This window comes from Clostridium sp. AF28-12 (assembly GCF_003435225.1).
GTDB lineage: Bacteria > Bacillota > Clostridia > Lachnospirales > Lachnospiraceae > Pilosibacter > Pilosibacter fragilis.
On record NZ_QWGJ01000001.1, the window covers coordinates 403,700 to 459,343 of the forward strand.

Annotated in this window: 68 protein-coding genes and 2 pseudogenes (2 of these 70 only partly in view); 66 read left to right on the forward strand and 4 right to left on the reverse strand. The window is 47.6% G+C overall.

Going from position 1 to position 55,644, the window contains the following annotated elements:
• From DWY93_RS01840 to DWY93_RS02030, 40 genes and pseudogenes are all read left to right on the forward strand, one after another.
• Positions 1-560, forward strand: partial view of a ParB N-terminal domain-containing protein gene (locus DWY93_RS01840; protein ID WP_117471681.1) — the final stretch only. It extends 871 nt beyond the left edge of the window; only the last 560 of its 1,431 coding nucleotides appear in the window; its start codon lies beyond the left edge, outside the window; its stop codon occupies positions 558-560.
• 2 nt (positions 561-562) lie between these two features.
• On the forward strand, positions 563-1,537 hold the full coding sequence (gene dcm / locus DWY93_RS01845; protein WP_117471682.1) for a DNA (cytosine-5-)-methyltransferase: 975 nt from the start codon (positions 563-565) through the stop codon (positions 1,535-1,537).
• A gap of 12 nt (positions 1,538-1,549) precedes the next feature.
• Positions 1,550-1,792 (forward strand): hypothetical protein, encoded by a 243-nt coding sequence (locus tag DWY93_RS01850; RefSeq protein ID WP_117471683.1) that lies wholly within the window; start codon positions 1,550-1,552, stop codon positions 1,790-1,792.
• 156 nt (positions 1,793-1,948) lie between these two features.
• Positions 1,949-2,089, forward strand: coding sequence for a hypothetical protein (locus DWY93_RS17050; RefSeq protein WP_181968471.1), 141 nt, complete (start codon positions 1,949-1,951; stop codon positions 2,087-2,089).
• Positions 2,090-2,133: 44 nt separating this feature from the next.
• Complete coding sequence (locus DWY93_RS01855; RefSeq protein WP_117471684.1) at positions 2,134-2,616, forward strand: sigma-70 family RNA polymerase sigma factor; 483 nt, start codon at positions 2,134-2,136, stop codon at positions 2,614-2,616.
• A 195-nt stretch (positions 2,617-2,811) separates the two neighbouring features.
• A complete protein-coding gene (locus DWY93_RS01860) occupies positions 2,812-3,624 on the forward strand; it encodes a phage terminase small subunit-related protein (protein ID WP_117471685.1) in 813 nt (270 codons plus the stop codon).
• 173 nt (positions 3,625-3,797) lie between these two features.
• Positions 3,798-4,289 carry a hypothetical protein gene (locus tag DWY93_RS01865; RefSeq protein WP_055285907.1) on the forward strand — a complete coding sequence of 164 codons (492 nt, stop codon included), beginning with the start codon at positions 3,798-3,800 and terminating at the stop codon, positions 4,287-4,289.
• Entirely contained in the window at positions 4,270-6,102 is a 1,833-nt protein-coding gene (locus tag DWY93_RS01870) for a phage terminase large subunit family protein (RefSeq protein ID WP_117471686.1), read from the forward strand. The genes DWY93_RS01865 and DWY93_RS01870 overlap by 20 nt, the downstream gene beginning before the upstream one ends.
• Positions 6,103-6,339 (forward strand): DUF6148 family protein, encoded by a 237-nt coding sequence (locus DWY93_RS01875; RefSeq protein ID WP_069431154.1) that lies wholly within the window; start codon positions 6,103-6,105, stop codon positions 6,337-6,339.
• A gap of 146 nt (positions 6,340-6,485) precedes the next feature.
• Positions 6,486-8,120 carry a phage portal protein gene (locus DWY93_RS01880; RefSeq protein ID WP_117471687.1) on the forward strand — a complete coding sequence of 545 codons (1,635 nt, stop codon included), beginning with the start codon at positions 6,486-6,488 and terminating at the stop codon, positions 8,118-8,120.
• The gene (locus DWY93_RS01885) at positions 8,062-9,231 is read left to right on the forward strand and encodes a head maturation protease, ClpP-related (RefSeq protein WP_242990498.1); all 1,170 of its coding nucleotides are present in this window, start codon (positions 8,062-8,064) and stop codon (positions 9,229-9,231) included. Before DWY93_RS01880 ends, DWY93_RS01885 begins: the two co-directional genes overlap by 59 nt.
• 14 nt (positions 9,232-9,245) lie before the next feature.
• Positions 9,246-9,581, forward strand: a complete 336-nt coding sequence (locus DWY93_RS01890; RefSeq protein ID WP_117471688.1) for a hypothetical protein — start codon at positions 9,246-9,248, stop codon at positions 9,579-9,581.
• Between the two features lie 16 nt (positions 9,582-9,597).
• On the forward strand, positions 9,598-10,653 hold the full coding sequence (locus DWY93_RS01895; RefSeq protein WP_117471689.1) for a major capsid protein: 1,056 nt from the start codon (positions 9,598-9,600) through the stop codon (positions 10,651-10,653).
• 65 nt (positions 10,654-10,718) lie between these two features.
• Positions 10,719-10,997 (forward strand): hypothetical protein, encoded by a 279-nt coding sequence (locus DWY93_RS01900; protein WP_242990499.1) that lies wholly within the window; start codon positions 10,719-10,721, stop codon positions 10,995-10,997.
• Positions 10,994-11,560 carry a phage tail protein gene (locus tag DWY93_RS01905; protein ID WP_055285891.1) on the forward strand — a complete coding sequence of 189 codons (567 nt, stop codon included), beginning with the start codon at positions 10,994-10,996 and terminating at the stop codon, positions 11,558-11,560. Before DWY93_RS01900 ends, DWY93_RS01905 begins: the two co-directional genes overlap by 4 nt.
• A gap of 6 nt (positions 11,561-11,566) precedes the next feature.
• Positions 11,567-12,064: a hypothetical protein gene (locus DWY93_RS01910; protein ID WP_055285889.1), complete on the forward strand. Its 498-nt coding sequence runs from the start codon at positions 11,567-11,569 to the stop codon at positions 12,062-12,064.
• A gap of 16 nt (positions 12,065-12,080) precedes the next feature.
• The gene (locus tag DWY93_RS01915; protein WP_117471690.1) at positions 12,081-12,461 is read left to right on the forward strand and encodes a hypothetical protein; all 381 of its coding nucleotides are present in this window, start codon (positions 12,081-12,083) and stop codon (positions 12,459-12,461) included.
• A 3-nt stretch (positions 12,462-12,464) separates the two neighbouring features.
• Positions 12,465-13,895, forward strand: coding sequence for a phage tail protein (locus DWY93_RS01920; protein WP_117471691.1), 1,431 nt, complete (start codon positions 12,465-12,467; stop codon positions 13,893-13,895).
• Between the two features lie 16 nt (positions 13,896-13,911).
• Positions 13,912-14,430 (forward strand): phage major tail tube protein, encoded by a 519-nt coding sequence (locus tag DWY93_RS01925; RefSeq protein WP_117469246.1) that lies wholly within the window; start codon positions 13,912-13,914, stop codon positions 14,428-14,430.
• A gap of 74 nt (positions 14,431-14,504) precedes the next feature.
• Positions 14,505-14,927, forward strand: a complete 423-nt coding sequence (locus DWY93_RS01930) for a phage tail assembly protein (protein WP_055285881.1) — start codon at positions 14,505-14,507, stop codon at positions 14,925-14,927.
• Positions 14,928-15,123: 196 nt separating this feature from the next.
• Positions 15,124-18,768, forward strand: a complete 3,645-nt coding sequence (locus DWY93_RS01935) for a phage tail tape measure protein (RefSeq protein WP_117471692.1) — start codon at positions 15,124-15,126, stop codon at positions 18,766-18,768.
• Positions 18,761-18,976 (forward strand): tail protein X, encoded by a 216-nt coding sequence (locus DWY93_RS01940; RefSeq protein ID WP_069431167.1) that lies wholly within the window; start codon positions 18,761-18,763, stop codon positions 18,974-18,976. Before DWY93_RS01935 ends, DWY93_RS01940 begins: the two co-directional genes overlap by 8 nt.
• A gap of 256 nt (positions 18,977-19,232) precedes the next feature.
• A pseudogene (locus tag DWY93_RS17835) lies at positions 19,233-19,370 on the forward strand (LysM peptidoglycan-binding domain-containing protein); the annotation flags it as partial.
• A 126-nt stretch (positions 19,371-19,496) separates the two neighbouring features.
• Complete coding sequence (locus DWY93_RS17840; RefSeq protein ID WP_347465602.1) at positions 19,497-20,276, forward strand: contractile injection system protein, VgrG/Pvc8 family; 780 nt, start codon at positions 19,497-19,499, stop codon at positions 20,274-20,276.
• On the forward strand, positions 20,276-20,626 hold the full coding sequence (locus DWY93_RS01950) for a hypothetical protein (protein WP_055285873.1): 351 nt from the start codon (positions 20,276-20,278) through the stop codon (positions 20,624-20,626). Before DWY93_RS17840 ends, DWY93_RS01950 begins: the two co-directional genes overlap by 1 nt.
• Before the next feature lie 3 nt (positions 20,627-20,629).
• On the forward strand, positions 20,630-21,031 hold the full coding sequence (locus DWY93_RS01955) for a phage tail protein (RefSeq protein WP_117471694.1): 402 nt from the start codon (positions 20,630-20,632) through the stop codon (positions 21,029-21,031).
• Between the two features lie 6 nt (positions 21,032-21,037).
• On the forward strand, positions 21,038-21,367 hold the full coding sequence (locus tag DWY93_RS01960) for a hypothetical protein (RefSeq protein WP_055285869.1): 330 nt from the start codon (positions 21,038-21,040) through the stop codon (positions 21,365-21,367).
• The gene (locus tag DWY93_RS01965; protein ID WP_117471695.1) at positions 21,360-22,502 is read left to right on the forward strand and encodes a baseplate J/gp47 family protein; all 1,143 of its coding nucleotides are present in this window, start codon (positions 21,360-21,362) and stop codon (positions 22,500-22,502) included. Before DWY93_RS01960 ends, DWY93_RS01965 begins: the two co-directional genes overlap by 8 nt.
• A complete protein-coding gene (locus tag DWY93_RS01970; protein WP_181968472.1) occupies positions 22,495-23,496 on the forward strand; it encodes a phage tail protein I in 1,002 nt (333 codons plus the stop codon). The genes DWY93_RS01965 and DWY93_RS01970 overlap by 8 nt, the downstream gene beginning before the upstream one ends.
• A 15-nt stretch (positions 23,497-23,511) precedes the next feature.
• Complete coding sequence (locus DWY93_RS01975) at positions 23,512-23,823, forward strand: hypothetical protein (protein ID WP_055285863.1); 312 nt, start codon at positions 23,512-23,514, stop codon at positions 23,821-23,823.
• Positions 23,824-23,825: 2 nt separating this feature from the next.
• Positions 23,826-24,320, forward strand: coding sequence for a hypothetical protein (locus DWY93_RS01980; protein WP_117471697.1), 495 nt, complete (start codon positions 23,826-23,828; stop codon positions 24,318-24,320).
• Positions 24,320-24,499 carry a hypothetical protein gene (locus DWY93_RS01985; RefSeq protein WP_117471698.1) on the forward strand — a complete coding sequence of 60 codons (180 nt, stop codon included), beginning with the start codon at positions 24,320-24,322 and terminating at the stop codon, positions 24,497-24,499. Before DWY93_RS01980 ends, DWY93_RS01985 begins: the two co-directional genes overlap by 1 nt.
• A complete protein-coding gene (locus DWY93_RS01990; RefSeq protein ID WP_117471699.1) occupies positions 24,489-24,842 on the forward strand; it encodes a hypothetical protein in 354 nt (117 codons plus the stop codon). The genes DWY93_RS01985 and DWY93_RS01990 overlap by 11 nt, the downstream gene beginning before the upstream one ends.
• A gap of 6 nt (positions 24,843-24,848) precedes the next feature.
• Positions 24,849-25,901 carry a hypothetical protein gene (locus tag DWY93_RS01995; protein WP_117471700.1) on the forward strand — a complete coding sequence of 351 codons (1,053 nt, stop codon included), beginning with the start codon at positions 24,849-24,851 and terminating at the stop codon, positions 25,899-25,901.
• A gap of 81 nt (positions 25,902-25,982) precedes the next feature.
• Complete coding sequence (locus DWY93_RS02000; RefSeq protein WP_117471701.1) at positions 25,983-26,429, forward strand: four helix bundle protein; 447 nt, start codon at positions 25,983-25,985, stop codon at positions 26,427-26,429.
• A gap of 441 nt (positions 26,430-26,870) precedes the next feature.
• Positions 26,871-28,085 carry a reverse transcriptase/maturase family protein gene (locus DWY93_RS02005; RefSeq protein ID WP_117471702.1) on the forward strand — a complete coding sequence of 405 codons (1,215 nt, stop codon included), beginning with the start codon at positions 26,871-26,873 and terminating at the stop codon, positions 28,083-28,085.
• Positions 28,063-28,515, forward strand: coding sequence for a hypothetical protein (locus DWY93_RS02010; RefSeq protein ID WP_117471703.1), 453 nt, complete (start codon positions 28,063-28,065; stop codon positions 28,513-28,515). The genes DWY93_RS02005 and DWY93_RS02010 overlap by 23 nt, the downstream gene beginning before the upstream one ends.
• An 18-nt stretch (positions 28,516-28,533) precedes the next feature.
• Positions 28,534-28,917 (forward strand): hypothetical protein, encoded by a 384-nt coding sequence (locus DWY93_RS02015; RefSeq protein WP_069431176.1) that lies wholly within the window; start codon positions 28,534-28,536, stop codon positions 28,915-28,917.
• Between the two features lie 18 nt (positions 28,918-28,935).
• Positions 28,936-30,354 carry a phage tail tip lysozyme gene (locus tag DWY93_RS17765; RefSeq protein WP_278286465.1) on the forward strand — a complete coding sequence of 473 codons (1,419 nt, stop codon included), beginning with the start codon at positions 28,936-28,938 and terminating at the stop codon, positions 30,352-30,354.
• Positions 30,355-30,373: 19 nt separating this feature from the next.
• Positions 30,374-30,961, forward strand: a complete 588-nt coding sequence (locus DWY93_RS02030) for a phage holin, LLH family (protein ID WP_117471704.1) — start codon at positions 30,374-30,376, stop codon at positions 30,959-30,961.
• 103 nt (positions 30,962-31,064) lie between these two features.
• Here the strand turns inward: DWY93_RS02030 and DWY93_RS02035 are convergent, their stop codons facing one another.
• The 4 genes from DWY93_RS02035 to DWY93_RS02050 all read right to left on the reverse strand — a co-directional run bounded on the left by DWY93_RS02035 (position 31,065) and on the right by DWY93_RS02050 (position 32,349).
• Positions 31,065-31,376 carry a hypothetical protein gene (locus DWY93_RS02035; protein WP_117471705.1) on the reverse strand — a complete coding sequence of 104 codons (312 nt, stop codon included), beginning with the start codon at positions 31,374-31,376 and terminating at the stop codon, positions 31,065-31,067.
• A gap of 29 nt (positions 31,377-31,405) precedes the next feature.
• Positions 31,406-31,630, reverse strand: a complete 225-nt coding sequence (locus DWY93_RS02040) for a hypothetical protein (RefSeq protein ID WP_117471706.1) — start codon at positions 31,628-31,630, stop codon at positions 31,406-31,408.
• Between the two features lie 138 nt (positions 31,631-31,768).
• Entirely contained in the window at positions 31,769-32,002 is a 234-nt protein-coding gene (locus DWY93_RS02045; protein ID WP_117469261.1) for a hypothetical protein, read from the reverse strand.
• Positions 32,003-32,052: 50 nt separating this feature from the next.
• Entirely contained in the window at positions 32,053-32,349 is a 297-nt protein-coding gene (locus DWY93_RS02050) for a hypothetical protein (RefSeq protein WP_117471708.1), read from the reverse strand.
• Positions 32,350-32,524: 175 nt separating this feature from the next.
• Here DWY93_RS02050 and DWY93_RS02055 point away from each other — a divergent pair, with 175 nt between their 5' ends.
• The 26 genes and pseudogenes from DWY93_RS02055 to DWY93_RS17055 all read left to right on the forward strand — a co-directional run.
• Positions 32,525-32,767 carry a hypothetical protein gene (locus DWY93_RS02055; RefSeq protein ID WP_117471709.1) on the forward strand — a complete coding sequence of 81 codons (243 nt, stop codon included), beginning with the start codon at positions 32,525-32,527 and terminating at the stop codon, positions 32,765-32,767.
• Positions 32,752-32,937: a hypothetical protein gene (locus DWY93_RS16935; protein WP_118087463.1), complete on the forward strand. Its 186-nt coding sequence runs from the start codon at positions 32,752-32,754 to the stop codon at positions 32,935-32,937. The genes DWY93_RS02055 and DWY93_RS16935 overlap by 16 nt, the downstream gene beginning before the upstream one ends.
• Position 32,938: 1 nt before the next feature.
• Positions 32,939-33,202 carry a hypothetical protein gene (locus DWY93_RS02060; RefSeq protein ID WP_147324182.1) on the forward strand — a complete coding sequence of 88 codons (264 nt, stop codon included), beginning with the start codon at positions 32,939-32,941 and terminating at the stop codon, positions 33,200-33,202.
• A gap of 264 nt (positions 33,203-33,466) precedes the next feature.
• Complete coding sequence (locus DWY93_RS02065) at positions 33,467-33,760, forward strand: hypothetical protein (protein WP_117471711.1); 294 nt, start codon at positions 33,467-33,469, stop codon at positions 33,758-33,760.
• Positions 33,761-33,810: 50 nt separating this feature from the next.
• Positions 33,811-33,993 carry a hypothetical protein gene (locus DWY93_RS02070; RefSeq protein ID WP_117469266.1) on the forward strand — a complete coding sequence of 61 codons (183 nt, stop codon included), beginning with the start codon at positions 33,811-33,813 and terminating at the stop codon, positions 33,991-33,993.
• Between the two features lie 95 nt (positions 33,994-34,088).
• Positions 34,089-34,283 (forward strand): annotated as a pseudogene (locus tag DWY93_RS02075) (macrolide ABC transporter ATP-binding protein); the annotation flags it as partial.
• Positions 34,267-35,451, forward strand: a complete 1,185-nt coding sequence (locus DWY93_RS02080) for an ABC transporter permease (protein ID WP_117471712.1) — start codon at positions 34,267-34,269, stop codon at positions 35,449-35,451. The pseudogene DWY93_RS02075 and the gene DWY93_RS02080, both read left to right, overlap by 17 nt.
• A 186-nt stretch (positions 35,452-35,637) precedes the next feature.
• Positions 35,638-36,909, forward strand: a complete 1,272-nt coding sequence (locus DWY93_RS02085; protein ID WP_117471713.1) for an N-acetylmuramoyl-L-alanine amidase family protein — start codon at positions 35,638-35,640, stop codon at positions 36,907-36,909.
• Between the two features lie 88 nt (positions 36,910-36,997).
• Positions 36,998-38,050 carry an N-acetylmuramoyl-L-alanine amidase family protein gene (locus tag DWY93_RS02090; RefSeq protein WP_165859940.1) on the forward strand — a complete coding sequence of 351 codons (1,053 nt, stop codon included), beginning with the start codon at positions 36,998-37,000 and terminating at the stop codon, positions 38,048-38,050.
• Positions 38,051-38,265: 215 nt separating this feature from the next.
• Positions 38,266-39,120, forward strand: coding sequence for an energy-coupling factor transporter ATPase (locus DWY93_RS02095; protein WP_015553378.1), 855 nt, complete (start codon positions 38,266-38,268; stop codon positions 39,118-39,120).
• An 18-nt stretch (positions 39,121-39,138) separates the two neighbouring features.
• Positions 39,139-40,131 carry an energy-coupling factor transporter ATPase gene (locus DWY93_RS02100; protein WP_117471715.1) on the forward strand — a complete coding sequence of 331 codons (993 nt, stop codon included), beginning with the start codon at positions 39,139-39,141 and terminating at the stop codon, positions 40,129-40,131.
• On the forward strand, positions 40,125-40,925 hold the full coding sequence (locus DWY93_RS02105; RefSeq protein ID WP_117471716.1) for an energy-coupling factor transporter transmembrane component T: 801 nt from the start codon (positions 40,125-40,127) through the stop codon (positions 40,923-40,925). Before DWY93_RS02100 ends, DWY93_RS02105 begins: the two co-directional genes overlap by 7 nt.
• Positions 40,926-41,081: 156 nt before the next feature.
• Positions 41,082-42,116: a tRNA pseudouridine(38-40) synthase TruA gene (gene truA / locus DWY93_RS02110; protein WP_117471732.1), complete on the forward strand. Its 1,035-nt coding sequence runs from the start codon at positions 41,082-41,084 to the stop codon at positions 42,114-42,116.
• Complete coding sequence (locus DWY93_RS02115; RefSeq protein ID WP_117471717.1) at positions 42,113-43,528, forward strand: sodium:solute symporter family protein; 1,416 nt, start codon at positions 42,113-42,115, stop codon at positions 43,526-43,528. Before truA ends, DWY93_RS02115 begins: the two co-directional genes overlap by 4 nt.
• A complete protein-coding gene (locus tag DWY93_RS02120) occupies positions 43,525-44,865 on the forward strand; it encodes a HAMP domain-containing sensor histidine kinase (RefSeq protein ID WP_117471718.1) in 1,341 nt (446 codons plus the stop codon). Before DWY93_RS02115 ends, DWY93_RS02120 begins: the two co-directional genes overlap by 4 nt.
• A complete protein-coding gene (locus DWY93_RS02125) occupies positions 44,843-46,198 on the forward strand; it encodes a sigma-54 dependent transcriptional regulator (RefSeq protein WP_117471719.1) in 1,356 nt (451 codons plus the stop codon). The genes DWY93_RS02120 and DWY93_RS02125 overlap by 23 nt, the downstream gene beginning before the upstream one ends.
• A 224-nt stretch (positions 46,199-46,422) precedes the next feature.
• Positions 46,423-47,634, forward strand: coding sequence for an NRAMP family divalent metal transporter (locus DWY93_RS02130; RefSeq protein ID WP_117471720.1), 1,212 nt, complete (start codon positions 46,423-46,425; stop codon positions 47,632-47,634).
• Positions 47,635-47,727: 93 nt separating this feature from the next.
• On the forward strand, positions 47,728-48,489 hold the full coding sequence (locus DWY93_RS02135; protein WP_015553386.1) for a 5-oxoprolinase subunit PxpA: 762 nt from the start codon (positions 47,728-47,730) through the stop codon (positions 48,487-48,489).
• Positions 48,490-48,560: 71 nt separating this feature from the next.
• A complete protein-coding gene (gene pxpB, locus DWY93_RS02140; RefSeq protein ID WP_117469277.1) occupies positions 48,561-49,292 on the forward strand; it encodes a 5-oxoprolinase subunit PxpB in 732 nt (243 codons plus the stop codon).
• Positions 49,292-50,389: a biotin-dependent carboxyltransferase family protein gene (locus tag DWY93_RS02145; protein WP_117469278.1), complete on the forward strand. Its 1,098-nt coding sequence runs from the start codon at positions 49,292-49,294 to the stop codon at positions 50,387-50,389. The genes pxpB and DWY93_RS02145 overlap by 1 nt, the downstream gene beginning before the upstream one ends.
• Before the next feature lie 132 nt (positions 50,390-50,521).
• The gene (locus DWY93_RS02150) at positions 50,522-51,343 is read left to right on the forward strand and encodes a putative hydro-lyase (protein WP_117469279.1); all 822 of its coding nucleotides are present in this window, start codon (positions 50,522-50,524) and stop codon (positions 51,341-51,343) included.
• A 605-nt stretch (positions 51,344-51,948) separates the two neighbouring features.
• The gene (locus DWY93_RS02155) at positions 51,949-53,295 is read left to right on the forward strand and encodes an MATE family efflux transporter (RefSeq protein ID WP_117469309.1); all 1,347 of its coding nucleotides are present in this window, start codon (positions 51,949-51,951) and stop codon (positions 53,293-53,295) included.
• Positions 53,296-53,476: 181 nt separating this feature from the next.
• Positions 53,477-53,911, forward strand: a complete 435-nt coding sequence (rplM, locus tag DWY93_RS02160; RefSeq protein ID WP_015553390.1) for a 50S ribosomal protein L13 — start codon at positions 53,477-53,479, stop codon at positions 53,909-53,911.
• A gap of 28 nt (positions 53,912-53,939) precedes the next feature.
• Entirely contained in the window at positions 53,940-54,332 is a 393-nt protein-coding gene (gene rpsI / locus DWY93_RS02165; protein WP_015553391.1) for a 30S ribosomal protein S9, read from the forward strand.
• A 348-nt stretch (positions 54,333-54,680) separates the two neighbouring features.
• Positions 54,681-55,511, forward strand: coding sequence for a phage antirepressor KilAC domain-containing protein (locus tag DWY93_RS02170; protein ID WP_117471721.1), 831 nt, complete (start codon positions 54,681-54,683; stop codon positions 55,509-55,511).
• Positions 55,508-55,644: the 5' portion of a hypothetical protein gene (locus tag DWY93_RS17055; RefSeq protein WP_009532276.1), read on the forward strand. The gene runs 31 nt beyond the window's last position; only the first 137 of its 168 coding nucleotides appear in the window; it begins with the start codon at positions 55,508-55,510; its stop codon lies beyond the right edge, outside the window. The genes DWY93_RS02170 and DWY93_RS17055 overlap by 4 nt, the downstream gene beginning before the upstream one ends.

Here is a 55,644-nt window from a genome sequence, read left to right on the forward strand (position 1 = left end):
AGGAAGAAACAGCCGCAGAGGGAGCAGGAGAAGCCACAGAGGGCACAGAGGACGCAACCGGGCAGCAGTCAGAATATGTTGACCCACAGCCGGAGCAGATAACATCACTTTGTTACAGTTGCACGCATTATGAGGATTGCCACGACAAGACAGCAACCGTGACCAGCTGCAACGCCTATGAGAACCGCAGAGAAGCACAGAAGACGGACGAAGAGAGATACAACGAAGAGCAGGCAGCTATTGACCGGGAAACACAAAAGAAACTGCGTGAAATGCAGCAGGAAGAGAAAATGCAGCATTTGCCGTCTGATGAAAGAAAAGAAAAAACAATCAGAGTATCACCGGACAAAATGAAAGCCGTTGCAATCGACCATACAAGACCATACATGATTTTGAAAAATGACGGTTACAGAGAGGGCGACACAGTGAAGCTGATTGAGTTTGCAGAGGGCAGAGCAACCGGGAACACGGCAGACATGAAAATTATCTGCATGGACGACGACACGACCAGCAGCGCACTTGAAGAGGGCTATTGTGTAATAGCGTTGCAGGAGGTGTAGACGTGGTACAGATTTTAGAACTATTTGGGGGAATTGGTTCCCCCAGATGTGCTTTGCGAAATTTGAACATTCCAACAAAAGCCATTGACTATGTGGAAATAGACGAAAACGCCGTAAGGTCATACAATGCAATGTTTGCGGAAGAATTAGAGCATAAAACACAATCAGTGGTGGGCTGGAACCTCAAACCAGATATTCTGATACATGGCAGCCCGTGTCAAGATATGAGTATTGCGGGACATCAAGGAAAAGCAACTGCGGAAGCAGGGAGGATAAACAGAGGAAAAGGAGCAGACAAAGGAAGCGGCACCCGGTCAAGTCTGATGTGGGAAACAATACACATTATTCAAAATATGGGCGAATGGAAGCCGAAATATGTTATCTGGGAAAACGTGAAAAATGTATTAAATGGCTACAACAAGAAGAATTTTGAACAATACATAGCAGAAATGGAAAAGCTGGGATATACAAGCAATTATCAAATATTAGACGCAAGGGACTTTGGATTGCCACAGGCACGGGAAAGGGTTTTCACGGTATCGGTGCTGAATGGTGAAAAGTTCGACTTTTCAGACTTAATCAGAACGCCAATGAAAGACATATCAGAATTTCTTCTGAACAACGACGAAGTGCCGCCAGTGTATGACGTGACGCAACCGAGTGTGTACAGTGTGATTGGAGAAAAAGGCATAAGAAGAGCAACAGTAATAAAAGATTTTGCATACACAATCACGACCAGACAGGACAGAACACCAGCACAGGTGATTGACTGCGGAAACGGGCGTTATAGATATTTAACAGAACGGGAGTGCTGGCGCCTGCAAGGATATACAGACAAGGACTATGAAAGGGCAAAAGCAGTCCAGAAGCGTTCTGGAAGATACAGAATGGCGCTATACAAGCAGGCTGGAAACAGCATTGCAGTTCCGATATTTGAAAGTATGTTCAGAAAGATAATTTTGCATGAAACAGCATAGGAGGTGCGGAAAATGCCAATAAACATGACAGATTATAGAATGATTATCAACGAAAGAGTATACAACGTATTGCAAATTATGATTGATTTTGCAGGACCGTTAGAAGAGGGGAAACCACCAAAGCCGAAGTTTATTGACGCAGTATACATTGACGAAGACGGAACAATAAAAACCATGCGTGATGAAGCGTGGTGCTTCCAGTTCGTGAGAAGAAACGGAGGTGCAGCAGATGGAAAGACCAATAATAATGCTTAATACAGACAATATGCCCGTATTTTGCCGCAATCAGTGCGCAAATACAAAGTGCGCAAAGCATATCACAAAGGCTTATGAGTGCGGAGGGTCATGCTCAATGCGGCTATTGAGAGGGGAACCGGAGTGCGCAGGCTACATATCACGGAGGAAGCGCAAATGAAAGAAAATGTTTGCGTAGACTGCAAATATTATGAAAGCTGCGGAAAACCGGAAAGATACATAAAGTGCATGGGGTACGAAGAGAAAGAATGGCAGCAGGCAGCAGGAGAAAACGCAGTTGACGTGCAAGACGGATAGAAGCCGGGAAAGACTGGCAAAAACAAAGAATGGAGGAAAAACAAATGGCGCAGGCAATGGAAAAAGGCAGGGTTATTGAATTGCTGGAATATTACAAAGACATAGACGGGGAGGTGAGTATATACAGAAAGATTATAAGTGACTTAACGGACCAATACTATAATCCCATTGGCGCTATACAATGCGACGGTCTACCAAAAGGAAAAAATAATATATCACGACAAACAGAAAATATGGCGCTTAATATTCCAGATTATGTCAGCGGCGAAATCAGAGAGTATGAAGCAAAGGTGCAGCAGTTGCAAGACTTAAAGGCGCAGATTTTGCAGGAAGTTTCAAGGCTGAAACTGAAAGAAAAGCGCATTATTTTTGATTTTTACATGCACAACCTCAAATGGGAACAAGTAGCGGTACGCAATTCATACAGTGAAAGACAGTGCAAGAATATCAGAGATACAGCACTTGAAACACTTTCACAGAGGTTTGAAAAGAACCAGATTATTTCACAATTTCAGAGGATTGCATAAGCAATCATTGCCCGCCATTGCCTGCGTTTTACTGGTATAATTTAAGCCAGTGAAGCAGGCTTTAAGCCGTTATATTTGCACGTTGGCAATAGTGGGCTTTGGTGATTTTTTGAATTTACAAAGCCCATAATTTTTTATACTTCCGTAAACTGGAAGAGTTGGAAAGAATGAAAACGAACGAAAAGAGGTGAGAAGATGGGAAGACCACGGAACCCGGAACGGGACAAGTCAATGCAACGCTATCTGGACGCAGACGGCAAGATTGAAACAGCGGAACTGGCGAAGCTGGCAGGGGTGCCAGAAGTGCGGATAAGAAAATGGAAGTCAGAAGACAGCTGGGACGAAGCGCTGAAAAACAAGCCGAAAAAAAGAGGGGGTCAAAAAGGCAACAAAAATGCTGCCGGAAAAACCCCAGCAAAAAAGGGCAATAAAAACGCCGTAACACATGGGGCATTTGCACAGGCGGGATATGAAGACATAGACCCGGAGCAGGCAGCAGCCATACAGAACATGGGCACACCGTCCGCAATGTCACAAATGATGGAGGAATTGCAGGCGCTATATCTGCGCAAAGCCTATCTGGAAAGCCTATTGAAAGAGTATGAAAGCCCAGAAGCAGGCGGCTTTTACACAGATAAAATAGTACACATGATTGTACCAAAGAGCATGGAGGAAAGACAGCAGGAAGAGGACTGCGGCATGAAACACCAGCAGTGTGCAGACCCAGAGGGAAGCAAGACAGAAACATATAAAACAGCCATGAAGTCTGTCATTAAGTCCAGCCCATTTGAACGGGCAATGAAAGTGGAAGCTGAACTAAACAAGCTGCACGGGCGTATCATCAAGCAGCTGGATAGTATCAAGGCGTATGAGTTGGAGGACAGACGCTTGCAGCTTGCAGAGAAGCAACTTGAATTGAATAAACAGAAGCTAACGGGCGAATTTGAGATTGACCCGGACGGAAGCGCCGAAAACGACGAAATCACAGGCGTTGTGGACGACGTTTAATAGGTTCTTCCGGCGGTCTGGAAGCACTGCGGGTACGGCGACGCCCAAAACCTGCCCAGATATAATTTTGAAAATTTCATTTCCGCTTCCGACCCGGTAAAAAATAAAGGGGTAGGGGCTAAAAAAAGAAAAAATGTGACCAATTCGGACACAAAAGAAAGGGGGTGCGGTTTTTGAAAGCGTACACTTCAAAGGCGGTTGCCGCTTGGCTGGATATTTCAGAACGCAGAGTGCGCCAGCTGCGTGACGAAAAGGTTATAACGGAAATCAGACCGGGGCTGTACGACTTGAAGACCGTAAACCACCAGTACATAAATTATTTGCGCAAAAACAACCCGGAAAGTGAAAGCGCAATAGATTACAACGCAGAACGTGCAAAGCTGGTCAGAGCAAAAAGAGAAGCACAAGAACTGGAATTGCAGCTGCGCAGAAATGAGGTACACACCACAGAGGACGTGGAACAGGTAATGACAGACACACTTGTTAGGTTCAAAACAAGGCTTATGGCTATACCTGCAAAGTTAAGCCCCATTCTATCAAAGAAAAAGGACCAGACAGAAATATTTAAGCTGCTGAAAAGCGCCATTGATGAAGTATTGGAAGAACTTTCAGACTTCCAGACAGTGTTTGGGTACGGTGTAGACAATGAAGAAAAACACAGTTGATATGTTCACACGGATTTTCAAAGTGCTGCAACCGCCACCAGAAATGACACTTTCACAGTGGGCAGACAAGTTCCGCAGACTGTCTGCCGGGTCTTCCGCAGAGCCGGGACACTGGAAGACGGCAAAGGCACCGTATCAAAAAGAGATTATGGACGCCATAACAGATATTACAATAAAAAAAGTTGTGATTATGTCGGCAGCACAGGTGGGAAAGACAGACGCAATGGTGCTGAACCCTATTGGATATTATGTGCATTATGACCCGTCACCGATTATGGTTATACAGCCGACAATAGACATGGCAGAGAAGTTTTCAAAAGAAAAGCTGTCACCTATGCTGCGTGATACGCCCGTACTTGCGGACCGTATCAACGAAAAGAGCCGCAACAGCGGTAATACAATCATGCAAAAGATATTTCCGGGCGGCTTTATAACGATTGCAGGAGCGAACAGCCCAACAGGACTGCGAAGCCACACAATCAGAATATTGCTTGCGGACGAAATAGACGCATACCCAGCCAGCGCAGGAAAAGAGGGCGACCCGCTTTTGCTGGCTTCAAAGCGTCAGACTACGTTCTGGAATAAAAAGCAGGTGGACATTTCCACACCGACGGTCAAAGGGGCTTCCAGAATAGAAGTGGAGTACGAAAACAGCAGCCGGGGAGAATGGAACGCACCGTGCCCGTGCTGCGGAGAACTGCAACCGCTGGTCTGGTCAAATGTTGTATTTGACAAAAACGACCTGTCAGAAATCAGATATGCTTGCAGCAAGTGTGGCGTCATATCCAGTGAAGCAGAATGGAAAGAACACTTTATTGACGGAACCTTTGTGCATGAAGACCCAGACAACCCCGTGCGTGGGTTCCACTTGAACACGCTTGCTTCCACATTGACCGCATGGCAAGAAGTTGTTGAAAAGTTTCTGACGGCAAATGACCAGATGAAAAAAGGCAATGTGGAACTGATGAAAGTATGGACCAATACTGAAATGGGGCAAACGTGGGAAGAAGACGGGGAAACCATAGAGGACGACGAACTGATGAAACGCCGGGAGAAATACAAGTGCGAAGTACCAGAAGAAGTGCTGTACTTGACAGCTGGCGTAGATACGCAGGACGACAGATTTGAAATTGAAGTTGTGGGCTGGGGTCCAGAATATGAAAGCTGGGGCATTAGGTATGCGGCAATATACGGCGACAATTCAGATATTAACAATCAAGTGTGGCAAGACCTTGACACATTCTTGCTACAAACCTTTGAAAAGCCGGACGGAACGAAAATGAAACTGTCATGTGTCTGCATTGATAGTGGAGGACACAGAACCAATCAAGTATATAAATTCTGCAAAGCCCGGTTCAATCGCAGGGTATTTGCAATCAAAGGTTCAAACGATAGCGCCGCAGCATATATCCAGAAGCCGTCAAAAAGCAACCGTGAGGGCGCATACCTTTTTACACTGGGAGTTGATACCGGAAAAAGCCTGCTTATGGACAGACTAAAGCTGGAGGAAGAGGGACCCGGCTTTTGCCATTTTCCGAAAGAAGAGGACAAGGGATATGACGAAAAGTATTTCAAGGGCTTAACGTCAGAAAAAAAGGTAATGCGTTACAAGATGGGCAGACCATATTTTGCGTGGGAACTGAAAGACAAAGGCGAACACAAACGAAATGAAGCGCTGGACTGCCGGAACTATGCAACGGCAGCTATTGAAATTATCAATGTACCATTGAAGAAACCGGACAAAAAGAAAGAAGCCACGGTAGCAAAGAAAATTGTAAAACGTGGCAGAAGAAGAAGTGGAGGAATTTTATAAATGGCAGGAATTACACTGGAAACAGCAAAAAGACACCTTGACGCATGGCTGGAAGCGGAACTGGCGGTGACAAACGCCCAGTCCTACACAATAGGCAGCAGAACAATGACGAAAGCAAATCTGACCGAAATTAGGAAGTCTATTGAATATTGGCAAGGGAAAGTCACTGCGCTTGAAAATGCGGCAAAATACGGCGGCAGGAACCGTGCAAAACGATTTGTACCACGGGATTTATAAAACATTGCCCGTGATTGCCCGTTTTGGGGCTTTATTTCCCCCCATTGCCCGCAAAAATGGGGTAATATTGTAGCGTGAATAAGTGAGAAAAGACAAAAAGCAGCCGTGAAAAGCTGCTTTTTTCATGCAATAAAGGAGGTGAAAACGTGGGAATTGCAGCGGGAATTGACAAAGCAATAGCAGTTGTGGCACCGCAAACAGCACTGAAACGTACTGCGGCAAGACAAAAATTGCAGATTTTGAACAGTGGGTACAGCAATTACGGTGCCAGCGTAGTGAAAAAATCACTTGCAGGGTGGCTTCATGCAGGCGGCAGCAGCCGTGAAGACATAGAAGACAATGTTTCGATACTGCGACAGCGTACCCGTGATTTATATATGGGCGTGCCTATTGCAAACGGCGCTGTCAAAACCATGCGAACCAACATTGTTGGGCGTGGGCTACGTTTGAAGCCTAACATTGACGCAGAATTGCTGGGCATATCACCAGAGGAAAGAAGAACGCTTGAAAAGCAGATTGAACGTGAATGGAATATCTGGGCAGAAAGTACAGATTGCGACATGGCACGAATTGACAACTTTTATGAGTTGCAGCAGTTAGCTTTTTTGAATTGGCTTATTTCTGGGGACTGTCTGGCAGTGCTTCCGGTCAAGCCACGACTAAACCAACCGTATGACCTGCGTGTGCAGCTGATAGAAGCGGACAGGCTATGCAGCCCGGACAACTGCGACACCATAGACAATAAAATTGTTGGAGGTGTGGAGGTTGACCAGTCCGGGGAAGTTGTAGCGTATCACATAGCAGACCACCACCCGTTGTCCTACGCCTATGCAGATATTAGCTGGCAGAGGGTGGAAGCGTTCGGAAAAACAACAGGAAGAAGAAACGTGCTGCACCTTATGAACCGTGAACGAATAGGACAACGCAGGGGCGTTCCGTTCCTTGCCCCGGTCATTGAAAGTCTGAAACAGCTTGGAAGATACACGGACGCCGAACTGGTGGCAGCGGTTGTGTCCGGTATGTTCACGGTGTTTATTGAAAAGGCAGACGCAAGCAGCGAAGACGCAATAGGAAGCATTATACCGGAAGAAGTGCAGGTGGACGCAGAGGACGAAACCACCATTGAACTTGCGCCGGGTGCCGTTATCGACTTAAACGAGGGCGAAAAGGCACACGACATGAACCCCGGCAGACCAAACGCCAATTTTGGCGGCTTTGTAGAAGCTATATGCCAGCAGATAGGCGCCAGCCTTGAAATACCTTATGAATTGCTTATGAAGCGCTTTAATTCCAGTTATACAGCCAGCAAAGGCGCACTGGAAGAAGCGTGGAAAATGTTTAATATGTACCGGGACTGGTTAGCAACAGATTTTTGCCAACCAGTATATGAAGAGTGGTTGACAGAAGCGGTTGCAAAAAGACGTATCAAGGCGCCGGGCTTTTTTACCGACCCAGTGATTAGAAAAGCGTATTGCGGGGCGAAATGGAACGGACCGGCAAAGGGTATGTTAGACCCGGTAAAAGAAGCAACAGCCGCAGAAAAGCGTGTGCAGAATGGCTTTAGTACACGAAGCGACGAAACAATGCAAATGACGGGTACAAGCTACTACAACAATATTGAACAGTTGAAACACGAAGAAAAAGAGTTAAGAGAGGTGAAGAAAATTGCCAATGCCAATGCAAACAAGCCAAAATCCACAGCAGCCGCAGCAGGCGCAGGGAATGAACCAGCAGCAGGACAACAGGACGCCGGGCAATCCATACGGAGTGACGACGAATAAATTCTGGAATTTTATTCCAGCAACAGGCGACAAGCCGCCAGAACTGCTTTTATACGGAGCAATTAGCAGCCAGCAGTCATGGTGGGAAGACAGGGTGACGCCACAGCAATTCAATCAAGAACTTGCGGCGCTTGGTGATGTGCCAGAAATTATCGTGCGCATTAACAGCGGCGGCGGTGATGTGTTCGCAGCAAATGCGATTTTTACGAGATTGAAAGATTGTTCAGCGAAAGTGACAGTCAAAATTGATGGCTGGGCAGCTTCCGCAGCCACAATCATTGCTATGGCAGGCGACACAATCAAGATTGCCAGAAATGGTGTATTTATGATACATGACCCAGCAATGACAGTCTGGGACACTTTCAGAGCAGAAGACTTTTTGAAGATGGCTGATGAACTGAAAGTGATTAAACAAAGCATTGTCAATACATACGCCAGTAAGACTGGCAAAAAGACAGAGGACATAGAACAGCTTATGTCAAATGAAACATGGTGGACGGGCGACATTGCCGTTGAAAACGGCTTTTGTGATGAATTGATGTTTGAAGACAGCACAACAGTTGTTGAAAATTCTTCAAAAATCGTTGTCAATTCAGTGCCTATTGACGTTTCCATGTTCAAGAGTATTCCAACCCAGTTATTAAACAGCCCGCACAATCAAAATCCGGGTAGTTTAGTAAATAGTGCAACAGAACCTATCAACAAGCCAAAAGAAAAGGAGGAACCAGAAATGGCAGCACCAGAAAACAAAATCACAACGGTTGACGCACTAAAAGCCGCATACCCGGATTTAGTAGCGACAATCCAGAACGAAGCCGCAGCCACAGAACGCGCAAGAATTAAAGGCATTGAAGACTTGGCAAACGGCAACTATGCAGCACTTGCGACAGACGCAAAGTTTGAAAACCCTATTTCTGCGCAGGAACTTGCAGTAAAAATCATTGCAGAGCAGAACAAAGCGGGTGGAACTTACATTCAGAACCGCCAGCAGGACGCACAGAACAGCGGGGCAAACAGCGTATCTGGCGTAACACCGGAGGACAACGCAGGCGGTGACGGAAAAGACCCGTTCAATGCCGCTATTGACAAGTTGTTTCCAGATACAAAATAAGGAGGTAGCGCAAAATGAGTGAATACGCAGTAGAGAAGAGAGAAACAGCGCCAAAGAATTTCTTTGCTGGCGACTTCCCAACAGTACCGGAAACGGGAGTTGCAGGCGCAGAAATCAAAGAGTATGCACCAGTAATGGTTGACACAGAGAACGAAAACAAAATCATTCCGGTTGCTGCAACAAAAGAAGCGAACGCAATCGGAATTTCTGCGGCAGCAGCAGGAAAGGGCGAGCCAGTCACATATTATTTGACAGGTGAGTTTTTCGCTGACGCATTAAACCTTGAAGCAAGCGCAGATTTAGCAAAAATCAAAGAAGCACTGCGAAAAGTATCAATCTTTTTGAAGTAAGGAGGATAAAACAATCATGGCAAATGAAGTATCTATTTACGAACCACGAACAATGGGCAGAGTGGTTCAGAAGTTACCGCCCGTGCGTACTTTTTTCAGAAGTACATTTTTCAAACATGAAGAAACATTCGTGACAAAGAATGTTGATGTTGATTTCAAGAAAGGAAGCAGAAAGGTTGCGCCGTTTGTCAGCCGTGTAATTGGTGGAAAGGTAGTGCCAAACACTGGCTATGAAACAAAGACCTACACACCGCCTTTAGTTGCACCGGAAAAGGTCACAACGGTTGACGACCTTTTACAGCGCAGACCGGGTGAAAGCCTTTATTCTGGCAGAACACCTGCGGAACGTGCAGTACTTAAAATGGCTGATGATTTCAAGGAACTGCGAGAAATGATTTTACGCCGTGAAGAGTTAATGTGCGTACAGACCATTTTTACTGGCACAATCCCTATCATTGGCGACGGAGTAAACGAAGTGATTGACTTCTCTTTTACAAACAAAGAGAAAATCACAACAGCAGCGAAGAAGTGGACTGCTGACACTTCCGACCCTATCGCAGATTTGAAGCGCTGGCACGAAACCGTACAGAAGACCGGATTTGTAAACTGTGATATTTGCGTTATGGGTGGCGACGTTGCAAATGCGTTTGTAAATCATGCAAAGGTGCAGAAAATGCTTGATGTGAAAAACTTCAATCTTGCGGTTATACAGCCTAAACAGTTACCGAACGGCGTCACATACCTTGGAACCATTCACGAACTGGGACTTGATATTTACAAGTACAATGAGTGGTATCTTGACGACTGGACAAACCCGAACAAACCGGAAGACAAGCCGCTTGTACCTGCTGACAGCTTGGCACTGTTAAGCACAAACGCTGATTATTCCATGTACTATGGAGCAATCACACTTATTAAGGAGCCGGACGGCAACTTTATGACCGTAGAGGGTAAATATGTACCGGACACATGGACAAAGCGTAAGCCTGCCCGCCGCTTCCTCAATCTGTCTTCTGCACCGTTATGCGTTCCGCATGATGTAGACAGCTGGTTTGTTGCAACGCCTATCTAATGGACTTCAAAGCACAGCTTGCCAGTGACATGAAAGTGTTTCACAACTGCGGAGAAATGGCAACTATGACTGATATATGGTATCAAGGCAAGAAACACTATTTGCCCATAATCATTGACCACACGGCAGCCGACGAACGGCAGAGAGGAAACGGGGACAATGCAGAGGGCATAAACCGTGCTTCTTGTCTGGTCTATATGTCATTATATGATTTTGGTTGCGTTCCCAAAAAAGGACGCCAGCTTGAAATTGACGAAGCCGGGGCAATCAATATGTATAACATTTCAAAAGCAGACTGCGAGGACGGGGAAATAATTCTTGAATTGGAGATGTTGGAAGAATGATTGAAATAACATCTGACGCAATAGAAAGAGTGGGAACCCTGCTGGCAGACGTTCCAAAAGGTGCAGAAAGAGTATTTGCCAGCGCTATGAACCGTGGTATTTCCAGAGTGAAGACACAGGCAATAAAGCAGGTAAAAACCGTATATGCCGTAAATGGCGCAGCACTGACGAAAGCAACCAGAATAAATATAACCAAAGCCAGCACGGGAAACCTTGCGGGCTTTGTTTCGTTTTCTGGCGTGAAAATACCGCTGTACAAATTCAAAGTAACGCCGACGAAGCCCGGAACTGGAAAACAGGTGCGGGCAGCAGTCAAAAAAGGTGGCAGCGGGACCCCGTTTGAAGACGCTTTCGTTGCAGAAATGAAAAGCAATGGTCACACAGGAGTATTTGAGAGGACAGGGCGCAAGCGTTTTCCGATTGAAGAGAAAATGGGACTATCAGCAGCACAGATGGTAGGGAACGAAGATATTATAGACGGGCTGGAAAAGGAAGCACAAGAACTGGTAAACGAAAGAATTATACACGAAATGAACAGGATTTTGAACGGTTATGGAGGGTAAAGCGTTATGACACCAGTTTTTTTGTTAGAAGAATTGCAGAAATTCATTAGTTCCAAAACGTCTGACATTATTTTGCCAGTGCGAACCAGAACGGGAAGCAACGAAGAAAAAGAAAGAGCAGCAGCAGTTTATAAAATGGGGCTGCCGGAAGCAGACGACGTACAACAGAAAGTGCCATACATTCTGTTAAAGTTCCTAACAGGGACGGACGACAAGAAAGCAGGCGAACCAGAGGAAGACAGCTGCAAAGTAAGAATAATATTTGCGGTGTATTCAGAAGATGGGCAGGACGGACCACTGGCACTTCTTAATCTGATTTTGAGAGTGCGCAGCGAATTGAAGAAAGCCGGGACAATCGGCGGCGGTCAATTTGCTTTGGAACTGCCGCTGGAATATATCGTATATCAAGACACCACGCCGCCATATTACATGGGCGAAATGGTGACAAATTGGAGTATGCCAGTCACGCAACGTGATGTGGCAGAGATTTTGCACAATTTATAGACAGGAGGAAGACGAAATGGCAAAAGCGACCACAGCAAGCGCCACAGTAGCCGAAAAGGACGCTGAAAAGGTGCAGGCGGTAGAAAATACCACAACAGAAGAAAAAGCCGTAAAAACGGCAAATACGCAGTCGGAAACAGTAAAGCTGATTTACATTGGACCGAACCTGCCAAAAGCAATGCTGCCATGCAACAAGATTTTTGAGGGAACAGACAAAGAGATTGAAGAAGAACTTTCTTTCATTCTTGAAAAGTTCCCGCTTGTAAGAAAAATGCTGGTTCCCATTTCCGAACTGGCAGACAAGAAAGACAAGGTGAAGACAACCGGGAATGTATACAACAAGTATTATTCAGACTTAAAGGCTGCCGCCCTTGCATACGCAGAACAGGAGGTATAACAAATGAGTGACGTATCACATGGAGTAAACGCCAGCAAAACAAACAATGGCGCAATCACGCCCGTGTCCGTAGATACTGGCGTACATTTTGTGGTTGGAACAGCACCCGTGCAGATGGTAAACGGAAAAGTAAATGAAGTTATTATGGCTTCAAGCTACAAAGAAGCAGTGCAGGCGTTGGGATATTCCGACGACTGGAAGAAATACAGTCTTTGTGAAGAGATTTACACAGCGTTTACATTGTTCAATTCTGCACAGGTGTTCTTTGTAAATGTTCTTGACCCTAAGAAACACAAGAAAACAGTTGATGAAACACAGATGGACGTTGTAGACGGTCAGATTGTATTACCTGCGGAAGCAATCGCAGACAGTGTGGAAATCACAGGAAAGACAGCCGGGGAAGATTACGAAGTATTTTACAGTGACACAAACTGCATTGTGGAGTTCTTAAAAGAAACCACGGGCAAACTTACTGTGAAATATGACGCCGTGGACGCTTCACAGGTCACAAAAAGTGATATTATCGGTGGTTACAGCGTAAGCACACACAAGACAACCGGACTTGAACTGATTAACAATGTATTTCCGCTTTATACAAAGGTTCCAGACCTTATTTTGTGTCCGAATTGGTCACATGACGCAGAGGTTGCAGCTGTAATGTCTGCAAAAGCAGAGAATATCAACGGACTGTTTGAGGGTGAAGCAATTCTGGACATTGACTGCACAGCAGAAACCGGGGCGACATACTACACGGAAGTGCCAGCATGGAAGAAACAGAAAAACTTCACAAAAAGAACAGAAGTTGTCTGCTTCCCTAAAGTTGCGCTGGGAGATAGAGTTTTCAATCTTTCAACACAGCTTGCAGCCAGTATGTCAGCCGTAGACAATGCAGAAGAGTACGGCGGCGGTACACCTTGCGAAAGCGCTTCAAACAAGGGCATACAGGCAGATAGAATGGTTACTGCGGACGGTTCGGAAGTAGTCATGGATATTCAGCAGGCAAACTACTTGAATGAAAACGGCGTTGTGACCGCACTTAATTTCTTTAATGGCTTTGTAAGCTGGGGAAATTATACGGCTTGTTATCCCGCCAACACAGACGTGACGGACTATTTCTACTGTATCAACCGTATGTTCAAGTGGGTTGCAAAGACACTTATTTTGACGTACTGGAACTACATTGACAGAGGAATTAAAAGACGTCTGATTGACGCAGTTGTGCAGTCAATCAATGATTGGCTGGCAAGCCTTGCAACTGATGAAAAAATCATTGGTGGACGTGTGGAGTTCAACGAAAGCGAAAACAGCACAAGCCAGCTTGCAGCCGGAATTGTGCGTTTTCACATTTATATGACGCCGCCATCACCAATGCAGAAAATGGACTTTGTGCTTGAATATGACTTGTCATATCTTGCAGCACTGGTGGCAGCATAACAGGAGGTGAAACAGAATGTCAAAAGTTGACGAATTAGTTATTAACTATGCGATTTACGAAGACGCCGTAGAGTATCTGGGAACCACAGAAGTGACACTGCCAGACTTGGAGTACATGACGGAAGAGTTGAGCGGCGCAGGCATTGCGGGAAATATCGAAGAAATTATTATCGGTCACTTAAATGCAATGTCAACAACTTTCAATTTCCGAACTGTCACAGCGGCAGCAGTCAAGCTGATGGAACCACGGGTACACAGAATTGACCTGCGAGTTGCACAGCAGAGAATGAACCTGCGCACAAGCGCAAACGAAGTGTCCGGCGTTAAGCACATTATGAAAGTAAAGCCGAAGAAGACAGCACTTGGAAAAGTTGCGGCAGCTTCAACAGCTGATGTAAGCGGTGAATACGCCGTTTCATACTATGCAATGTACTTGGACGGTTCAAAGGTAACGGAAATTGACCCGTTAAACTTTGTGTGCATTATCAATGGCAAAGATTACTTAAAGGACGTCAGAAAAGCATTAGGCAAGTAAAAAAGACAGCAGGAGCCAGCGGGAAGACCGCTGGTTTTTTCCTGCCTAAAATCAAAGATATGGAGGAATAAACAATGTCAGATACAACAAATACAACTGAAAACATGGAGCAGGTAACAGAGCAGGAAAAGGAAATGCAGGAAGCACAGGCAAGCGGCGTGGTCAATTTTGACGACAAGAAGAAAGACAAGGAAGAAGACGGCAGTTTGAATTATACACACACATTCAAAAAGCCCAGAGAGATTGAGGGAAAGAAGTATACAAAATTAACTTTCTATTTTGACAATCTGACTGGTGAAGACATTGAAGCAGTAGAACAGGAACTTGCAGACCAGAACAAATATGCACTTTCACCGGAAATTTCCTCTGCGTTCCAGTGTATTCTTGCGGCAAAAGCTGCGGGGGTTGCTTCTGATGAAATCAGACGTCTTCCGGTAGGAGATTACATGAAGATTAAGAACAAAGCAAGGGATTTTTTAATTGCTGCGGGCTATTAAAAATTAAAGAACCCGCAAAGTTCATAAGAAAGCAGATATACAAAATGTCAAGGGCTTCACATACGCCCGTCCCGTTCTGGCTGCAAATGCCTATACGCAGACTTTTTGCATGGATTGAAACCATAAATGAAGTGGAAAAAGAAGAAGCGGAAGAGCAGAAACAGAACAGCAATAATGCGTAGGGAGGTGAAACAGCTTGGCAGGGTCACAAAAGGAATTTGAACTGCTTTTTAAGCTGAAAGCGTCGCTGGGTGGCAATTTTAACAGCACATTCAAAAGCGCAATTAACACCAACAACCAGTTACGGGACAGCTTAAAAAATGTCAATTCCCTGCAATCAAAGATTGACGGCTACACAAAGCAGTCTGCCGCTATTGATAAGAACAAAGAACGGCTGGCGCAGCTTAACGCAGAGCATGACCGATTACAGCAGGAATTGCAGCAGACAGGCGAACCCACAGAAGCACTGCGGAAGAAGCTTGAAAAGAATGAAAACCAGATACAACAGACCACTGCCAAAATCGAAGAACAGGAAAAACAATTAAACAGTTATGCCGACGAACTGAAAGCAGCCGGAGTAAATACGGATAATCTGGAAGAAGCCAACGGAAGACTGCAAAAGTCTTATGAAAAGCTGCAAACTTCACAGCAGACGTTGCAGAAATTGAATGACAAGCAACAGCAGGTAGAACAGAGCATTTCAAAGACAAAAGGACAACTGCTGGGAACTATTGGCGCAATTAGTGCCGTAGCCGCCGCAGTGTATGCAGGACCCGTGCAGGCAGCGCAGCAGTACGAAAAAGCAATAGCAAAGGTGGGAACCATTGCAGATACGCAGGAAGTCCCACTGGGCACATTGTCACAACAGATAATGGAACTGTCAAACAAGACAGGAATTGCAGCCAATGCCATTGCTGATGATGTGTACAATGCTATATCTGCCGGACAGAAGACAGGTGACGCCGTAAACTTTGTTACAAACAGTACGAAGTTAGCAAAAGCCGGATTTGCGGAAAGTTCGCAAACGCTGGACGTATTAACAACCGTATTGAACGCATACGGCATGAGTGCGGACAAAGTAAGCACGGTATCAGATATGCTGGTACAGACGCAGAACAAAGGTAAAGTGACAGTAGGAGAACTGGCAAGCAGTATGGGTAAAATTATACCGACTGCAAACGCCAGCAATGTTTCACTGGAACAGTTATGCGCCGGATATGCAATAATGACCAGCAAAGGTATTGCAGCCGCAGAAACGACAACATACATGAACAGTATGTTAAATGAGTTGTCAAAGTCTGGAAGTACGACAGACAAGCTATTGCGGCAGAAGATGGGCGGCAGCTTTGCAGAATTGATGGCAAGCGGTAAATCGCTTGGGGAAATTCTGGGAGGTATACAGGAAGAAGCCAGCAAGTCTGGTCTTGCCCTATCTGATATGTTCAGCAGTTCAGAAGCCGGAAAAGCGGCAATGTCGCTTCTGTCAAACGGAGTTGACGGCTTCAATTCAAGCGTACAAGACATGGTAAACAGCGTTGGGGCAACAGACAGCGCATTTGCCAAAATGGAAGACACCACAGAAGCCAAAATGGAAAAGGCAAAGAACAGTATAGCAAACTTGGGTATTGTTCTTGGTCAAAACTTACTGCCGATTGTAGGAAATTTGGCAGACAAAGTGGCGGTGGTGGTCACTAAAGTTTCAGAATTTGCAGCAGCAAACCCAAAATTGGTGCAAACAGCCCTAAAGGTAGCGGCAGGGCTGGCGGCATTGAAAGTGGGAATGTTGACAACAAAGCTGGTTACATTATCAGCACAAGACGGCATATTGTCACTGGCAAAAAAACTGCTGGGACTGCGTGCCGGATTTATTGAAAACGCAGCAACAAGCGTAAGTTTTGCGGAAAAGCTGAAAACAGCTGGAAGCGGTATATTGTCATACTTTGGCAATGTAAAAGGCGCTATGGGCGGCGTAGGTTCTGCAATAGGTAATATATTCAGTGGCAACAGAGTTGTTGGAGCAGTAACAGGCTTTATGGGCGGCGTGAAACAGTCCATTGTCAGCGGCTTTTTAGGAATTGCAGGAAAAGCAAGCGGAGCATTGACAGGAGCCGGAACAAAAATGCTGGGACTTATGCTGAAACCATTTTCGTTGATTGGCGGCAAGCTGGGTCCGATACTTGGAACGGTAGGCAGTGCGATTGCAAACAGCCCACTTGGAAAAGTAGGCGGCTTCATAACAAAGGGAATTACAGGAGCATTTAGCAAGGCAACAACACTGATTGCACCGCTGGGAAATGCGGTAAAAACGGTGCTGGGTCCTATTGGAAACCTTGCAAAAACAGCACTGGGACCGCTTGGAGGTATTGCAGGAAAGATACTGCCAGTTGTGGGCGTTATCACAACAATTATTACAGTAATACAGCTTGTAAAGAACCATCTTGAAGAGATAAGGGGATTTATACAGCGGACTTTTGGTGATGAAGCACTGGCAGTCTTTGACAAGATTGTTTCAGTCATTACCAACATAGGCGACACCATAAAGAATGTGTTTTCTGATGGGAACATAGGTGCAGCCCGTGACAAGATACAAGAATTGTTCGGAGATAAAGGCGCAGCAGTCTTTGACACGTTTGTAAATGTGCTGGGAACAGTAAAGAACGCAGTTTCAGAGGTTGTGGGCTTTATAACCACATACGTTGTGCCAGTTGCAGAACAGGTATTGCAGGTGATTGTTACACAGGTAATACCGGGGATTGTTAGCTTTATTCAAGCGGCAGCCCCAACCATTATGCAGATTATACAAAGCATTGCTGATTTTATCGGTGCAATTATTCCGGTGATAGGAAGTTTCATTGCTGGTCTTATGCCGATTATTTCAGAAATAATCACATTCATTTCAACTTATGTTTTGCCGATTATTTCAGAATTATTCAGCTTTATTTGTAGCACGGTGCTTCCGGCAATTTCCGCAGCAATTCAAGCAATTTTGCCAGTGGTGACAAACGTATTGCAAACGCTTTTACCTGCGATACAAACAGCACTGACGACAATCTGGAACATAGTTTCACCAATAATTCAAGGAATTTTAGCAGCAATACAATTTGCAATGCCAACAATCCAGTCTATCGTACAAAGCGGAGTTCAAGCAATTTCCGGTGTAATTTCTGGAATTGCAACCGTACTGAATGGAATTATCACTTTCATAACTGGTGTATTTTCCGGGAACTGGCGGCAGGCTTGGGAGGGCATAAAGCAAATATTTTCTGGAATTTGGCAGGGTATCAAGTCAGTGTGTACGGGAGTTATCAACGGCATTATATCTGCGGTCAACACGGTTATACGTGGATTGAACAAAGTAAAAGTGCCAGACTGGGTGCCGGGTGTAGGTGGAAAAGGTATAAACATATCTGAAATACCTATGCTGGCGAAAGGTTCAAAAAACACACCAGACACGTTCATTGCTGGTGAAGCGGGACCGGAGTTAATCACGAACGCACCGGGGCGCACGGTGTTTACAGCGGACCAGACAAGAAACATTCTGGCTGCACAGAATACAGCAGCCACAACAGCGGCAGCGGTAGCGCCAACAGCACAGACCACAACAGCACCGCAGACGGTGAATAACTACAACACAGCGCCAGAGGTAACAGCAGGCGCAGGAAGTGGCGGTGGAAGTGCAAACAACGTAACTATAAACAACAGTCCGACAATAGTTATCAACGGGGACAAGCCGGAAGACTTGGACGCAAAACTGGAAGAGAACAACAGAAAGTTGCTGCGTGACGTTGAAGACCTGCTGGACGAAAAAGAAGACAAGGAGAAGCGGCAGAAATATGACTAAAAGCTACACAACAATATCTGGGGATATGTGGGACAAGATAGCATTTGAACAAATGGGAAGTGTCCTGCATACAGATAAGCTGATGAAAGCCAATGTCAAGTACGCCAGCACCTACGTTTTCCCTGCCGGGGTTGTATTAACAATCCCGGAAGTGGAAGACGAAGAAGACTTGGAACTGCCACCGTGGAAAAGGGGGCTGCTGACGTAGAATGAGCGCAAAAGACATGGCACGCCGGGTGGAACTGCGGTTGAAATTTCAAAACGTAAAAGTCCCGGCAAATATAAATAAATATTTAAGCAGCCTTACTTTCACTGATGAAGACGAAGACAACGCAGACGATTTGCAGCTTGCGTTTGATGATAGAGAAAGAAAGTGGCTGGGAAGCTGGCTGGAAGTAAAGCCGACTTTCATTAAGACCACAACGACGGTGCAAAAGCAGGTTGAAGCTGCAAGCGTTGTCAATTATGTGGTCAAAAAAGGTGATACGCTTTGGGCTATTGCCAAAAAGTATCTGGGAAGCGGTACAAAATACCCGCAGATTGCTTCTGAAAACAATATTAAAAACCCTAACTTAATATATCCGGGGCAGGTTTTCAAAATCACAACGGGCGGTACAGCAACACAGACGGTCACAGAAACGAAAGAAACAACAAAGAAAGTGTCTGACCCTAAATTGATAACAGCAACGATTGTCCAGAAGAACTGGCACGATAACGGCAAAGACGCCGTGCTGGACTGTGGGACATTTGAACTGGACAGCGTAGACGCCAGCGGACCGCCAACAAAAATCACACTAAAGGGCACGTCAATTCCTTATACTTCCAAAATGAGAGTAGAAAGAAAATCAAAGGCGTGGGAAAACATCAATTTGAAAGTGATTGCGGAGCAGATAGCGTCCGAAAGCAACTTGAAACTGATGTACATTGCGGACAATATACCAAAGTACAAAAGAAAAGAGCAGGTACAGACGTCGGACATTGTGTTTTTACAGAAATTATGTAAAGCGGCAGGGCTTGCGCTGAAAGTAACCACAATGAATGTGGTTATCTATGACGCCGCAGAGTATGACAGCAAGCCACCTATAAAAACCATAAAATATGGCAGCGGTGATTATATTTCATACAAGCTGGGAACCAGCCTGCATGATACAGCATACACCAGCTGCCATGTTTCGTATACGGACCCGGACAGTAAAGAAACGATTGAAAGCACATACACGGCAGACAGCACAGAGGGAACCGGGCAAACACTTGAAGTCAACGAAAAGGTCAGAAGCACAAATGAAGCATACGAACTGGCAAAAAAACGGCTACGTGAAAAGAACACACAGCAGTTTACAGCAAGTTTCACAATGCTTGGTGATGTGCAGCTGGTGGCAGGTGCCACAGTCAAATTAAAAGGCTTTCAGAAGTTCGACAGAAAGTACAAGATTACCAAAGCGACCCACAAATTGACGGGAGGATATACAACACAGATTGAATTACAACAGGTATTGGAGGGCTACTAATGGCAGATATGACAGAGTTAAAAAACATAGTGCGGCTTGGCACCGTGCAGAGCGTGAACGCCAGCAAAATGACAGCCCGTGTGAAGTTCAAGGACAAAGGCGGTATCACTTCCGGTGATTTAAGGATTATAAAACGCCCTGTGTACGTTGTGCCAGCAATGGAAAGCGGCGCAGAGGGACAGACGGCAAAAACAACGCTGAAATATGACTACAACGGGCAAATGTTAAAGGAAGTAAGCCACAGCCATGAAGCATTTGTGACAGAGTGGACGCCGGGCGTTAATGATATGGTGCTTTGCATAATGGTTCCAGATGGCGACGGGGACGGCTTCATAATAGGGGAGGTGTAGAGCATGGCAAAAATAGGAAGTCTGGGAAGTCTGGTTTTTTCAGTTTCAGAAAATACCGTGCGCACCTTTGATGAATTAAGCTGGAAAGTGTCTGCAAAGTACGCAACGCATGACAGACACATTAAGCGTGACGTATTGGAGTTTTTGGGACCGGAACCCGGAACAATCAGTTTCAAAATGGCGTTCAGTGTATTTCACGGAACAAACCCACTGAATGAAATTAAGAAATTAAACAAAATGTGCAATAAGGGCAATATTTCAACACTGGTTTTAGGAGGCAAGAAATACGGTTCCTATAAGTGGGTGATAACAGGCGTTAGCAGCACATTGAAACGCTATGACAACAAAGGCAACTGCTGGGTTGCAACAGCAGACGTGACATTGAAAGAATATCCAAAGAGGTGATAAAGCATGGACGTGATAAGGGGCGACGGGTCACTATTGACAGAAATTGACCTTGCACCAGCAAATGACCATCAAGCAGTCATACAAAATATTGCGGTTATTCTGGACACGGTGCAGGGGTCCTGCCCTATGTTCCGTGATTTTGGGTTGCCCGGCAGCCTATACGGAAGACCGCAACCAGTAGTTGAAAATATACTGGTAGGCTATCTGTACGACCAGATAGAAGAATTTGAACCACGGGCGCAGGTTGCAGACATTACATTTGAACACGACGCAGCCACAGGGCGCACAATACCTATTATTTATTTGGAGGAGGTGGAAACAGACAATGAGTGACAGAAAATACCCAGACATTGACTTTGTGGAAACCGACACAGAAACGATAGAAAGCAATCTAATTGCGCTGTATGAAAATATGGTGCAGCAGGTGCCGGGGCGTGAACGCTACAAGGTGTACCCGGCGTCACCGGAAAGACTTTTTATTGCATGGGTTGCAAATATCATTGTGCAACAGCGTGTCATTATCAATGAAACAGCAAAAAAGAACGTGCCACGCTATGCGGACGGTGAATACTTGGACAGCTTGGCAGAATTATTCAAGGACTTGGAAAGACTGCCAGCAAGTCCGGCGTCTGCAATGTTCCGCTTTTATATTTCAGAAGCACAGAAACAATCAGTGATTATTCCTGCGGGCACCAGAATTTCTTTTGATGGTGCCATCTTATTTGAAACAAAAGAAAATCTGGAAATAAAAGCCGGGCAGACATACGGGGACGTTGAGGGAATTTGCACAACAGCGGGCGACGTTGGAAACAATCTGGCAGCGGGGCAGGTCAAAGAACTGGTTGACCTATACGACTACTACCAGAAAGCAGAGAATATCACGGCAACCAGCGGCGGCGCAGAAGAAGAGGACGACGCCAGTTATTATGAGCGTATGCGTGAGAGTATGGAGAGTTTCAGCACGGCGGGTCCTATTAACGGGTACATATACTGGACAAAGAGCGTATCACCAGCCGTGGCAGACGTGGCAGTGACAAGCCCGGAACCTTGCGTTGTAGACGTCCGGGTGCTTTTGCAGAATGGACAGCAGGCAACGTCCGGGGTGCTGAAAGAGATTGAAGACGCCTTGAACGCTTCCGACATTAGACCACTGACCGACAAAGTGACGGTATCTGCACCGGAAACGGTAGCATTTGACGTTGACGTGACCTTTTATATTCCACAGCCAGACGCAGCCAGCGCCACAGTCATTGCGGCGGCAGCAACACAGGCAGTGGAAGAGTACGTGACATGGCAGACAAGCAAAATGGGGCGGGATATTAACCCGTCATACCTAACAGCAAAGCTGATGGAAGCAGGCGTGAAACGTGTTGAAGTCAGAAAGCCAGTATTCACGGTTGTTGATGATATAAAGGTTGCAAAGCTGGGAAACAAAAGCGTTCTGAATGGAGGTATTGAAAATGTCTAAAACAATTTACAATGCCGATTATTCAGAGTGCCTGCCGGAAGCGCTAAAGAAAGACTCCAAAATGGTTGCACTGGCAAACGCCACGGCAGCAGCACTGCTGGACGCTTCCGGGATAATTGACAATGTGCTGATATATTCCAGATTTGATGAATTGCCAGAAGAACTGGTGGACATTTTGGCATACGACCTACACGTTGACTGGTACGACTACAATTACCCACTGGAAGCAAAACGGGATTTAGTGAAAAACAGTGTCAAGGTTCATAAGAAAATGGGCACAAAATATGCCATTGAAACAGCGCTGGGCAGCTTATTTCCAGAAAGTGAAGTGGAAGAGTGGTTCCAGTATGAGGGAGAACCCGGACACTTTCATATTGTGCTTGATGTGACCAACCAGAGAATAACGGCAGACTACACAGCTATTATCCGGGCAGTGAAAATGTATAAAAGATTATCTGCACACATGGACGAATTGACCTATCAAGGACAGGTCCACGGCGTCATATACACCCACGGGGAGTATTTCAGATATAAAACACCGCTGACCGGAAGACTTAACACCGGAACATACCCACAGAGAAACACAAAAGCCGGGATAGGCGCTGCAACCTATATTGTGGGAACGGAAGCAGCAGGCTTCATATTCACGGCACCAGCAGCAGGCACAAAGCCATACAGAAACACGGTATTTTCACAGCAGGCGGCGCATATCGACGCAGACACGGCGTTGAATACGTTTGGCTATACAAATACACCAGCAGGACGGATAAAAGCCGGAGAACAGCCACAGAGGAACACCAGAGGGCAGACAAGCGGTGCCACGGTCACGGCAAGTGACAGAATGGAAGCACACCGCTTCACAGTCCCGGCAGCAGGAACCGTCCCGGAAAGAAGCACGGTGCAGCAGACACAGGGCGGCGCCGTGGGGACAAGCACGCAGGCAATGGGGTTTTCATACGGCGTCAAGCCGTGCGGAAGCCGCAGGAAGCTATAAAGGAGGTGAAAAGCCATGTTGACAACAGACGCAATCAATGATTTCAAAGATTTCATTGATAATATCATTGCCTATGCAAAAGTAACCGTCAACGGCGTTTCTGAAAAAAAGGTGATACACCGCCGGGAACGTCTGAAAGACGGCAGGGTTGCTGTATATGTACAGATTACCCCGCAGGTAAGCGGAACAGCCACGGTGCAGAGGGTACAGCTTTACAACAAGAACAACAAATTGTGGGCTGACAAGGCGGTAAATATTCCGCTGAACAATGTACAAGAGGGCGTTTTGTACCGCTTTACTTTTGATTTTACAGAAAAGGAGGTGTAAAGATGTACGAACAGAAATTATGGCAGGACCATGTAACAGAGTTTGAAGACCGCTACACGGAAAGCAGAAATGATGATGGAACTATCACACACACACCAGTTGAGGGGGAAATCATTCAGCAGGGCACACCGCAGAACGCAACCAACTTCAACCACATGGAAAACGGTATTTCCAATGCAACAGAAACGGCAGCGCTTATGGCGCTTTCTACAATCCACCACCAGCAGGCAATAGCTGACTTGCAGGGAGAAACAGCAACGGTGACTTTGAAGAATACGCAGCAGTACCCGTTCAACAATTCTACACAGTCAGTTGCGCTGAAGACTGAAAGAAACCACATGGACTACACCGTGGAAACAGAAATAGTGGACTACACGGGCGGTTTTCCGGGCGACATTGTTATTACAGAAAAGTTGCTGAATGGTTTTAAGATGGCACACACAGGAAGCGCAAAAAGCGTGACCGTAAAAGTTTATGTGAAAGGTGGGTTTTACTAATGGCAGGTGTGATTATTAAGACAGAGGAACGCAGACAGCACGAAGAAGCGGTTATGCGTTCTTTTGGCGTGCAGGGCAGCGGGACAGCAGCACAGAGAGAAGCAGCGGAGGTTATCGCAGCCAGAAGCAGCGAGGTAGTAAGAAACCAGAATGGAGGTAGAAAGTATTATGGCTACTAATAAAATCAATGTAGTTGAAAAAACACCGGGCACACATATTGAATATGCACTGTCTGGCGGTAAAAAAATCACGTTCGGTGATGATGAATTAACAATCAATCTTGCCAGCCGTGAAAGAGATTTTGAAGTGTCACTGGACATTTGCATTGACGAAGAAGACGGCGTGGTGATTGGCACCGGAGGACGTGCGCAGAAGTACGCTGCGCAGATTGTTATTCCTGCCAGACGCTATGATGTTATCGAAGACGGAGAGGACGAAAACGGAGAACCGAAAGAAATTCCAGTGCCTATCCCATTTGATATGTCGCTTTGCACACTTATTCTTTGGGGATTGGAGGTATAAAGAATTATGTCTAATTTTGATGATTTAGCAATGGCGGTTGCTTCCTTTGGGGGCAACAATGCAGTAAAGTTTGATGATTTGGGTATGCCGTCAATTATGGTGGGTATTCCAAAAATGAAGTATTCCGACATTATCACCGGAGGAACACAGGAAACATTGCCGTGGTGGATTGTGGACGGAGTAGAAAAAGAAGTTATCTGGGTATCGAAGTATATTAACGTCGTGGTCAACGACCGTGCATACTCACTGCCAATGAAAGACCCCAAAGCATACATTGACTTTGACACAGCACTTGCAGTATGCCGCAGAAAGGGTGAGGGCTGGCACCTTAACCAGAACGGCGTATTTGCTGCAATCAACCTTTGGTGTATGAAAAACGGCTTCACACCCCGTGGAAACACAAACTGGGACAGAAGCTATGAAAAGGGATATGAAAAGGGTATCAACACATACATTGACGGTTCACACGGCGGCGGCAGAACCGCAACTGGTTCTGGTCCGGTAACTTGGAACCATGACGGCAGCCCGGCTGGAATTGCCGACCTTTGCGGCAACTGCTGGGAGTGGGTATCTGGTATGCGCATTGTAGATGGTGAAATTCAGATTATCCCATACGGAAACGCCATGAAGTCTGACTGCAACATGGGTGCAAAAAGTACAGAGTGGAAAGCAATTAAGCCGGACGGCACACTTGTAGCACCGGGAACGGTTGGAACATTAAAGATTGACAGAACCAGTGCGAGTGACGCAACACTGCGTATCAACACAAGTGTCACAACACAGACGACGGACAGCAACGACACAAGCGTACCATTTAAAGATACAAAGGCAGTAAGCGGCGTAACCGTTCCGCAGATTTTGATTGCGTCCGGTTTATATCCAGACGCAGGACAGACAACGCCGGGCAGATTTTGGGCAAGAAATAACGGCGAAAGATTGCCTTTCCGGGGTTCGAGTTTCGACAGCACTTCCGGCGGTGGCGCTGGTGCGCTGGACTTGTACTACGCCCGTTCTGTCGTCGGCAACAGTGTTTCGTTCCGTTCCGCTTTAGTTGAATAACTGGAAACTGGGAACTGATACACTGCGGGGCTTACGGCAGTAAGCCCCATACTACAAAATATAACAAAGGTGGTTTAGAAAATGCCGGAAAACAAAACAGAAGAAAGACCGCCACAGCTGGACAATGTGCGAGATAACGCCACACAGGAAGACTTCAAAATGAAAAATAAAGTCTGGGAAATGCTGGAATACGCAGGACCACAGCTTGAAGAGTTTCCCAGAGCGAAAAGAGGACTTGCACAGAAGATAGACGGAACAATGCTGGATATTTTAGAGTTGGTCATAATGCTTGAAAATAAGCATTATAAAAAGACAACGCTTGGAGAACTGGACACGAAAGTTGACGTGCTGCGGCATTTGATAAGACTTGCAGCAAGCACAAAGTATACCAGAAGCGCAAAACCGTGTCTGCCAATGAAGAAATATGAAATGATGGCAAGATACATCAATGAAATAGGTTGCATGGTGGGCGGCTATTATAAATCACTAAACGGCAGCACTTCCGGGAATGGGAGTGCTGCAAAATAAGACTGGTAAAAGGCAGGGTAACACCTGCTTTTTATATTATGGGAATAAGCCGTTAATAGAGGACTTGCCGTGCCTATCCGGGGTTCGAGTTTCAACAACACTTCCAACGGTGGCGCTGGTGCGCTGAACTTGAACAACGCCCGTTCTAACGTCAACAACAATGTTTCGTTCCGTTCCGCTTCACCCCATTTCTGCCAGTAGGCGTGCCCATACGTGGACACGTCCAGTGCGTCTGGGTTAAAGGGGTTTATTTCCATTCCAAAGGCTGCCAGCCGGGAGCCGTAGGAAAAAGATTGAATAGCCGTAAAGATAGTTAGTAAGCCACAGGGCTGAAAGTCAGAGCCGGAAAGACTGGCACTGAATGTATATATCACGTTTGGGTTGCGGAAGAACCGCAATTTGATTTGTACGGCAGATTTTAACAACAGGAGGGAAAAGAAATTGCACAAAATCAAAAACATTTTCCCTATGATTTACGACTTTGAAAATCTTTTCAATGCGTACAAAGCCGGGATAAAGTGCAAGAGGTACAGACCAGATGTGATGGCGTACACGGATAAGCTGGAAGAGAACTTGATTGAATTACAGAATGAATTTATCTGGCAGACCTACACCGTGGGGCGCTACAACATATTTTATGTTTATGAGCCGAAAAAGCGCATGATTATGTCACTCACTTTCAAAGACCGGGTGGCGCAGCACGCTATATATAGCCAGCTGAACCCGTATTTTGAAAAGCAGTTCATTTCTGACAGCTACGCTTGCAGAGTAGGCAGGGGAACACACAAAGCAGTCAACCGCCTGCATGATTGGTTGAAGCAGACTGACCGGAAGCCGCAGCGTTTCTATTATTTGAAACTGGATATTGCAAAGTATTTTTACCGGATAGACCATGAAGTATTGATGGGTATTTTGCGGAAGAAGATTGCTGATGAAGATTTGTTGCACGTCTTGTCAGTAATAATAAACTGCGAAGACACAAACTTTGGTCTGCCGCTGGGTGCCGACATTGGCGACGTGGCGTTTGATGAATTGCTGGGAGAAGTTGGGCTGCCTATTGGCAATCTGACTTCACAAATGTTTGCAAATTTGTACTTAAACGAACTTGACCAGTTCTGCAAACACAAACTGCACCTGCATTATTACATACGCTATATGGACGACATTATAATTTTACACCCAGACAAAAAGTATCTGGAAAAGATAAAGAACAAGATTGCGGACTTTCTGGGGAGCAAGCTGCATTTGCAGCTTAACAAGAAAACTTGCATAAGACCAACCAGCATGGGCATTGAGTTTGTAGGGTTCCGCATTTGGTCAACACACATAAAATTGCGCAAGAAGACGGCAAAGAAGCTGAAACGACGATTGAAATATATGTTTGCAGCATATCACGCCGGAGAGATTGACAAAGATACACTGGATAGGTCCGTTGCTTCATACCGGGGCATATTACAGCACTTCAACAGCTACGGTATGCGCCAGAGCCTAAACGAACTGTACTTGCAGGAAATGGGCAAGCCATATCCAGAACCGGAGAAGAAGCCAGCCAGCAAATGCGGTCTATTCTGCGGATATTACGGCAGCACTGATGATTACATCAAGCAGCCAGAAGAAAAGGAGGTGACGGACAGTGGAAGCAATGCAGACGCTTAACCCAGCGGACGTCTGGGACATGGTGCAAAAAGCTATTGTATGGCTTGCGGGGATTGGGATTGTTATTGACTTAACGCCGGGAATTAAAATACAGCCCGTTCGCTGGTTGATTAAACAGCTGGGAAATCTTATGAACCACGACTTGAAAGAGCAGCTGAACCAGCTTGAAAATGACTTTATAGAACACAAGGTTGATAGCTGGCGCACGGAGATACTATCATTCCAGAGCAGTTGCATAAACCATGAACGCCATACAAAAGAAGAGTTTGACCATGTTATTGATACATTGGCGAAGTATGACAAGTATATTAAGGACCACAAGTTGACAAACGGACAAGTTGACGTTGCGCATGAGTACATAGTGGATATTTACAAAGAATGTATGCGCACAAACGACTTTGCTTTGACAAAGCCGGAAGAAAAACCATAGGAGGTACAAAACAGCAACATGAAAAGTTTAATATTTTTTATCATTGGATTTGCACTGGCATTAGCAGTGCTTTTTTTATGGAATTTACAGTATTTCAGACAGCGCAGGAAGAAGAGAAAAGAAGAGTTGCAGGAACACCCGGAAAGAAAGACCAGCGCAACAAAAATCATTATCTTTTCAATTCTGGCGACTTACTACATAGCATTTGCCGTGGGCGTGTGGGTGGTAGTCACAAAGGATTTTTACCAGTTATCAGTCCTTTTGACGTTCGTTGGCGGGGTAACTGCTGCCGCAGTAGCGTTCTATTGCTGGAAAGCAAAGGCAGAAAACCTGCTGAAAATCAAAGCTGCATACCCGGAGTTGTCTGGCACGCTGTCTGACTTTTCAAGTATGACGCAGTAGCGCCGGGAGGTATAAGACATGGGACTAATAGGAAAAACAACACCAGAAAAGATTTGGAATTTTCTGAAATCAAAAGGACTGTCCAGTTGTGGGGCAGCCGGATTGATGGGGAACCTATATGCAGAAAGCGGGCTGAACCCACAGAACTTGCAGAACAGCTATGAAAAGAAGCTGGGACACACTGACGCAAGCTACACAGCAGCCGTGGACAACGGCAGCTATGGAAACTTTGCAAGGGACGGCGCAGGCTATGGACTGGCGCAGTGGACATACCACACCAGAAAAGCCGCTTTGCTGGAATATGCAAAAGCCGCCGGGAAGTCTATTGGCGACCTTGAAACACAGCTGGGGTTCCTTATGAAAGAATTGACAGAGGGCTACAAAGCCACACTGTCAGTATTAAAGAGCGCACAGACCGTCATTGTTGCTTCAAATGCAGTGCTGACACAGTTTGAGCGCCCGGCAGACCAGAGCGACACGGTGAAGACAAAGCGTGCAGGATATGGGCAGAAATACTATGACCAGTACGCAGCCGGAGCCGTTAGCAATAAAAAGAATGGAGGTACAAGCAATATGAATGTATCAGAAGTAAGAAAGAAATTTGCAGCAAGGGCGGCAGCGTATGTGGGAGTGAAAGAGGGTACAGCAGCACACCACGCAATCATTGACGCCTACAACAACCACAAGCCGTTAGCGCAGGGGTACAAAGTGACATACCGTGACGCATGGTGTGCAACCTTTGGTTCAAAGATTGCTATTGAAGCGGGCTACACAGATATTATCCCTACGGAGTGCAGCTGTGACCGTCAGATTAAGTTGTGGCAGCAGATGGGGCGCTGGTGCGAGAATGACGCAAAGGTGCCGGAACCGGGCGACTATATCTATTATGACTGGGACGACAACGGCGCTGGTGACTGCACAGGCAGTTCAGACCATGTGGGCGTTGTAGAAAGCTGCAACGGTAACACTATTACAGTTGTTGAGGGCAACAAGTCCAATGCAGTTGGAAGAAGAACACTGGAAGTCAACGGGCGTTATATCAGAGGTTATGGCGTGCCGGACTTCTCAAAGAAAGCAACCAGCGAACCTGCAAAGCCTGCGGCACCTGCACAGCCTGCGCAGGGAACAGCCGGGGAACAGGTATACACCGTGCAGAGAGGTGACACACTTTCTGGCATTGCTGCAAAGTATGGCACCACATACCAGAAGTTAGCAAGCTACAACGGAATTGCAAACCCTAATGTCATTAGTGTTGGGCAGAAAATCAAAATTCCGGGAAGCGGCGTGCGTACATACACAGTAAAGAGCGGTGACAGCCTTTGGGCAATCGCAGCAAAGCAGCTGGGCGACGGTTCCAGATACAATGAAATTAAGACCATGAACGGTCTTACAAGCAACACCATTTACGCTGGGCAGACATTGAAGCTGCCTGCATAATCAACAGGAGGAAAAGAACATGAATGAAGTTATTTATGCAGCCGTATATTTTGCCGTAACACTGGGGGCGTTCTTGATTGGAAAGTACGTTTGCCCAAACATTCCAAAGACCGTCACAGACAAGCTGGGTGAACTGTCAGAGTGGGCAGCAAAGTTTGTGGAATGGGCAAAAGAGTTCAAAAAGGACAAGACCGGGGAAGAGAAGATGGCGGCAGTTGTGGAGCAGTTGAAGAAGATTGCTGATGAAGCCGGGCTGAATGTCACAGAAGACCAGCTGAAAGCCATTGCACAGACGGCATACAATGCCATGAAAGCCGGAGAGAAAGAAAGCAACACCGCAGAACCGCTGGAAGCGCTCACAGCCACACCAGCTGCAACGGTAGTGATTAACACCACGGCGCCAGTGACGACAACAGAGAAAGTGGCTATTGCCACAGACAATGTGCCGGAGGGCGCCACGGAAACCAACGCAGACGGCACAGTGAACCTTTACGACGCAGCCGGGAACATTACCGGGAGCGTGACAAAGGAAGAAGCAGAGAAGATGGCGGCAGAAGTCACGAAGATTGTTGACGAAGAGGGAAACACGCTGAAAGACCTTAAATAATGCCGCTGACGCTTTGCAGAATAAGCCAGAATGAGAAGAAAAGACCGTAAGTGGAGAAATACACCACTTGCGGTCTTTTTGCGTTTACGGGGCAAATACGGCGTTATATCGGTTTATATGTGTAGTCAATGCCATTTTCAACAGCTTTGATACTGTCTATCTGGTCTTTATAGCAGCCACGGGCGGCAATCACACGGGCTTTTTTGATGGCTGCATTTTCGCTTCCTGCATTAACATTCAGCCAATCAATGCGCACGCCGTCATTGTTCACAATGGAGATTTGAAAAGACTTGTGAGGTATGCGCTTCACAGAGCCTTTGCCGTTGCACTGGTAGCAAGGACCAGTCATACCGGATTTGTAAATATACTTGCCAGTGCCGTTGCACTTGCTGCAAATAACAATATCTGTTTTCATAATTATTCACCATTCTTTCTGGCTGGCTGCTATGCAATAGCAACCAGTCTTTCTGCACCCATTTTTCTTTCACGGACAACGCCATCTTGATTGCTTTTCAGAAGACAAGTGATTGTCTTTCCGGTCTTGCTTGGGATAAGGTCAACCACGGTGCTTGTATAGCCATAGTTCCACATGATAACGTCCCCGGTCTTTAATTCCTTTACTGCCTTTGCTTCCTGCTTGTTATATATTCCTTGAAGTTTTACTGTCATTGCTTTGCCCTCCGTGTTCTGTATTTCTTTAACTGTCTTTATTATATACTTACGGAAGTATAAATGCAATAGACACAATGCACAAACTTACGGAAGTATAATTGTATAATATGTATACTTCCGTAAGATAAAAGCATTTTACATGGTGCCGATAAAATCAGAACTGGTCAACGCCCAGAACTGCGCAGCGTGGATGGTTGGGAATTTTGGAATTTCCCATGTGATATTATCGTACACAATTTTGTATATGCCATTCTGGTTGACTGTCAGATAATATTTATCGGTATCAGTTTTACGGTCTGCCGGGTGCGTGTCCTGCACCATGAATGAAAGCCCGTTCTTCCTAAAGCGTCTGTTATAAGATTTTGCCATATTATTTCACCTTTTCTTTCTGGGCGGCAGCAGCGCCGCCCGTGCAGTTATTAGTCAAGGCAACATTCCATTGAAATTGGATATTGCACTTTTAATTTTTCAAAAGCCGCCTTTGTGACCCGGTAGCTGCGCCAGTTTTCAATTTTCTTCTGGCAACCATCAATCCAGTGGGCTTCAATTTCTGTAATGCCCCTGCCTTTTAATTCAAGCGGGGTATCAACAAAATAATGTTTGCCATAATATGAAAGGCTGGCTTCCATCTTAACTTCTGGCTTGCGCTGCCCCATTTCCGGGGTGTAGCAGTGCAGCCCATTTATTCTATCTTCCATGTAAATGATTTTTCCCATATCGTTTGACCTCCGTGTGTTTGATTTCCTTAACTGTCTTTATTATATACTTACGGAAGTATAAAAGCAATCGGCAAAATATACAAATATACTTCCGTAAGATTGTATAAAATGTATACTTCCGTAAGAAAACAAAGTGTGATATACTGATTAAAAACCACAGGAGGTGCAGAAAATGCCAGATACAACAGAAAAGAAGACCATACCGAGAGGACCAGCAGCCACGGCAGCAAAGAACAAATACCGTGACAATAATTATGACCGCATGGAACTTGCGGTGCCAAAGGGCATGAAAGCCCGCATAAAAGAGATTGCAAAAGAACAGGGCTATTCATCACAGAATAACTATGTTGTAGAAGCGGTAAAAGAGAAGTATCAGCGGGACACCGGGGAGGAATTAACGTGGCAGAAAGAGTAAAAGAACAGGAATTTGAAGAGGGCTTTCTGCATGGCTGGGACGGTTCGGAATGTATATATTATACAGACGAAAAGTGCTTATATTACAATGACGCAGAAGCACCGTGCCACCATTGCCACCACTACACAAGGAAGACACAACAGAAAGGGGGAATAGTCTATGGAATATAGAATGAAAGATATTATGGAACCACCAAAGACATTGGAGGAGCAGAAGAAAGAAGCCAGAGAAGCGGCAATGGCAGCAGGAGCAGAGGTGCTGGGCGAAGAATGGAAGCCGGGAACACTGGAAAACGTGAAAAGACAGGTTGAAAACGCCTACACAGATTTAAAAGGGTGTGGACTATACAAAGAAGAAAAGCATTTCAGAAATGGAATGGACCTCATGTATAATAATGTGATTGACATTATAAATTCAGAACTGGGGAGGAAGTAGCGTGGAAGAAAAGCGGTGCTGCATAATTCATAATTACTATGTATGCCCGGTATGCAAAACGGGGTACTGCAAACCGTTTGGAGAGGTGAAAACAAGACCAATACAGAAATGCAGGAAGTGCAATAAAACTGTTAGAATGACAATAAATGGAAAATAATTAAAAAAACTATTGACAATATACTTCCGTAAGTATATAATAAAGGCAGTTAAAGCAATAGTGCTTAACACAAAAAGTCAATACAATTCAATACGGAGGAAATCAAAATGGCAGAAATGACAAAGAAAGCATTAAACAAAATCAAGGCAGCAGCGTTCACAGAATTTAAGCAGGGTTTTTCAGAGGAAGAATTTAGAAACCTGTTCGCAGGCGGCAAGAACGTAGTGACAGCGTGGAGAATTACAGAGGGAACAAAAAGCAAGATTGTGATTACACAGTATGACACGCAGATTAACATGAACACTTTACAGCAGGACGGTTTCACAGAAGCAGCAACAGCAGAAAAGCTGTTCTATGCTGACCGCCAGACAAAGACACTGGAATTTGTAGGCAGAATGTAAAAAGACATTCCCGGCAGGTGATAGGCTTGCCGGGAGGAATGGGGCATTGAATGATAAACAAAGAAGCGGCGGCAGAATTTGCAAATAAAAACTGCGTGCGGTCAAATTGCTTCATGTGCAGAGAGGGTGACAAGTACGAAACATACAGAAAATGTCCGTTTTTGCCGTTGAAGCTGATTGCAAGAGAAAGAACGGTCACGGAAGAAGACGTGCCAGACAATATGGGAGAATAACAAAACCCCGGCAGGCAGCAGGCTTGCTGGGGTTCGTTGCAGAGGGGTACACAGTCAGTGTGTAGCCTTTTTATATTTGTACTAACTTAACACTGCCCACGGGTGCCCTGGACTCCAGGACAGGCCGGGAGGTGCTGGACTTTTTAAAGAAACTCAATGAAGAAGGAAACACGATCGTCATGATCACCCACGACAGCTCCATCGCCCTGGAGGCGAAGCGGGTGGTGCGGATCCATGACGGAAAGATCAATTTCGACGGGGATGTGAAAAAGTATGCTGCAATCATTTAAAATGGCGTTAAAAAGTATCTGGGGCAATAAATTGAGGTCCTTTCTGACGATGCTCGGCATCATCATTGGAGTCGCGTCGGTGATCATCCTGGTCAGCATCGTCAACGGCTATATGTCCTACATGGTGGAGAGCTTTTCTTCCATGGGCGTCAATCAGATCACGGTCCAGTACAAGGCGGTGGCCTCAAGAAGCATCGATGTGGACGAATTTTATGAGTTCTACGAGGAACATTCAGACCTCTACGAGAACATGTCCCCGAACGTTTCCGTCAGCGTCACGGTAAAACATGACTCTGACACCATGGATTCCACCAGTGTCGGCGGCTACAGTGAGGATTATCTCGCAATCAAGGACTACGAGATCGAGTATGGCAGAAATCTCCAGTACTCTGACATGGAGGCAAGGAGAAAAGTCGCGGTCATCGGCGCCTACGTGGCGGAGGAGCTCTACGGCGGCTCCCAGAACGCCGTGGGCGAGATGGTCAAGTTAAACGGTGACAGCTACACCATTGTAGGCGTTGTGGAACGGCAGACGGAGAGCAGCTCTGAGTTCGATGACGGATGTATGGATGACTTTGTGTGGATCCCGTATTCCAGAGCTGTGAAGATGGCGAGAAATGCTGTGATCAACAACTATATCTTCACATCGCGGGACATCAACGACACGGAAACATGTACGACAGAACTTAAAAATTTTCTCTATGAAAAGATGAAGAGCGAAAACCTCTACACGGTGACAGCAATGAGCTCCCTTCTCGATTCCTTAAATGAGCAGATTGCCATGATGAGCATGATGCTGGGCGGTATCGCGGGTATCTCCTTGTTAGTTGCAGGCGTCGGTGTCATGAACATCATGCTGGTGTCCGTGACAGAGAGAACCAGGGAGATCGGCATCAGGAAGGCCCTCGGCGCAAAGAAGAGCGTGATCATGTTGCAGTTCGTCATCGAGGCGCTGGTCACAAGCTCCATCGGCGGAATCATCGGAATCATGATCGGAGCCTTAGCAAGTACGGGAATCGGTGCCATCATGGGAATCGACGCGCCGCCAACCATGACAGCAGTTGTGATCTCGTTTAGCGTTTCTGTTGCCATCGGACTGATCTTTGGTTACATGCCGGCGAGCCGGGCGGCGAAGCTGAATCCGATCGACGCACTGAGGACAGACTAAAACTACACAGAAAATGACAGGATCAACGGTAAATATGGAAAATGGAAGAATAATAGGAAAATGCAGATTCTAAGCCTCAAACTGCCACGGATTTGCCGCTAAAAGACAGAATATCGTAAGTTGACGGGAGATATTGTCCAACCTTATAATATAGTTAAAGAAAGATACTTGAGGGGAGGCAATCCTATGGCAGAAAGAAAATGGAAAAAAATAAGTACATGGATGGCCGCATGGGTCATGGCGGTCGTGTTTGCGGTATCCGGGGCGCAGACAGCGTTTGCGGCGACCAGTTATGTGAATAGTGTCAGCATCACGCTGGATGTGACACCGACGGTGGGGGAATCCCTGCCGGATCTTGATGTGGGATACAATTCTGATAACTGCGAGGTATCGATCCCGAACAACGATAAATATGATATCGTATCCGCAAAGTGGTCTTCCACAAAGAACGACGTGAAGATCGGCGGAACCTACACCATGAAAGTTACTTTAAAGACTTTAAATGACCATAGGTTCAGCAGCAGCTCCTACACTTCCTCAAAGGTAAAGGTAAAGAACGGAACTTTTGTCAGCGCTTCGAGAACATCTTCCGACCGTCTGGTGGTTACCGTAAAGACAAAACCGGCAAAGGGCGATCTTGACGCGCCGGGCGAGGCATACTGGCAGACCACAAAGTCCGGAAGCTCCGATCTCGGACTCGCGAAGTGGGAGGCCGTTGAGGACGCGTCCTACGAGGTGTACCTCTACCGCGGCAGCAAGAACGTCTACAAGAGCGGCGAGATCCACACCAGCAGCTGTGATCTCTTTCCGTATATGAGCTCCAAGGGAACCTACACCTTTAAGGTGCGCGCGCTCCCGTCAAACGATGAGGTATCCAAGTACGCGTCAAAGAGCGACTGGACCATATCCGATGAGGTCTATATCGATGAGAATGACGCGGCGAGAGCGGCAAAGAAAAAGCCGTCAAGCGGCAACAACAGCAGCACAAATAATTCCGGAAATTCCCAGCAGGCCCCGTCAAATGTGAATGTGGTCGGCTGGATCCTCGACGGAAACCGCTGGTATTATCGTTACCCGGACGGAACTTATTTAAAGAACGGCTGGGGATTTATCGGAAATATCTGGTACTTATTTGACGCAAACGGAATGATGCTCACCGGCTGGCAGATGAAGAACGGCGTTTATTACTACATGAACGGTGACGGAAAGATGCAGACGGGCTGGCTTCTCTACAACAATACCTGGTATTATCTCTCCGAGAGCGGAGCTATGGTGACCGGCTGGATCACGCTGGGTGATAAGGCTTATTACCTCGGCGGCGACGGCGGAATGCTCACAGGATGGCAGAACATCGACGGACAGATCTACTACCTGTATCCGGATGGACATAAGGCGGTCAATGAAGTGATCGATACCTTCTATGTAGATCAGGACGGTATCTGGAGAAAACCGCAGTAAAGATCTGAACCTGCAGGGCATGCGGTTATGCGGTGAAAATCGTCGGAATATTTTCCAGCAGACTGAAAATACAGGAAAGGAGCACCTTATGAGACAGAAAACTTTTGGAAAATGGCTTGCGGCAGCAGGAATTCTGATGGCGATGACGATATGGATGGTTCTTCCTGCACTGGCTGCGCCGACGGTGAATTCTATAAGGATCACCTTTAAAGACAAGTATGAAGATCCCGGCGTGATCGAGGAGCCGGAGATCAGCTGCGGCAGCTACGGGATCGAGATCACATCCGTGGAGTGGAGCAAGGATGTAGAAAAATGGAATCCTGGAACGAAAGTGACGGCAACGCTGATTCTTTCCTCCAGCGGAAGAGAGTTCTCCTCCAGCTACGGTTCAAAGTCCTGCCAGATCTCCGGTGCGACGTTGAGTAAGGCAGTGAAAGTGGATGATGACCTGAAGGTCACAGTCACTTACTACCCGGTAGTCTGGCTGGAAACTCCGGATGAAGCCGGATGGAGCGCTTCGAATCATATGAAAGCGGTCTGGAAGAAAGTCGATTACGCGACGGGATATCAGATCCGCCTGTACCGGGATGACTATTATCTCCGGACCATCGATGCGACGGGAACCAGCAAGGACCTCTCCGAGTATATGGGAAGAGAGGGAAATTACTATTACGAGATCCGCGCGGTGGGAAAGACAACGAACGATGCGAAGTACCGCAAGAGCAGCGAGTATATCGTCTCCTCCGACCGCTACCTGGATGACCTGGGTGACACGGAGGGCAGCTGGAAGAATTACGCGGATGGAAAGAAATATGTGGACGAGAATGGTCAGATCGTGACCTCCCAGTGGTACCGGATCCTTGGAACCTGGTATTATTTCGACGAGAACGGATACATGGTGACGGGATGGAGACTGGTCAATAATAAGTGGTATTACCTCGAAAGTGACGGAAAGATGGTGACCGGCTGGAAGCAGGTTGGCGGTGTCTGGTACTACATGGATGCCGACGGAGCGATGGCAACAGGCTGGCGTCAGACTGCACCGGGACAGTGGTATTACCTGAACGCGAACGGAGTGATGGCAGCGTCCACTGTGATCGACGGATATACGTTGGATGCATCGGGGCTCTGGGTAAGTTAGAAAGGAATGATGGGCGGCATGTCATGGGAGAAATCCTGTGGCATGCCGTTTTCACATATCTGAAAAGGTAAGCTCCTGGAACCATGCGAAAACACTTGACTTACTATGAGATATCAACTAAAATTTAGAAACGTGTAAACATTTGTCGCGGCAGCCTGAAGGTGTATGCGGCGCCGCAGTCACTTGAAGTTTATGAAAAACGAGAAAGGATTTCTATGGGAATCATTAAAGCAGTGAACCTGATCTTTGACTATATCAGGCACGATGAAGAGGAAGACAAGGATGAGGTCAGCCATGCGTTAAAGGGCGTCTCTCTGGACATCAAGGAAGGCGATTTCGTAGCGATTTTAGGACACAACGGATCCGGAAAATCCACATTCGCGAAGCTGATGAACGGAATCCTGCTTCCAACGGATGGAACAGTCTATATTTCTAAAATGAGGACGGACGACGAGGAGCATCTTTGGGATGTACGAAAGACGGCGGGAATGGTATTCCAGAACCCGGATAACCAGATCATCGGAAACGTGGTGGAAGAGGACGTTGGATTCGGACCGGAGAACATGGGAGTTCCGACGGAGGAAATCTGGGCGCGGGTCGACAAGAGCCTTGAGGCGGTGGGTATGACAGCGTACAGACTTCAGTCTCCGAATAAGCTTTCCGGCGGACAGAAACAGCGCGTGGCCATCGCAGGCGTTATGGCGATGAAGCCCCGGTGTATCGTTCTGGACGAGCCGACAGCGATGTTAGACCCGAACGGACGCCGCGAGGTCATTAAAACGGTTCATGAACTGAACCGTCAGGAAGGGATCACGGTAGTTCTGATCACCCACTATATGGAAGAGGTCATTGACGCAGACCGCGTGGTCGTTATCGACGGTGGACATGTCGTGATGGACGGAACCCCGAAAGAGGTCTTTTCCAGAGTCAAGGAACTGAAAAAATACAGCCTCGATGTGCCGCAGGTAACGGAACTGGCAGATGAATTAAAGGAAGCCGGAATGGATCTTCCTTATGGAATTCTTTCCATCGACGAGCTTGTGGATGAACTTGTTCCGCTCTTAAAATAGTGGAGAAATGGTGGAAATATGGCAATCGAAATGAAACACTTGAATCATATATACGGGCAGGGAACGATCTTTGAGCAGTATGCCTTAAAGGATGTAAATCTTACGATCCATGATGGCGAGTTTATCGGCCTCATCGGTCATACCGGATCCGGAAAATCAACCCTGACCCAGCATTTAAACGGACTTTTAAAGGCAACGAGCGGAGATATCCTTTATAACGGAGAAAGTATTTATAAAGAGGGATATTCCATGAAAGAGCTCCGCAGCCATGTGGGGCTTGTTTTCCAGTATCCGGAGCATCAGCTGTTTGAGGTGGATGTATTCTCAGATGTCTGCTTTGGACCGAAGAATCTGGGACTCCCGAAGGAGGAGATCGAGAAGCGCGCGAAAGAGGCGCTTGACATGGTGGGACTCGATGAGAGCTTTTATAAGCAGTCCCCCTTCGACCTCTCCGGCGGACAGAAGCGTCGAGTGGCTATCGCGGGTGTTCTCGCAATGAAGCCGGAGGTCTTGATCTTAGATGAGCCGACAGCCGGTCTCGACCCGAAAGGCCGCGACGACATTTTAGGACTCGTACAAAAGCTCCATAACGAGCAGGGGTTGACGATCATTCTCGTCTCCCACAGCATGGAGGATGTGGCGCGATATGTGTCCCGTCTTGTGGTCATGAACCACGGCGAGAAGGTCTTCGACGGAACTCCGAAGGAGGTATTCCGCCATTATAAAGAGCTGGAAGCCATCGGCCTTGCGGCGCCGCAGATCACCTATGTGGTGCACAAGCTGATCGACAAGGGGATCCCGCTGGATCCGGATATCACGACGGTGGAAGAGGCGAAGAATGCAATCCTTAAGATCTGGCGCGAAAAGTATGGAAAAAGTTCCGGAAATGCAGCGCAGGTAAGCGCAGCCGGAGCGGATTCCGAGAACGCAGATCATGGGAACGCCACTGGAACAGCCTCTGGGAATGCGGACATCACAGAAAAGACAGCCGGGGAGGAAACGACATGTTAAGAGATATCACGCTTGGACAGTACTACCCGGTAGATTCCCTTCTTCACAGGCTGGATCCACGAACAAAACTCTTTGGAACGCTTGTATACATTGTAACACTATTTATTGCGGACAATATCTGGGCATACCTTGCGGCGACGATCTTTCTGATCACTGCCATCAAGCTCTCCAATGTCCCGGTAAAATTCATGGTGCGCGGCTTAAAATCCATCGTGTTCCTGCTTCTCATCAGCGTCAGCTTCAACCTGTTCCTGACGCCGGGTACCCCGATCTTTAAGATCGGTTTCCTGCAGATGACCTGGGAAGGTCTCCGGTTTGCGGCATTTATGGCGATCCGTCTTGTTTACCTCGTTATGGGATCCACGATCCTGACGCTCACAACGACGCCGAACCAGCTGACAGACGGTCTGGAAAAGAGCCTTGGCTTTTTAAAGAAGGTCGGCGTTCCGGTCCACGAGGTGTCCATGATGATGTCCATTGCGCTCCGGTTTATCCCGATCCTGATCGAGGAGACAGATAAGATCATGAAAGCGCAGATGGCAAGAGGCGCTGATTTCGAGAGCGGAAACCTGATCCAGAAGGCGAAATCCATGGTACCGCTCCTTGTACCGCTGTTCGTATCCGCGTTCCGCCGTGCCACAGACCTCGCGATGGCCATGGAGGCGAGATGTTACCGCGGCGGCGAGGGCAGAACAAAGATGAAACCGCTTAAGTACGCGAAGAGGGACCGTATGGTTTATGGGGCGTATCTGGTGTATTTTGCGGCGGCGATCGTGCTGAAGGTTTTGCTGTAGAAGATGATTAACTCCGGTTTCGATGAAAAGCAGCGCTAAAGCCCGGATATGACGGGGAACAGCACCGCGTGGAAAATGGTCGAAATCGGGAACTTGATATTCAGAGAAATAGAATTGCCCGGATTTTCCGGACAGCAGAAGGAAAACAATAAAGCTATGAGACGAATCAAACTGACGGTGGCCTACGACGGCACCGCATACAAGGGCTGGCAGCTCCAGCCCAACGGCGTTACCATAGAGGAGATGTTAAATAAGGCTCTTTCGGATCTTCTGAAAGAGCCTGTCTGCGTCATTGGGGCAAGCCGGACTGACTCCGGTGTCCATGCAAGAGGAAACGTGGCGGTCTTCGACACGGAGAGCCGGATCCCGGGAGATAAATTCTGTTACGCGGTAAACCGCGGACTTCCGGAGGATATTCGTGTGGTGGAATCCGAGGAGGTTCCCCTGGACTGGCATCCGAGAAAGCAGAACTGCGTAAAGACCTATGAGTATCAGATCTTAAACTGTAAGTTCGAGATCCCGACAAGACGCCTCTACGCCCATTTCTGCTATTACCCGTTAAACGTGGAAAAGATGAATGAGGCGGCAAAATATCTCATCGGGGAACATGATTTCATCAGCTTCTGCGCCGCAAACCACCAGGCGGAGGAGACGGTCCGGACGATCTACGGGGCCGAGGTGAAAAAGAATGATGAGGACATCGTAACGATCCGCCTTTGCGGCAGCGGATTCCTCTACAACATGGTGCGGATCATCGCGGGAACCCTGTTAAAAGTCGGAACCGGTGAGTGGGAGCCGGAACATGTGAAAGAGGTACTGGAGGCAAGAAACCGCAAAGAGGCGGGACAGACTGCTCCGGCGAAGGGCCTGACACTTGTGGGAATCGAGTATGAGAGGGAGATCCCAAAGGAGATCACCTCGAGAAATGAACATTGGGACGCTGTTCTGGACCAGAGTAAACTGGAATCCGACGGAATCTCCTGCGTCCGGATCAGGTTCTCCGAACCGGAGGAACTCCCCCGACTGATCCGCCGTATGGTGCACCAGGCATACCGGAATGGGGCGAAGGAAGTGTTTGTGACGGTACCGGATGGGTATGAGGTGTCTGAGACGGAAAGCTATGGGTATTACCGACTCCGCAGGCTGGATGACGGCAGCTACGGAACGGAGTATACGGGGAGGACGCTATGAACCGGGTACTGATCCAGCTGATCTATTTTGTCATCTATTCCGTTGTGTTCCTGGTCATCGGAAAGCTCTCCTTTTCGGAAAGCGATTCTCTCTCCAAGTTTTTCGTCGGTGAGAGAAAAAATGACGAAAAACGCCTGTTTTTCACATTTGTCGGAACCTGGGTCTCCGCGGCGACGATTCTGGGATTTACGGGAAACGTATACCACAGCGGACTCTCTGTTATCGCGTCGTCGGTCATCCCGTGGTTTATCGGCGCGGGTCTCCTGTATCTGATGACGGACCGGCTATACGAGAATGATGTCCTGTCGATCCCACAGCTGATCGGAAAAAAGCATGATTCAAAATTTCTGCAGACAGCATCGGCCATTTTTATGATCTGCGGCTATATTTTCTATCTGATGATCCAGATCAAGGGATTTGGCATTGCGGTATCCAGCCTGCTGAATATCAATTACAAGGTGGCTGTCTTTCTTGTCTATCTTTTTATCCTCTATTCGAGCTTCGGCGGCTTTAACTCCGTCACGAAGTCGGACTGCCTCAATCTGATTATGCTCTCTGTGAGCATCGGGGTTCTGTATCTGGTTATCGTAAAAAACGTTCCGGGACACTGGTTTTTGACGGATCAGACTGTGCATGAACTCATAAAGAGCAAGGGCGTTTTTGAAAATCAGACAGCGGAGATTGGAATCTTCGTATATATCTCCATGTTCTTCGGCTGGGGAATGGGACTGGCGTCGAATCCCCAGTATATGGTCAGGATCCTGGCGGCGAAGGATAAAAAAACCGCAAAACATATGATCCTGCATGCACTGATATTCCTGTGCGTGCTGTACTTTGCACTGACCCAGATCGGTCTTGGACTGCGGATCCTCTTTCCGCAGCTGAAAAATTACTGCTCCGCGGATGACGTATTTATCTATGCAGTGGTCAATCTCATGAACACACCGTTCAGCGGTTTCTTCCTGATCAGCGTGATCGGCGCCTGTGTCTCAACGGCGAACTCCCAGCTTCACCTGATCGGCTGCATGCTGTCCTACGATGTGGCTGCCCAGATCACAAAAAAGAAGATGTCGGAGGAGCAGATCCTCATCCTGGCGCGGGTATTTATCTTCATAGGTGGCACGGCTGCACTGATCTTATCCGTAAATCCGCCGGAGGACATGCTGTCCTTCGGAGCGGACATCTGGGGATTATTCTCGGCGGCGCTTGCCCCTCTGATCTACGGTGGACTGTACTGGAAACGGAGAACGAAAGCCGGGGCGGTGGGAGCGTTCTTTACGGGACTTATCTGCTCTGTCCTGTTCTGGAAAATGGATCTCCAGATATACTGGGCATTTCCGGCAACACTGTGCGCGGCGGCGGTCTATGTTGTGATCCCGATGTTTGAGAAGAAGAGAGGGGCAGAAGAATGAGCGGAAAGAAAAAACAGCTGTTTCGATCATGGTTCTGCAGGATCGAGCATGAGGTCATGCTGCCGTTCATCATGGTAGGGATCCTGGTCATCTGTGCATTCTGCGCTATTTCGGTGTGTAATGGATATACAGAAAAGCTTAAGGACAGAAAAGAGTACGCGAGGACCACGATCCGCGGCATGGAGGCGGATATTTACTATCTGCAGGGAAAACTGAGTGAGGATGAGATCCGGCAGAAGTATAATTTCTATCATGATCCGGCGGTGCGGATCATGGCTGCCGACGGTACGGTCATCACAGGGGACGAGGAGATCCCGGACGGGAACATGGAACTCCTGTACGCGGACAGTGGAAATTTCCTGGGGTGGCGTCTGGAATACTGGATGGATAAAAAGTCATTTGAGAATGCGATCCTGGAAGAACAGAATTACGTCATTGTGGGCGCTGTGGCCAGTCTCCTGATCATCGTCCAGGTCAGCGTGTTCCTCGCCTGGAGTATCACAAAACCGATCCGCAGCATGAGCGCGGCGTGTAAAAGGCTCGATGAGAACAAGGACGGGTTCCGGGAGTACCGTTTCCTGGAAACAGCGAGAAAGGACGAGATCGGCCAGCTGGCGAGAACCTTTGAGAATCTTCTGAAAAACCTTGATAACTACACGAAAATGGAGTATACGAGCCGGATGTCATCGGCACTGGCCCATGAGATCAAAAATCCGCTGGCAGGGATCCGGTCCGGGATCCAGGTCCTTGGCGGGCGGGCAGTGAAGGAGAATGAAAAGCTTCTCTGCGACAGCATGCTCCATGAGATCGACCGGGTGACCGGGCTGATCAATGACCTGTTTACGCTGTCGGTGAAGAAGGAAAACCACAGACATGTTTTTCAGGCGGATGTGCTGCTGCGGGAGGTGGCATCCATCTATGCGAAGGAGTGCGAACAGCAGAATGTCGCGTTCAAGACAGACTGCGCGGCGTGTGAAGTGTTTGCCGATGAGAATGAAATGCGCCAGATGCTGTACAATCTTCTGACGAACAGCATGCGGGCGGTCAGCCGGGACGGCACGGGGAAGATCCGTCTCTCAGTGTCTTCCGACGGAGGCATGACTACATTCTGCGTCTCCGATAACGGAAAAGGAATGAATGAAGAGGAACTGAAACGCGCAAAAGAACCGTTCTACACGAAGAGCATTAACGGCGTCGGTCTCGGTCTGGCGATCGTAAACCGGCTGATCGGGCAGAACCACGGCAAAATGGAAATGGAAAGCGCTCCGGGCTGCGGAACGACGGTGCGCCTGATTTTTGAAAGCAGGGATGAACATGAAAAAGATACTGATCGTTGATGACGAATTTCTGATCCGGTTTACGCTGGAGGAAGGACTGAAGGACCGGGGATACGAGACCCAGTCGGCGGAAACGGTGAAGGACGCTCTCGAGAAGATGAAAACGTTCCACCCGCAGGTGATCCTTCTGGATAACCGCCTGCAGGACAGCCTCGGGATCGACGAGATATCCACGTTCCGTTCCGCCGATGAGGAGGTCCAGGTGATCCTGATGACGGCGTACGGCTCTGTCGCGCAGGCGGTGGAGGCAACGAAGCGCGGCGCTTACGACTATATTTTAAAGCCCTTTGACATTGACGAGATCGACCGGATCGCCAGCCGCTGCATTGGCCAGATGCAGGACCGGGAATCCCTGGAGTTCTTAAAGGGAAAAACGCAGGAATTTATCGGAGTCAGCGACGCCGCGATGCGGATCCGGCGCCACATCGAACTTCTCGGAAAGAATTCCTCAGTGAATGTTCTGATCCGGGGCGAGACCGGAACCGGAAAAGAGGTTGCAGCGTCCCTGATCCATGCCTGCAGCGACCGGCGGGACCACCTGATGGTCCGCATCAACTGCGGCGCAATTCCGGAACATCTGATGGAGAGCGAGCTCTTTGGCTATGAGCGGGGGGCCTTTGCGGGCGCGATGAAGACGAAGAAGGGTCTGATCGAGCTGGCAGCAGGCGGAACCGTGTTCTTGGATGAGATCGGGGAACTTCCCCTCTCCATGCAGACAAAGATCCTCACGTTCCTGGACCATAAGAAGTTCAAGCGTGTGGGTGGTCTGGAGGACATCGAAGTGGATGCCCGGGTGATCGCGGCGACAAACCGGAATCTGGAACATGCCGTAAAGCAGGGGGAATTCCGGGAAGATCTCTTCTACCGGATCAATGTCATGGAGCTTGTGATCCCGCCGTTGAGGGATCGGAGAGAGGATATTCCGGCGCTATGCGATTATTACCTGAAATATTATAATGGCATGTTTGGAAAGAATATCACCCATGTGGATCCTGATTTTATGCGGGAGCTGCTTTTGTATGACTGGAAAGGGAATGTTCGGGAACTGAAAAATATTTTCGAGCGCTGCTTCTTATTCTGTCAGGGGGACGTGCTTGAAAAACATGTGGAATTAAAGCGGGTAGACTGGAAAGATGATACCCGGACAGGAGAGCCGTTTGCGTTAAAGGATCTTCGGAAAGGACCGATCAGTCTCGATCAGGAGGTCTCCATGCTGGAACAGATCTACATGGACCAGGCACTGAAGCTCTGCGGAAACAACGTGACAAAAGCGGCGGCCCTTTTGGGAATCACGAGATTCTCCATGAAGAGAAGACTTGATAAGGAAGACTGAAATCTTACGGCCCGCACGGTAAGGGGCAGACCTGCTGAACAATTGAAAACGTGCAAAAATTCACATCGTGCGAAATCGCTCGCTAAAACTGAGCGGATTCGCACGATTTTTTTGAAAATTTCAAAAAGATTTTTCAAAACTGAAAAATATAGTTGAATATCACTAAAAAGTCAGATAAAATCAAGGCATCAGTTGTAGAAAAGATACGAAAGGGGTACTCATTTATGGGGGAAAAGAAAAAACACAGCAACATGACGACCTTGATGGGAGCTGCGTTCCTGATGGCGACATCCGCGATCGGACCGGGATTCCTGACACAGACTTCCACATTTACGGCTCAGTATAAAAGCGTTTTCGCGCTTGTGATCGTCTGTACGATCCTGTTGGATGTGACGACACAGTTAAATATCTGGTCGGTGATCGGTGTGTCCGGCATGCGCGGACAGGATATTGCAAATAAAGTCCTTCCGGGACTCGGGTATTTTATCGCATTCATGGTTGCGCTTGGCGGTCTGGCATTCAACATTGGAAATGTCGGAGGCGGCGCCCTGGGACTTAACGTATTGTTCGGAATTCCGACGACGGTTGGAACCTTTATCGCGGGAATCATCGGAATCCTGATCTTCCTCTCCAAGGACGCGAAGACCAGCATGGATAAGCTGACAAAATATCTTGGAAGCATCATGATCATCGTTGTTCTCTATGTGGCAATCAAATCCAAACCTCCGGTAGGGGACGCTGTGAGCAGTATTTTCCATCCGGGCGATGTGGGTGCTCTTGTCCTTCCGCTCATCACGCTTCTTGGAGGAAGCTGCGGCGGATATATCACATTCTCCGGTGCGCACCGTCTTCTTGACGCCGGATATTCCGGAAAGAAAGATCTTCCGCATGTACGCCAGTCTGTTTTAATGGGTGTCAGCGTTTCTGGAATCATGAGGATCCTGCTGTTCCTTGCGGTTCTCGGTGTCGTGACAGCAAATCCAGATGTGACACTTGACGCTTCAAACCCAGCAGCAGACGCGTTCCGTCTCGGAGCGGGCGTGATTGGATATAAGATCTTTGGTCTTGTCCTTTTCTTCGCCGCTACCACATCCGTCATCGGCGCTGCTTATACATCCGTTTCCTTCTTAAAGACTCTTCATCCGTTTATCATGAAGAATGAAAAGTGGTTCGTGATCGGATTTATCACAGCCTCCACACTGATCATGGCGATCCTTGGAAAGCCGGCAGCACTTCTCGTACTTGCGGGCGCGTTGAACGGACTGATCCTTCCGCTGACCCTCTTAACGATCCTTCTCGCGAGCAGAAACAAGAAGATCGTCGGCGAGGATTACAAGCATCCGACGATCCTCATCGTTTTAGGTGTATGCGTGGTACTGCTCACAGGATTCTCCGGAATCAAAGCTCTTCCGGGAATCTTAAAGATGTTCGGCTAAGGTTAATTATGTATTGAGATTGTGATGCAAGTCGTTTAAAATAGTAGGTAGAAGATTGAAAAATACCGGCAACGAAAGCAAGGAGGAAATATTATGTACCGTGTAGATTTAAACAGTGACCTTGGAGAAAGCTTTGGAAATTATACGATCGGAATGGATGAGGAGATCTTAAAGTACGTCTCCTCCGCAAACGTGGCCTGTGGCTGGCACGCAGGTGACGCGATGGTGATGGAAAAGACAGTTGCTCTGGCGAAAGAGTTCGGAACAGCCGTCGGCGCACACCCGGGATTCCCGGATCTTGTGGGCTTCGGACGCCGCAATATGGCAGTGACACCGGACGAGGCGAAAGCGTATGTCCGCTACCAGCTGGGCGCTCTCATGGCGTTCTGTACCGCCCACGGCGTAAAGATCCAGCATGTAAAACCGCACGGCGCTCTTTACAATATGGCAGCTGTTGACGAGAAGTTAGCTATCGCGATGTGTGAGGCAGTTTATGAGGTAGATAAGGACATCATCTTCATGGGACTTGCAGGTTCTAAGATGATCACGGCAGCAGAAAAAGTCGGTCTCCGCGCTGCAAGTGAGGTCTTCGCTGACCGCGCTTACAACGATGACGGAACTCTCGTATCAAGAAAGCTTCCGGGTGCAGTGATCAAGGACAAAGACCTCGCGATTAAACGTGTGATCCGTATGGTAAAAGAAGGAAAAGTCGAGTCCATCAACGGAAACGATATCGCGATCAAGGCAGACTCTATCTGCGTTCACGGAGATAACCCAAAGGCATTGGAGTTCGTAAAGAATATCCGTGAGACACTGATCGCGGAAGGCGTCGAGATCAAAAATTTAAGTTTATAGGAAAAAGAGTGCAGCTGTTTGACATCTTACAAATGTCAAACAGCCGCAAATGTATAGAGAGGAGACTCGCTGTGGGAAATGTAAGATATCTGGTTTCCGGCGACTGTGCAGTCACCGTGGAATTTGGAAATGAGATCAGTCCGGAGATCAACCGGAAGATCCGCGCGTTCAAGATCGCGTTAGAGAAAGAACAGATCGAAGGAATCGTAGAGACTGTGCCGACCTACCGTTCCCTTCTTGTTGTATACAAGCCGGAAGTGATCCGGTTCTCAGCACTGACAGAAAAATTTGAGAAGATCCTGTCCTCCATGGGCAGCATCCAGATCCCGCCGCCAACCGTGATCGAGATTCCGGTGCTTTATGGCGGGGAGATGGGACCGGATCTTGCGAATGTGGCAAAACATAACGGTCTTACGGAGGAAGAAGTCGTAAAGATCCATTCCTCTGAAGAATATCTGATCTATATGTTAGGCTTCATCGCTGGCTTCCCGTATCTCGGCGGTATGGACAAGCGCATCGCGACTCCGCGTTTAAAGAGTCCGCGTGTAAAGATCGAGGGCGGCTCCGTGGGAATCGCCGGAGAGCAGACTGGAATCTATCCGGTGGCATCCCCGGGCGGCTGGCAGCTCATCGGAAGAACTCCGTTAAAGCTCTATGATTCCGAGCGGGAAAAACCGGTGCTCCTTGAGTCCGGACAGTACATTAAATTCCGCCCGGTGACGGAAGAAGAGTACAAAGCCATCGAAAAACAGGTGGAGAACAATACATATCAGTATGTAGTATATGATAAGGAGGCGGAGTGATGGGCATTCAGATCATAAACGGCGGATTCCTGACAACGATTCAGGATATGGGACGTTACGGATATCAGGAGACTGGAATGTCTGTATCTGGTGTCATGGATACCAGGGCAGCGTCACTCGCCAATATCCTTGTCGGAAATGATATGAACGAGGCGGTCATCGAGATCACGATGATGGGCCCGACGATGAAGTTTACAGAAGATGAGATCATCGCGGTGACAGGCGGCGACCTCGGGGCAAAGATCGACGGAAAACCGGTGGAGAGATACCGTGCGGTCCTGGTAAAAGCGGGCCAGACGTTGAGCTTCATGGGCATGTACGGCGGAAGCCGTGCGTATATCGCTTTTGCGGGCGGACTTGATATCCCGGTCGTTATGGGAAGCAGATCCACGAACCTGAAATCAAAAGTCGGCGGATACGAGGGAAGAAAATTAGGAACCGGCGATGAGATCGCTTTCCGCGCTCCTGCATCCTGGCTTCCGAATATGTCCGGGCGTGTATATGAACTTCCGTCCTACGGGGCAAAGGAATGGACCCTCAGAGTCGTTATGGGACCGCAGGACGACTGTTTTACAGATAAGGGAATCAACACCTTCTTAAACAGCACCTACACGATCTCCAACGAGTATGACCGCATGGGCTGCCGCATGGAAGGCGATGTGATCGAGCATAAAAACGGCGGCGACATCATCACCGACGGCATCAGCTTCGGCGCTGTACAGGTTCCGTCCCACGGAAATCCTATCGCCATGATGGCGGACCACCAGACCACAGGCGGCTACACAAAGATCGCCAACGTGATCTCTGTGGACCTTCCGGTGCTTGCCCAGTGCATGCCGGGAATGAAGATCCATTTTGAGAAAGTCACGGTGGATGAGGCGCAGGATCTCTATTGTAAGGAAAAAGAAGAGTTTGACGCGCTTGCGAAGAGACTGAATACCCCGGTGGAACCGGCGGATGATGAGCAGGCGGTGGCGATCGCAGCGGCATCCGAGGCGAACAAGACCGCATGGGTAAAGGCGGGAACCTATAAGATCTCCGTAAATGGAAAAGAGTTTCTTGTGGAGCTTGAAAAAGAGGTTGTGAGATTCCGGTAAGAAGAAATATGGAGATGCAGGCCGGAAAATGAATTGATCGGCGAAGCATTTCAGCAGAATGAGTCATGGGGAACAGGAACCTTAAGATGCCGAAAACGAAAAGAACGGCATAGGAGAAAGGGGTAGTGAAAAATGGGAGATTACAGAACGACAAAACCGGAAGAGATCTGGAAAAAGATCCGTGACGGTGAGATCACAGAACCGACAGCCGGAATGTGCGGGGGATACGCACAGGCAAACCTTGTGATCCTGCCGAAAAAATATGCGGAGGATTTTAAAAAGTTCGCGGAGCGCAACCCGAAACCGTGTCCGATCCTCGAGATCATGGACGGTTCCCCGCTGGTTCATGACATGGGCGAGGGAGCGAATATCGTTACCGATATTCCGCGGTACTTTATCTATAAAAACGGCGTGAAGGTCGATGAAGTGACAGATGCTTCCGAATACTGGCAGGATGATTTCGTTGGTTTTCTTATCGGCTGCAGCTTCTCCTTCGAGGAGGCGCTCTTACAGGCAGGAATTGACGTGCGTCATATCTCGATGGGAAGAAATGTGCCGATGTACAAGACGAATATCGAGTGCGAGAAAGCAGGAGTCTTCGAGGGTCCGCTTGTATGCAGCATGCGCCCGATGACGCCAGAGGACGCGAAAAAGGCGGCGGAGATCACGGAGAAGTTCCCGAATGTTCACGGTGGTCCTGTCCACATGGGAGATCCGGAAAAGATCGGCATCAAGGATATCGACCATCCGGACTATGGAGATCCAGTGGAGATCCGCGAGGGCGAGATCCCGGTATTCTGGGCCTGCGGCGTGACCCCACAGGCAGCCGTCGAGCGGGCGAAGCCGCCGATCGTCATCACCCACGCTCCGGGTCATATGTTTATCACGAATGTGAAGAACGCGGAGTTAAATGATTATCTGGAGAAAAAGAAGCAAGGTACGAAATCGCTGTGAAACAGAAGGAATCGCAGCATCGCAGATGCGAGATGATCTGTCAGCATCGGACATGGCAGATTTTGCCGGACAGATGCGGAAGTGAGATGTTCGGGCTCCGGATAGTTGACAGAATCCGAAATCTATGTTATTCTACCAGACGTTAAAACTCGTGTGGATTTTTAGAGAAGAACTTTTTTCGCCACACAATCACCTAAAAGCTTTATGGGTGGTTGTGTGGTTTTTTTATGTAACAGGAAATTCCAAGGAATTCCCTGTTACATAAAAAGGCACTGACGTGCCAAAGATGCGCACTCGCGCGAAGATGTAGACTGTCGCAAGCGACCGCGCGAGGCGCGAGAATGTGCCAAGGCACATTCTTTTTTATATGAATGTTTATATAAAGATAAGATTACGTGCTCTTTAGTCACACTTATTTGTGCTTGAAAAGGCGGACTACACATATAAATATTCGGTCATCCGGCAAGCCGGACAGCTCACTCACCTCCCCGTGATTTGTAGTATACCGAGTTCCCTGCAAGAAGAATTATAAAGAAAAAATAGGCTCAGGGGAACATTTTCATAACGTTTTGTGCCTGAGCGAAGCGAAAGGAATGGATATAAATATGAATGAAACTTTCATGAAGGAGAAGCCGGTCTTTCCGCTTCTCCTCGGAATGGGAATGCCCATGGTCCTGTCTATGCTGGTGAATTCTCTTTATAATATAGTAGACAGTTATTTTGTTGCCAGGATCAGTGAGAATGCCATGGAAGCATTGTCTCTGGTATTTCCGATCCAGAACTTCATCAATGCCATGGCGATCGGTTTCGGCGTGGGAATCAACGCTCTGATCGCCACAGCGAGAGGTGCCGGAAAGGAGAATGAAGCGCGCCGGGCAGCGACTCAGGGCGTTGTCCTGTCTGTGATCCACGGGATCCTCCTCGCTGTGATCTGTATCGTTATCATGCCAGGATTCCTTGGAATGTTCACAGGCGATCAGGAGGTCATCCGGTACGGTGTGCGTTACGCATCCGTTGCATTCCTGTTTTCACCAATCATCATGGCAGGATTAGCCTTCGAGAAGATCTTTCAGGCAGTGGGGCGGATGAAGGTCTCCATGATCGCCCTGCTCGGCGGTTGCATCACAAATATTATCCTGGATCCGATTTTAATCTTTGGACTGGCATTCTTTCCGAAAATGGGAATCTCCGGAGCGGCGATTGCCACAGGTGTGGGGCAGCTTATTTCGCTCATGGTTTACCTTGCCTTCTATTTTAAAGGACCGGTTCCGGTAAAGCTGGAAGCAAGGTATAAGGTTCCAGGTGGAAATACGATGAAGAAGCTCTACGGGATCGGGATCCCGGCAATCCTTAATCTGGCGCTGCCCTCCGTCATGATCTTTGTGTTAAACGGTCTGCTGGCGCAGTATTCCAGAAGCTATGTGGTCATTCTGGGAATCTACTATAAACTGCAGACTTTCCTCTATTTCCCAGCCAGCGGCATTATCCAGGGAATGCGCCCGGTGATCGGCTATAATTTCGGTGCCGGAGAGCGGGAGAGAGTCGGAACGATCTATAAGACAACGCTTGCCATGACCGGTGTGATCATGGCGGCGGGTACGCTGCTCTGCCTTACAATCGCCAATACGCTGATCGGGGCCTTTACGGACAATGTGGAGACTATCATAGCGGGCGGCACTGCTCTCCGGATCATCAGCGCCGGATTTATCGTCTCAACGGTCTCCGTAACGGCATCCGGAGCCCTCGAGGGAATCGGCATGGGCGTCCAGTCCCTTGTGATCTCCCTGCTCCGCTATATCGTAGTCATCCTTCCGTCCGCCTTTATTCTCTGTCATCTCTTCGGCGGCGGCGCGGTCTGGAACGCGTTCTGGATCACGGAGTTTGCGGCAGCAGTTGTGGCTGAGATCGTGTATCGGGGAACGATTAAGCGGACCATGCCAAAACCACGATAAAATATAGGTTTTTCGGCAAAATTTAATCGAAATTTTGAAGAAAAATGGTTGACACACCCGACCATGTATAATATAATGTATAACTGTGACATCGGTTGAAAATGCTGTGGCCAAAGCCCCGGAAACAGTATTTTACGATAAAGGAACATTGATTGATTTAGTACAAACAGGAGGTCAACCCATGAAGAGCTTTATGGCTAGTCCAGCAACAATTGAGAGAAAATGGTACGTAGTTGACGCTACAGGATATACATTAGGTCGTCTGACATCAGAAGTAGCAAAGATCTTAAGAGGAAAGAACAAACCGATCTACACTCCGCACATCGACTGCGGCGATTACGTGATCGTAACAAACGCTTCCAAGATCAAAGTTACAGGTAAGAAGTTAGATCAGAAGATCTACTACAGCCACTCCGACTATGTAGGCGGAATGAAAGAGACAACTTTAAGAGAAATGCTCGAGAAGAAGCCGGAGAAGGTTATCGAGTTAGCAGTTAAGGGAATGCTCCCGAAGGGACCTTTAGGAAGAAGCATGATCACAAAACTTCACGTTTACGCTGGCCCGGATCACGAGCAGGCAGCACAGAAGCCGGAAGTTTTAGAAATCAAATTTTAATTAGAGGTCTGAAAGGAGGAAATTCATAATGGCTAGCACAAAATATTACGGAACAGGCAGAAGAAAAAAATCTATCGCAAGAGTATATCTTGTACCGGGAACAGGTAAGATCACAATCAATAAGAGAGATATCGATGAGTATCTTGGTCTTGAGACATTAAAGCTCATCGTTCGTCAGCCGTTAGCAGCAACAGAGACAGCTGATAAGTTCGACGTTATCGTTAACGTTCACGGCGGCGGAGTTTCCGGACAGGCAGGCGCTATCCGTCATGGTATCTCCAGAGCTCTGCTTCACGCAGACATCGAGTACCGTCCGGTATTAAAGAAAGCTGGTTTCTTAACAAGAGATCCGCGTATGAAAGAAAGAAAGAAATACGGCCTCAAAGCCGCTCGTCGCGCACCGCAGTTCAGCAAGCGATAATCGACAACTTCAAAATGCTAAAAAGGCCCGGAAATACGCCATTTTCCGGGCTTTTTCTATACCCAAAATTCTGTCTGGACTGTTCGGTTTTGATGGAATTTGAACGGAAATTTATGGGTTTATAGTGGTCAAATTACTGGTGGACAAGCCCATTTTGACCTCTTATGGGTTAAATTACTGGTGGACAATAGGAGCAAATGAAGTCCAATTTTGCCATCGACGGACGAACACATACTTGACTGATTTACATAGAGCCTTGGCTCATTCTTTGAAAACGAGAATGGGTCGAGGCTCTATTTTTTTTCGCCTGAAATCCGGCGAGACAAATTTGAGTAGGAGGTAACAGGTATGACGGATTTCAATCAGAAGACCCATGATACCGATGTGGGCAGTCATGGCGGACAGTCGAGGCAAATGATGGAGGTGTTTGAGAACCAGGAGTTTGGTTCGATCCGCGTGTTGCAGGAGGCGGGAAAGACATTCTTCTGTGCAAGTGACGTGGCGAAAGCGTTGGGGTATGTGAATCCCTATGCCGCAGTGAAACGCCATTGCAGAGGCCCCCTAACGAAACGCGAGGGGGTCGTTCAGAAGGTGAATCAGTATGGGGATGCTGGAGAGCAGGTCGTTGAAATCGCCTTTATCACAGAAGGCGATGTTTACCGGCTGATCGTTCACAGCAAGCTGCCATCGGCAGAACGATTTGAACACTGGGTGTTTGATGAAGTTCTCCCTTCTATCCGCAAGCATGGAGTGTATATGAGCGATTCCATTTTGGATCAGGTGATTCAGCATCCGGAGGTCATCTACACCCTGGCACAGGAGCTTGTAGCCGAGAGGGAGCAGCTTGAGGGTATCCGCAAACAGCTGGATGCGGCACAGCCCAAGGCAGACTACTTCGACACCTTTGTGAACTCGGAGGATTGTACCTGCATCCGGAATTTCTGTAAGGAAATCGGAATCCCGGAGAAGACGGCAGTGGCTCTCTTACTGGATCATCGCTATCTGTACCGCAGTCCGAGTGGCTGGCTGATGCCTTTTGCAGACAAATCTGCAAGGGGCTATTTTATTGTCCGAGATTGCTACGGCAGAAGCGGAAAACTGGTGCAACAGACGAGAGTGACCTGCAAGGGAAAGAATCATCTCTTCAAGTTGTTTAAGAAATGGGGTGTGATCGAATGACGCTTTTTACAGAGGGACGCCTTCAGGCGTTTGAACGTATGATGCAGGATACCGGCAAATACCATCGCCGGGAGGACAGCGAAGATCGTCCGCGCAAATGTCCGAAGAAAAAAGCGGAGCCTGCGAAAAAGGA

Excerpts from the sequence above, each read along its gene's own strand:
- truA (WP_117471732.1), top strand. The coding sequence starts at position 41,082 with ATGAGACGAATCAAACTGACGGTGGCCTACGACGGCACCGCATACAAG.
- DWY93_RS01915 (WP_117471690.1), top strand. The coding sequence starts at position 12,081 with ATGGCAAAAGCGACCACAGCAAGCGCCACAGTAGCCGAAAAGGACGCT.
- DWY93_RS02100 (WP_117471715.1), top strand. The coding sequence starts at position 39,139 with ATGGCAATCGAAATGAAACACTTGAATCATATATACGGGCAGGGAACG.
- DWY93_RS02040 (WP_117471706.1), bottom strand. The coding sequence starts at position 31,630 with ATGACAGTAAAACTTCAAGGAATATATAACAAGCAGGAAGCAAAGGCA.
- DWY93_RS02065 (WP_117471711.1), top strand. The coding sequence starts at position 33,467 with ATGGCAGAAATGACAAAGAAAGCATTAAACAAAATCAAGGCAGCAGCG.
- DWY93_RS02120 (WP_117471718.1), top strand. The coding sequence starts at position 43,525 with ATGAGCGGAAAGAAAAAACAGCTGTTTCGATCATGGTTCTGCAGGATC.
- DWY93_RS02085 (WP_117471713.1), top strand. The coding sequence starts at position 35,638 with ATGGCAGAAAGAAAATGGAAAAAAATAAGTACATGGATGGCCGCATGG.
- DWY93_RS02090 (WP_165859940.1), top strand. The coding sequence starts at position 36,998 with ATGAGACAGAAAACTTTTGGAAAATGGCTTGCGGCAGCAGGAATTCTG.
- DWY93_RS02130 (WP_117471720.1), top strand. The coding sequence starts at position 46,423 with ATGGGGGAAAAGAAAAAACACAGCAACATGACGACCTTGATGGGAGCT.
- DWY93_RS01980 (WP_117471697.1), top strand. The coding sequence starts at position 23,826 with ATGTACGAACAGAAATTATGGCAGGACCATGTAACAGAGTTTGAAGAC.
- DWY93_RS01950 (WP_055285873.1), top strand. The coding sequence starts at position 20,276 with ATGGCAGATATGACAGAGTTAAAAAACATAGTGCGGCTTGGCACCGTG.
- DWY93_RS02105 (WP_117471716.1), top strand. The coding sequence starts at position 40,125 with ATGTTAAGAGATATCACGCTTGGACAGTACTACCCGGTAGATTCCCTT.
- DWY93_RS01985 (WP_117471698.1), top strand. The coding sequence starts at position 24,320 with ATGGCAGGTGTGATTATTAAGACAGAGGAACGCAGACAGCACGAAGAA.
- DWY93_RS01965 (WP_117471695.1), top strand. The coding sequence starts at position 21,360 with ATGAGTGACAGAAAATACCCAGACATTGACTTTGTGGAAACCGACACA.
- DWY93_RS01995 (WP_117471700.1), top strand. The coding sequence starts at position 24,849 with ATGTCTAATTTTGATGATTTAGCAATGGCGGTTGCTTCCTTTGGGGGC.
- DWY93_RS02145 (WP_117469278.1), top strand. The coding sequence starts at position 49,292 with ATGGGCATTCAGATCATAAACGGCGGATTCCTGACAACGATTCAGGAT.
- DWY93_RS01970 (WP_181968472.1), top strand. The coding sequence starts at position 22,495 with ATGTCTAAAACAATTTACAATGCCGATTATTCAGAGTGCCTGCCGGAA.
- DWY93_RS01955 (WP_117471694.1), top strand. The coding sequence starts at position 20,630 with ATGGCAAAAATAGGAAGTCTGGGAAGTCTGGTTTTTTCAGTTTCAGAA.
- DWY93_RS01860 (WP_117471685.1), top strand. The coding sequence starts at position 2,812 with ATGGGAAGACCACGGAACCCGGAACGGGACAAGTCAATGCAACGCTAT.
- DWY93_RS01885 (WP_242990498.1), top strand. The coding sequence starts at position 8,062 with ATGAACCAGCAGCAGGACAACAGGACGCCGGGCAATCCATACGGAGTG.
- DWY93_RS02060 (WP_147324182.1), top strand. The coding sequence starts at position 32,939 with ATGAAAGATATTATGGAACCACCAAAGACATTGGAGGAGCAGAAGAAA.
- DWY93_RS02050 (WP_117471708.1), bottom strand. The coding sequence starts at position 32,349 with ATGGGAAAAATCATTTACATGGAAGATAGAATAAATGGGCTGCACTGC.
- DWY93_RS02035 (WP_117471705.1), bottom strand. The coding sequence starts at position 31,376 with ATGAAAACAGATATTGTTATTTGCAGCAAGTGCAACGGCACTGGCAAG.
- DWY93_RS01905 (WP_055285891.1), top strand. The coding sequence starts at position 10,994 with ATGATTGAAATAACATCTGACGCAATAGAAAGAGTGGGAACCCTGCTG.
- DWY93_RS01990 (WP_117471699.1), top strand. The coding sequence starts at position 24,489 with ATGGCTACTAATAAAATCAATGTAGTTGAAAAAACACCGGGCACACAT.
- DWY93_RS02000 (WP_117471701.1), top strand. The coding sequence starts at position 25,983 with ATGCCGGAAAACAAAACAGAAGAAAGACCGCCACAGCTGGACAATGTG.
- DWY93_RS01895 (WP_117471689.1), top strand. The coding sequence starts at position 9,598 with ATGGCAAATGAAGTATCTATTTACGAACCACGAACAATGGGCAGAGTG.
- DWY93_RS02045 (WP_117469261.1), bottom strand. The coding sequence starts at position 32,002 with ATGGCAAAATCTTATAACAGACGCTTTAGGAAGAACGGGCTTTCATTC.
- DWY93_RS02055 (WP_117471709.1), top strand. The coding sequence starts at position 32,525 with ATGCCAGATACAACAGAAAAGAAGACCATACCGAGAGGACCAGCAGCC.
- DWY93_RS01870 (WP_117471686.1), top strand. The coding sequence starts at position 4,270 with ATGAAGAAAAACACAGTTGATATGTTCACACGGATTTTCAAAGTGCTG.
- DWY93_RS02155 (WP_117469309.1), top strand. The coding sequence starts at position 51,949 with ATGAATGAAACTTTCATGAAGGAGAAGCCGGTCTTTCCGCTTCTCCTC.
- DWY93_RS01925 (WP_117469246.1), top strand. The coding sequence starts at position 13,912 with ATGTCAAAAGTTGACGAATTAGTTATTAACTATGCGATTTACGAAGAC.
- DWY93_RS02135 (WP_015553386.1), top strand. The coding sequence starts at position 47,728 with ATGTACCGTGTAGATTTAAACAGTGACCTTGGAGAAAGCTTTGGAAAT.
- DWY93_RS02150 (WP_117469279.1), top strand. The coding sequence starts at position 50,522 with ATGGGAGATTACAGAACGACAAAACCGGAAGAGATCTGGAAAAAGATC.
- DWY93_RS17050 (WP_181968471.1), top strand. The coding sequence starts at position 1,949 with ATGAAAGAAAATGTTTGCGTAGACTGCAAATATTATGAAAGCTGCGGA.
- DWY93_RS02095 (WP_015553378.1), top strand. The coding sequence starts at position 38,266 with ATGGGAATCATTAAAGCAGTGAACCTGATCTTTGACTATATCAGGCAC.
- DWY93_RS01875 (WP_069431154.1), top strand. The coding sequence starts at position 6,103 with ATGGCAGGAATTACACTGGAAACAGCAAAAAGACACCTTGACGCATGG.
- DWY93_RS01855 (WP_117471684.1), top strand. The coding sequence starts at position 2,134 with ATGGCGCAGGCAATGGAAAAAGGCAGGGTTATTGAATTGCTGGAATAT.
- DWY93_RS02070 (WP_117469266.1), top strand. The coding sequence starts at position 33,811 with ATGATAAACAAAGAAGCGGCGGCAGAATTTGCAAATAAAAACTGCGTG.
- DWY93_RS01960 (WP_055285869.1), top strand. The coding sequence starts at position 21,038 with ATGGACGTGATAAGGGGCGACGGGTCACTATTGACAGAAATTGACCTT.
- DWY93_RS01850 (WP_117471683.1), top strand. The coding sequence starts at position 1,550 with ATGCCAATAAACATGACAGATTATAGAATGATTATCAACGAAAGAGTA.
- DWY93_RS01890 (WP_117471688.1), top strand. The coding sequence starts at position 9,246 with ATGAGTGAATACGCAGTAGAGAAGAGAGAAACAGCGCCAAAGAATTTC.
- DWY93_RS17765 (WP_278286465.1), top strand. The coding sequence starts at position 28,936 with ATGGGACTAATAGGAAAAACAACACCAGAAAAGATTTGGAATTTTCTG.
- DWY93_RS02030 (WP_117471704.1), top strand. The coding sequence starts at position 30,374 with ATGAATGAAGTTATTTATGCAGCCGTATATTTTGCCGTAACACTGGGG.
- DWY93_RS01900 (WP_242990499.1), top strand. The coding sequence starts at position 10,719 with ATGACTGATATATGGTATCAAGGCAAGAAACACTATTTGCCCATAATC.
- DWY93_RS02015 (WP_069431176.1), top strand. The coding sequence starts at position 28,534 with ATGAAAAGTTTAATATTTTTTATCATTGGATTTGCACTGGCATTAGCA.
- DWY93_RS02080 (WP_117471712.1), top strand. The coding sequence starts at position 34,267 with ATGCTGCAATCATTTAAAATGGCGTTAAAAAGTATCTGGGGCAATAAA.
- DWY93_RS02115 (WP_117471717.1), top strand. The coding sequence starts at position 42,113 with ATGAACCGGGTACTGATCCAGCTGATCTATTTTGTCATCTATTCCGTT.
- DWY93_RS01940 (WP_069431167.1), top strand. The coding sequence starts at position 18,761 with ATGACTAAAAGCTACACAACAATATCTGGGGATATGTGGGACAAGATA.
- rplM (WP_015553390.1), top strand. The coding sequence starts at position 53,477 with ATGAAGAGCTTTATGGCTAGTCCAGCAACAATTGAGAGAAAATGGTAC.
- DWY93_RS01920 (WP_117471691.1), top strand. The coding sequence starts at position 12,465 with ATGAGTGACGTATCACATGGAGTAAACGCCAGCAAAACAAACAATGGC.
- DWY93_RS01930 (WP_055285881.1), top strand. The coding sequence starts at position 14,505 with ATGTCAGATACAACAAATACAACTGAAAACATGGAGCAGGTAACAGAG.
- DWY93_RS02170 (WP_117471721.1), top strand. The coding sequence starts at position 54,681 with ATGACGGATTTCAATCAGAAGACCCATGATACCGATGTGGGCAGTCAT.
- DWY93_RS01910 (WP_055285889.1), top strand. The coding sequence starts at position 11,567 with ATGACACCAGTTTTTTTGTTAGAAGAATTGCAGAAATTCATTAGTTCC.
- DWY93_RS02125 (WP_117471719.1), top strand. The coding sequence starts at position 44,843 with ATGAAAAAGATACTGATCGTTGATGACGAATTTCTGATCCGGTTTACG.
- rpsI (WP_015553391.1), top strand. The coding sequence starts at position 53,940 with ATGGCTAGCACAAAATATTACGGAACAGGCAGAAGAAAAAAATCTATC.
- DWY93_RS01975 (WP_055285863.1), top strand. The coding sequence starts at position 23,512 with ATGTTGACAACAGACGCAATCAATGATTTCAAAGATTTCATTGATAAT.